General features: G+C 72.9%; 48 protein-coding genes, 2 pseudogenes and 1 riboswitch (1 of these 51 running past the window's edge). Of the genes and pseudogenes, 19 read left to right on the forward strand and 31 right to left on the reverse strand.

Going from position 1 to position 57,289, the window contains the following annotated elements:
• Window positions 1–88: 88 nt before the first annotated feature.
• Window positions 89–835 (reverse strand): protein phosphatase 2C domain-containing protein, encoded by a 747-nt coding sequence (locus tag ABZZ79_RS30415; RefSeq protein ID WP_356694161.1) that lies wholly within the window; start codon window positions 833–835, stop codon window positions 89–91.
• Window positions 836–998: 163 nt separating this feature from the next.
• On the opposite strand from ABZZ79_RS30415, the gene ABZZ79_RS30420 reads away from it, so the two are divergent.
• The gene (locus ABZZ79_RS30420) at window positions 999–2,810 is read left to right on the forward strand and encodes a hypothetical protein (protein WP_356694163.1); all 1,812 of its coding nucleotides are present in this window, start codon (window positions 999–1,001) and stop codon (window positions 2,808–2,810) included.
• A gap of 60 nt (window positions 2,811–2,870) precedes the next feature.
• On the opposite strand, the gene ABZZ79_RS30425 is transcribed toward ABZZ79_RS30420, so the two are convergent.
• The 13 genes from ABZZ79_RS30425 to ABZZ79_RS30485 form a co-directional block, all read right to left on the reverse strand.
• Window positions 2,871–3,224: an antibiotic biosynthesis monooxygenase gene (locus tag ABZZ79_RS30425; protein WP_356694165.1), complete on the reverse strand. Its 354-nt coding sequence runs from the start codon at window positions 3,222–3,224 to the stop codon at window positions 2,871–2,873.
• Window positions 3,221–4,402 (reverse strand): ferritin-like protein, encoded by a 1,182-nt coding sequence (locus ABZZ79_RS30430; protein WP_356694167.1) that lies wholly within the window; start codon window positions 4,400–4,402, stop codon window positions 3,221–3,223. Before ABZZ79_RS30430 ends, ABZZ79_RS30425 begins: the two co-directional genes overlap by 4 nt.
• Entirely contained in the window at window positions 4,399–6,417 is a 2,019-nt protein-coding gene (locus ABZZ79_RS30435) for a GMC family oxidoreductase (RefSeq protein ID WP_356694169.1), read from the reverse strand. The genes ABZZ79_RS30430 and ABZZ79_RS30435 overlap by 4 nt, the downstream gene beginning before the upstream one ends.
• 15 nt (window positions 6,418–6,432) lie before the next feature.
• Window positions 6,433–6,921, reverse strand: a complete 489-nt coding sequence (locus ABZZ79_RS30440; protein ID WP_356694171.1) for a hypothetical protein — start codon at window positions 6,919–6,921, stop codon at window positions 6,433–6,435.
• A 14-nt stretch (window positions 6,922–6,935) separates the two neighbouring features.
• The gene (locus ABZZ79_RS30445; RefSeq protein ID WP_356694173.1) at window positions 6,936–8,417 is read right to left on the reverse strand and encodes an FAD-binding oxidoreductase; all 1,482 of its coding nucleotides are present in this window, start codon (window positions 8,415–8,417) and stop codon (window positions 6,936–6,938) included.
• Window positions 8,414–10,006: a hypothetical protein gene (locus tag ABZZ79_RS30450; protein WP_356694175.1), complete on the reverse strand. Its 1,593-nt coding sequence runs from the start codon at window positions 10,004–10,006 to the stop codon at window positions 8,414–8,416. Before ABZZ79_RS30450 ends, ABZZ79_RS30445 begins: the two co-directional genes overlap by 4 nt.
• A gap of 297 nt (window positions 10,007–10,303) precedes the next feature.
• The gene (locus ABZZ79_RS30455) at window positions 10,304–11,374 is read right to left on the reverse strand and encodes a YncE family protein (RefSeq protein ID WP_356694177.1); all 1,071 of its coding nucleotides are present in this window, start codon (window positions 11,372–11,374) and stop codon (window positions 10,304–10,306) included.
• 50 nt (window positions 11,375–11,424) lie between these two features.
• A complete protein-coding gene (locus ABZZ79_RS30460) occupies window positions 11,425–15,324 on the reverse strand; it encodes an amino acid adenylation domain-containing protein (RefSeq protein ID WP_356694325.1) in 3,900 nt (1,299 codons plus the stop codon).
• Between the two features lie 161 nt (window positions 15,325–15,485).
• Window positions 15,486–15,716: a phosphopantetheine-binding protein gene (locus ABZZ79_RS30465; protein ID WP_356694179.1), complete on the reverse strand. Its 231-nt coding sequence runs from the start codon at window positions 15,714–15,716 to the stop codon at window positions 15,486–15,488.
• 3 nt (window positions 15,717–15,719) lie between these two features.
• On the reverse strand, window positions 15,720–16,352 hold the full coding sequence (locus ABZZ79_RS30470) for an isochorismatase family protein (RefSeq protein WP_356694181.1): 633 nt from the start codon (window positions 16,350–16,352) through the stop codon (window positions 15,720–15,722).
• Window positions 16,353–16,356: 4 nt separating this feature from the next.
• Complete coding sequence (locus tag ABZZ79_RS30475; RefSeq protein ID WP_356694183.1) at window positions 16,357–18,042, reverse strand: (2,3-dihydroxybenzoyl)adenylate synthase; 1,686 nt, start codon at window positions 18,040–18,042, stop codon at window positions 16,357–16,359.
• Entirely contained in the window at window positions 18,039–19,238 is a 1,200-nt protein-coding gene (dhbC, locus tag ABZZ79_RS30480; protein WP_356694185.1) for an isochorismate synthase DhbC, read from the reverse strand. Before dhbC ends, ABZZ79_RS30475 begins: the two co-directional genes overlap by 4 nt.
• Window positions 19,239–19,807: 569 nt before the next feature.
• Window positions 19,808–20,455 carry a DUF4232 domain-containing protein gene (locus ABZZ79_RS30485; protein WP_356694187.1) on the reverse strand — a complete coding sequence of 216 codons (648 nt, stop codon included), beginning with the start codon at window positions 20,453–20,455 and terminating at the stop codon, window positions 19,808–19,810.
• Between the two features lie 313 nt (window positions 20,456–20,768).
• On the opposite strand from ABZZ79_RS30485, the gene ABZZ79_RS30490 reads away from it, so the two are divergent.
• The 4 genes and pseudogenes from ABZZ79_RS30490 to ABZZ79_RS30505 all read left to right on the forward strand — a co-directional run bounded on the left by ABZZ79_RS30490 (window position 20,769) and on the right by ABZZ79_RS30505 (window position 23,074).
• Window positions 20,769–21,254 carry an SMI1/KNR4 family protein gene (locus tag ABZZ79_RS30490; protein WP_356694189.1) on the forward strand — a complete coding sequence of 162 codons (486 nt, stop codon included), beginning with the start codon at window positions 20,769–20,771 and terminating at the stop codon, window positions 21,252–21,254.
• Between the two features lie 198 nt (window positions 21,255–21,452).
• Window positions 21,453–21,572, forward strand: a pseudogene (locus ABZZ79_RS30495) (transporter); the annotation flags it as partial.
• Window positions 21,573–21,574: 2 nt separating this feature from the next.
• Window positions 21,575–22,447, forward strand: a pseudogene (locus ABZZ79_RS30500) (family 1 glycosylhydrolase); the annotation flags it as partial.
• 174 nt (window positions 22,448–22,621) lie between these two features.
• Window positions 22,622–23,074 (forward strand): DUF1801 domain-containing protein, encoded by a 453-nt coding sequence (locus tag ABZZ79_RS30505; RefSeq protein WP_356694191.1) that lies wholly within the window; start codon window positions 22,622–22,624, stop codon window positions 23,072–23,074.
• A 16-nt stretch (window positions 23,075–23,090) separates the two neighbouring features.
• Here ABZZ79_RS30505 and ABZZ79_RS30510 read toward each other — a convergent pair whose 3' ends face one another.
• Window positions 23,091–24,218: a molybdopterin-dependent oxidoreductase gene (locus ABZZ79_RS30510; protein WP_356694193.1), complete on the reverse strand. Its 1,128-nt coding sequence runs from the start codon at window positions 24,216–24,218 to the stop codon at window positions 23,091–23,093.
• A 224-nt stretch (window positions 24,219–24,442) separates the two neighbouring features.
• Complete coding sequence (locus ABZZ79_RS30515) at window positions 24,443–24,682, reverse strand: hypothetical protein (RefSeq protein WP_356694195.1); 240 nt, start codon at window positions 24,680–24,682, stop codon at window positions 24,443–24,445.
• 140 nt (window positions 24,683–24,822) lie between these two features.
• Between ABZZ79_RS30515 and ABZZ79_RS30520 the strand changes: the two genes are divergently transcribed.
• The 5 genes from ABZZ79_RS30520 (at window position 24,823) to ABZZ79_RS30540 (ending at window position 30,428) form a co-directional block, all read left to right on the forward strand.
• Window positions 24,823–25,440: a TOPRIM nucleotidyl transferase/hydrolase domain-containing protein gene (locus ABZZ79_RS30520; protein WP_356694197.1), complete on the forward strand. Its 618-nt coding sequence runs from the start codon at window positions 24,823–24,825 to the stop codon at window positions 25,438–25,440.
• 614 nt (window positions 25,441–26,054) lie between these two features.
• The gene (helR, locus tag ABZZ79_RS30525) at window positions 26,055–28,205 is read left to right on the forward strand and encodes an RNA polymerase recycling motor ATPase HelR (RefSeq protein ID WP_356694199.1); all 2,151 of its coding nucleotides are present in this window, start codon (window positions 26,055–26,057) and stop codon (window positions 28,203–28,205) included.
• Window positions 28,206–28,270: 65 nt separating this feature from the next.
• A complete protein-coding gene (locus ABZZ79_RS30530) occupies window positions 28,271–28,714 on the forward strand; it encodes a DUF6174 domain-containing protein (RefSeq protein WP_356694201.1) in 444 nt (147 codons plus the stop codon).
• 368 nt (window positions 28,715–29,082) lie between these two features.
• Window positions 29,083–29,457 carry a hypothetical protein gene (locus tag ABZZ79_RS30535; RefSeq protein WP_356694203.1) on the forward strand — a complete coding sequence of 125 codons (375 nt, stop codon included), beginning with the start codon at window positions 29,083–29,085 and terminating at the stop codon, window positions 29,455–29,457.
• On the forward strand, window positions 29,454–30,428 hold the full coding sequence (locus ABZZ79_RS30540; protein WP_356694205.1) for a hypothetical protein: 975 nt from the start codon (window positions 29,454–29,456) through the stop codon (window positions 30,426–30,428). The genes ABZZ79_RS30535 and ABZZ79_RS30540 overlap by 4 nt, the downstream gene beginning before the upstream one ends.
• On the opposite strand, the gene ABZZ79_RS30545 is transcribed toward ABZZ79_RS30540, so the two are convergent.
• The 3 genes from ABZZ79_RS30545 to ABZZ79_RS30555 all read right to left on the reverse strand — a co-directional run bounded on the left by ABZZ79_RS30545 (window position 30,421) and on the right by ABZZ79_RS30555 (window position 32,301).
• Window positions 30,421–31,092 (reverse strand): DUF2278 family protein, encoded by a 672-nt coding sequence (locus ABZZ79_RS30545; RefSeq protein WP_356694207.1) that lies wholly within the window; start codon window positions 31,090–31,092, stop codon window positions 30,421–30,423. The two genes, ABZZ79_RS30540 and ABZZ79_RS30545, sit on opposite strands and share 8 nt — an antisense overlap.
• Window positions 31,093–31,298: 206 nt before the next feature.
• Window positions 31,299–32,063, reverse strand: coding sequence for a CbtA family protein (locus tag ABZZ79_RS30550; RefSeq protein WP_356694209.1), 765 nt, complete (start codon window positions 32,061–32,063; stop codon window positions 31,299–31,301).
• Window positions 32,064–32,079: 16 nt separating this feature from the next.
• Window positions 32,080–32,301, reverse strand: a complete 222-nt coding sequence (locus tag ABZZ79_RS30555) for a CbtB-domain containing protein (RefSeq protein ID WP_356694211.1) — start codon at window positions 32,299–32,301, stop codon at window positions 32,080–32,082.
• A 61-nt stretch (window positions 32,302–32,362) separates the two neighbouring features.
• Window positions 32,363–32,448, reverse strand: a riboswitch (cobalamin riboswitch).
• Window positions 32,449–32,571: 123 nt separating this feature from the next.
• Between ABZZ79_RS30555 and ABZZ79_RS30560 the strand changes: the two genes are divergently transcribed.
• Window positions 32,572–33,165: a histidine phosphatase family protein gene (locus tag ABZZ79_RS30560; protein WP_356694213.1), complete on the forward strand. Its 594-nt coding sequence runs from the start codon at window positions 32,572–32,574 to the stop codon at window positions 33,163–33,165.
• Between the two features lie 112 nt (window positions 33,166–33,277).
• Here ABZZ79_RS30560 and ABZZ79_RS30565 read toward each other — a convergent pair whose 3' ends face one another.
• The 5 genes from ABZZ79_RS30565 to ABZZ79_RS30585 form a co-directional block, all read right to left on the reverse strand.
• The gene (locus tag ABZZ79_RS30565) at window positions 33,278–33,946 is read right to left on the reverse strand and encodes a DUF305 domain-containing protein (RefSeq protein WP_356694215.1); all 669 of its coding nucleotides are present in this window, start codon (window positions 33,944–33,946) and stop codon (window positions 33,278–33,280) included.
• Window positions 33,947–34,037: 91 nt separating this feature from the next.
• Window positions 34,038–34,463: a DUF6153 family protein gene (locus tag ABZZ79_RS30570; protein ID WP_356694217.1), complete on the reverse strand. Its 426-nt coding sequence runs from the start codon at window positions 34,461–34,463 to the stop codon at window positions 34,038–34,040.
• A gap of 58 nt (window positions 34,464–34,521) precedes the next feature.
• Window positions 34,522–36,084: an SMI1/KNR4 family protein gene (locus ABZZ79_RS30575; RefSeq protein ID WP_356694219.1), complete on the reverse strand. Its 1,563-nt coding sequence runs from the start codon at window positions 36,082–36,084 to the stop codon at window positions 34,522–34,524.
• A 78-nt stretch (window positions 36,085–36,162) separates the two neighbouring features.
• On the reverse strand, window positions 36,163–36,780 hold the full coding sequence (locus ABZZ79_RS30580) for a LysE family translocator (protein WP_356694221.1): 618 nt from the start codon (window positions 36,778–36,780) through the stop codon (window positions 36,163–36,165).
• A complete protein-coding gene (locus ABZZ79_RS30585) occupies window positions 36,774–37,901 on the reverse strand; it encodes a diaminopropionate ammonia-lyase (protein WP_356694223.1) in 1,128 nt (375 codons plus the stop codon). The genes ABZZ79_RS30580 and ABZZ79_RS30585 overlap by 7 nt, the downstream gene beginning before the upstream one ends.
• Before the next feature lie 102 nt (window positions 37,902–38,003).
• Here ABZZ79_RS30585 and ABZZ79_RS30590 point away from each other — a divergent pair, with 102 nt between their 5' ends.
• The gene (locus tag ABZZ79_RS30590; RefSeq protein WP_356694225.1) at window positions 38,004–38,927 is read left to right on the forward strand and encodes a LysR substrate-binding domain-containing protein; all 924 of its coding nucleotides are present in this window, start codon (window positions 38,004–38,006) and stop codon (window positions 38,925–38,927) included.
• A gap of 126 nt (window positions 38,928–39,053) precedes the next feature.
• On the opposite strand, the gene ABZZ79_RS30595 is transcribed toward ABZZ79_RS30590, so the two are convergent.
• From ABZZ79_RS30595 to ABZZ79_RS30615, 5 genes are all read right to left on the reverse strand, one after another.
• On the reverse strand, window positions 39,054–40,781 hold the full coding sequence (locus ABZZ79_RS30595) for a SpoIIE family protein phosphatase (RefSeq protein ID WP_356694227.1): 1,728 nt from the start codon (window positions 40,779–40,781) through the stop codon (window positions 39,054–39,056).
• 126 nt (window positions 40,782–40,907) lie between these two features.
• Entirely contained in the window at window positions 40,908–41,588 is a 681-nt protein-coding gene (locus ABZZ79_RS30600) for a class I SAM-dependent methyltransferase (protein ID WP_356694229.1), read from the reverse strand.
• Between the two features lie 81 nt (window positions 41,589–41,669).
• The gene (locus ABZZ79_RS30605) at window positions 41,670–42,227 is read right to left on the reverse strand and encodes a hypothetical protein (protein WP_356694231.1); all 558 of its coding nucleotides are present in this window, start codon (window positions 42,225–42,227) and stop codon (window positions 41,670–41,672) included.
• Window positions 42,206–42,397, reverse strand: coding sequence for a hypothetical protein (locus ABZZ79_RS30610; RefSeq protein ID WP_356694233.1), 192 nt, complete (start codon window positions 42,395–42,397; stop codon window positions 42,206–42,208). Before ABZZ79_RS30610 ends, ABZZ79_RS30605 begins: the two co-directional genes overlap by 22 nt.
• Window positions 42,398–42,609: 212 nt before the next feature.
• On the reverse strand, window positions 42,610–42,747 hold the full coding sequence (locus ABZZ79_RS30615) for a hypothetical protein (RefSeq protein ID WP_356694235.1): 138 nt from the start codon (window positions 42,745–42,747) through the stop codon (window positions 42,610–42,612).
• A gap of 341 nt (window positions 42,748–43,088) precedes the next feature.
• Here ABZZ79_RS30615 and ABZZ79_RS30620 point away from each other — a divergent pair, with 341 nt between their 5' ends.
• Entirely contained in the window at window positions 43,089–43,742 is a 654-nt protein-coding gene (locus tag ABZZ79_RS30620; protein ID WP_356694237.1) for a class I SAM-dependent methyltransferase, read from the forward strand.
• Between the two features lie 83 nt (window positions 43,743–43,825).
• Window positions 43,826–44,275 carry a PPOX class F420-dependent oxidoreductase gene (locus ABZZ79_RS30625; RefSeq protein ID WP_356694239.1) on the forward strand — a complete coding sequence of 150 codons (450 nt, stop codon included), beginning with the start codon at window positions 43,826–43,828 and terminating at the stop codon, window positions 44,273–44,275.
• A gap of 161 nt (window positions 44,276–44,436) precedes the next feature.
• Here ABZZ79_RS30625 and ABZZ79_RS30630 read toward each other — a convergent pair whose 3' ends face one another.
• On the reverse strand, window positions 44,437–46,827 hold the full coding sequence (locus ABZZ79_RS30630; RefSeq protein ID WP_356694241.1) for an excinuclease ABC subunit UvrA: 2,391 nt from the start codon (window positions 46,825–46,827) through the stop codon (window positions 44,437–44,439).
• A 384-nt stretch (window positions 46,828–47,211) separates the two neighbouring features.
• Complete coding sequence (locus tag ABZZ79_RS30635) at window positions 47,212–47,823, reverse strand: hypothetical protein (RefSeq protein WP_356694243.1); 612 nt, start codon at window positions 47,821–47,823, stop codon at window positions 47,212–47,214.
• Window positions 47,824–47,858: 35 nt separating this feature from the next.
• On the opposite strand from ABZZ79_RS30635, the gene ABZZ79_RS30640 reads away from it, so the two are divergent.
• From ABZZ79_RS30640 to ABZZ79_RS30660, 5 genes are all read left to right on the forward strand, one after another.
• Window positions 47,859–48,293, forward strand: a complete 435-nt coding sequence (locus tag ABZZ79_RS30640) for a hypothetical protein (RefSeq protein ID WP_356694245.1) — start codon at window positions 47,859–47,861, stop codon at window positions 48,291–48,293.
• An 88-nt stretch (window positions 48,294–48,381) separates the two neighbouring features.
• Complete coding sequence (locus tag ABZZ79_RS30645) at window positions 48,382–50,556, forward strand: hypothetical protein (protein WP_356694247.1); 2,175 nt, start codon at window positions 48,382–48,384, stop codon at window positions 50,554–50,556.
• A 329-nt stretch (window positions 50,557–50,885) separates the two neighbouring features.
• Window positions 50,886–54,833: a CHAT domain-containing protein gene (locus tag ABZZ79_RS30650; protein WP_356694249.1), complete on the forward strand. Its 3,948-nt coding sequence runs from the start codon at window positions 50,886–50,888 to the stop codon at window positions 54,831–54,833.
• A gap of 119 nt (window positions 54,834–54,952) precedes the next feature.
• On the forward strand, window positions 54,953–56,299 hold the full coding sequence (locus ABZZ79_RS30655; protein ID WP_356694251.1) for a 6-phospho-beta-glucosidase: 1,347 nt from the start codon (window positions 54,953–54,955) through the stop codon (window positions 56,297–56,299).
• A gap of 82 nt (window positions 56,300–56,381) precedes the next feature.
• Window positions 56,382–57,289, forward strand: the 5' portion of a protein-coding gene (locus tag ABZZ79_RS30660; RefSeq protein WP_356694253.1) for a helix-turn-helix domain-containing protein. It continues 52 nt past the right edge of the window; 908 of the gene's 960 nt are visible here — the first part of the coding sequence; it begins with the start codon at window positions 56,382–56,384; its stop codon lies off the right edge, out of view.

Genomic DNA, 57,289 nt, shown 5'->3' on the forward strand with positions numbered 1-57,289 from the left:
CGTCCGGGCGGCGCATCACAGGCCCCGCCAGGCCGCCGCGGGCCTGCGTCCGGGCGGCGCGTCACGGGCCCCGCCAGGCAGTCGCGCGTCAGGAGTCGTCGACGCGGATCAGGGCGATCGTGATGTTGTCCGGGCCGCCCGCCTGGATCGCCTCGCGCCACAGGATGAAGGCGGCGGGACCGTCGTCGGGTTCCTCGGCGAGGAGGTCGTCGATGATCTCGTCGGGGACCGGGTCGGTCAGGCCGTCGCTGCACACGAGGAGGCGGTCGCCGGAGCCGAGAGGGCAGGGCACGAGGTGCGCGGTCACGGGGGTGTGGCTCAGCGTTCCGCCGATGGTCCGGGTGACCCGGGAGGTGGTGCGCTGCCCCGGAGCCGGTGGCGGGCTGTCGTCGACGCTGATCTGGCGCAGGCCGTCGTCGTCATGGAGATAGACCCGGCTGTCGCCGATGTTGAAGACGAGCAGGCCGTCCGGGAGGATCAGCACGCCCGCGACCGTGGTGCCCATGGTCGCGAGCTCGGGGTGCGCCTCGCCCGCCTCGAACAGTTGACGGTTGCACGTTTCCAGGGCCGTACCGACGCCCTCCGCGTCGGTGAGGGTCGGGCCGAACTCGGCCAGGCGGTTGGCGACGAGACCACTGGCGATCTCGCCGCCGGGCTGGCCGCCGAGGCCGTCGGCCACCGCCGTCAGCAACGGGCGGGTCCGGGGGAAGACCAGGGTCTGGGGCGTCTCGGTGACCGTGCCGCACAGGGTCCACGGCCCGATGACGAGGCTGTCCTCGTTGTGGTCGCGCACCAGTCCGCTGTGACTCAGCGCGGTCACGGCTGTGTACGACACTTCGCTGCCCACCTCTCCCCCACCATTGTCCGCCCGTACGGGCCCCCTGTCAGGGGCGGACCGGCCGGCGCCACGCGGTCAAACACCCGTCACAACCTGTAGCCCCCGACCTCGGCTCCCACGCCGAGCCCCGTTGTCAGTGGTGTCCGTCATGATCGGGGGCATGAGCGAGATCGACACGACCGCGCGCCGGGCGTCCCGCACCTGGAGCGGGCACGAGGCCGCCTCCGCCGTCCAGAGCCTCCTCGGAGGGATGCTCAGCATCGGGAACGGGGACGCCTTCCGCGAGTTCCGGGCGACCGCCCGCTACATCGAGGGCCGTCGGGAAGACGCGACGGAGGCGCCGGCCGAGGCCACGGTCCGGTTCTCCGGGGCGAGCAGTTGGAACGAGCTCATAGGACGCACGGGAGCCCTTGCGCTGCGCGCGGCCGCGCCCGCGACGAGGCCGGAGCGGCGCGCGGTGCTGCTCGATCTGCTGGAGGCGTGGGCGGGGACACCGTTCGCCGATCCGGCCTTCCGCTTCCGCATGGGCAAGCTGGCCGGGCGGCACTCGTACGCCCTCCGCGACGAGCAGGGTGCGTCGTTCGGTCTGCACTGGCCGGCCCGCAAGGAGACGCGCTACTTCGAAGTGGTGTTCCCCGGTGGCGATTGCGCCCCCCGTCCTGAGGAACCGCTCTACGCCGTGGACTGCCACCGCGGTTGGGGCACCCCTGAGCAACTCCTGCGCCTGGTCGACCTGGTGTGGGAACGCGGGCCGTTCGACTGGGACGCGGACGCCGTACTCGCGCTCAGCGAGGCCACGGGACTGAGCCGTCCCGCCGCGGCCCTCGTCCTGAGCGGCAACGCGGGTGCGGGCGGCTACCAGGTCCCCTTCCTGGACGAGCACGAGCGCTCGGTGTACGGCTTCAAGGCGGGCGAACTCGAGTCCGCCCGCACGGAGTTGTCGGCGATCAGGGACGAGGAGCGGCTGACGCTGCTCGCCGACGTCCTCCCGGAGGACCCCACCGACCTGTGGGAGCCCGGCGGCCTCGCCCGTGTCGCGGACCGCACCGCCGCCGCCTGGACCCGGCTGCACGGCAGGCGTCCCAGCGCCCCCTGGCCCACCTGGCAGGCCGCCGCCGCCCTGGAGACCGGGATACCGGCGACCCATCTGTGCCAGCTGTTCCTCGACCCGGCGAACGCCCCCGTGCCCCCGGGCTTCTACCTGGGTGTCTGGCCCTGCCCGTCGGAGTACCGCCATCTGCGCACCGCGTGGGGCGTCATGAGCGAGTACGACTCCATGAACCTCGTGCACGCCGTCCTGACGGGCCTGACCTGGGCGTACACGGACCTCCCGGCCGGGGACCCGGTGCGCGACGGGGCGCCCGGGGTCGTCAGGCAGTTGCGCAGGGTGCTGGCCGGCGGCGATTCACCGGCCCGTGTCCTGCACGCGGGCGTCATCCGCGGCAGCCGGGGCAGCCGACGCCAGGACTGGCTGACCGACGGCGCCTGCGACCGGATCCTGGCCCGCATCACCACCGGCGGCCTGCCACCGGGCCGCTACGAGTCCGACCCGCGTGCCTGCGTCCCCGGCCTGGTCGCCGAGATCGCCGCCGACCTCGACCTGACCGTGGACGCCGCCGCCCTCTACCTCCAGCTCCTGACGCTGCCCGTCCCGTCGGACCGCAACGTGCGCCGCTGGAACGCCTGGAAGCCGGCCCAGCACAAGGCCGCGGCGGCGGCGCTGGTCGCCCGCGGTCTGGTGGAGGAGGACCGCCGCTCCCGCGCCGGACGCACCCTGTTCCTGCCCGGCGCCTGGTCCCACGCCGAGAAGCCGCTCCTGCCGATGGAGTCGTGGAAGGCACCCCTGCTCGGCGCCCAGTTGAGCTACGACGGCACCGAGGTGCGGGACTTCGAGCTGTTCCCGGGCACGCTGCCCGAGCTGTTCTCCCGGGCCTGGGAGCTGGTCCGGGAGGGCCGGGGGCCCATGGCCTGACCCGGGTGGCGGCCGATGGCGGGCGGTCCGGGAGCGCCCGCCACCGGCGGTGTCGGCGGCTCAGCCGATGGCCTCCTTGCGGACGAAGCCCGCGAAGCGGTCGGCGAACTCGGCGCTGACGTAGAGCTTGCCGTCGTTCTGCACGAACAGATGGAGGTGGTCGGCCAGCCACTTGGTGAAGACCGGGCCGGTGCGGTGGTCGTCGAAGGCCTTACGGTCCTTCCAGGCGCCGACGAAGATGATCTCGTTCGGGGTGGGCGGGGGCAGGGAGCCCTCGACGATGGCGGTGTGCAGGCAGTACATCCAGGTGTCGGGCTCGTGCTGGTGGGTCTGCGCCACCAGGTCCTTGAGCGCGGTGATGGCCTCCTCGCGCCTGCCGTCGACATGCCACCACTTCGTGACGATCGAGATCACTTGAGGGCTCCCTTCATGTCGTTGATCTCCTTGCGCAGCTTGTCCTTGTCGCCGGTGGTCCGGGCGTAGTGGAACCGAGGACAGAGCGTCTTGTGGGCTCTGGCGGGGTCCGGGGTGCGCATCAGGGCGACCGCCTTGTTCTTCAGCGCCCACATGGAGTGGACGGCGAGGGGCAGCCGGTCCTTCTCGTCCACCCCGGCGTGGGTGCCCATCTTGTACGGGACCGACTTCTTGACGGCGGAGAAGGCCAGGTAGAGGTCGTCGACGAGCTCGGTGTAGGCGAGGTCGAACTCCTTCAGGGCGATGCCTTCGAGGCCGCTCGGCAGGGCGCCGTTGCCCTTGACGAACTCGGCGGGGTGGACCGCGTCGTAGTCCACCAGGAGCAGGGCGCCCTTCGGCTCCTCGTTCGCCAGCTGGTCCGTGCGGAAGCGGCGGCCGGTCTGGAGCTCACGGAAGCGGGCGTAGTGGGAGTACATCTCCCAGCCGCTGTTGAGCCGGTCGTGGTCGGTGACCACCACGGCCGGCTTGTCCAGGACCTCGGGCGGCAGGCCCTCGCCCTGGTCGACGATCTTGTCGATCGCGGCGACGGCGGTGTCGACGCCGGACACATGGAGGATCTCGCCGGCGCCGCCGTAGTACTCCGTGGCCTTCACCTGGTTGCCGTGCTTGAAGTCCTCGTCCTTGCAGTGGTCCTTCAGCGCAGTGCGGATCGCGCCGTAGAACTCGCCGATGGTCGGATAGCCGCCCGAGGAGCAGTCGATGTCGCTGAGCTTGGCCGCCCCGTGGAAGGGGTGCTCGATCAGGACGAACCCGTCCACGGCCGCCGGTGCGAGGGGCCGCAGTTCCAACGACCCGATACCGCTGATCAGTTTGATGTCGTACGGGTACTCCGGGACCGGCGGCACGTCCTTGAAGGTCTTGAAGGTGACCGGGTCCGTGCTGGGCTTCGTCCCGAGCGCGCTGAGGACGTTGGCCGCGAGGACCATGTGGAGCATCTCCTCCATGACCACGCTGCGGATCGTCTGGGCCGCGTCGGAGTTGTGGCCGTCCTTGATGGAGTACAGCGCGGTGAGGTAGACGGGGATCGTGCTCAGCTCCAGGCCCACGGCCAGTTGGAGCGCGGCGGTCAACTCCGCCTTGTCCTTGATCGGTTCGGGTTTCTGCGACCGCTGGTTCACTTGATCAGCTCCTTGGCGATCTCGTCACCCGTGCGCAGCGCCAGGGCGGTCATGGTGAGCGTCGGGTTGGAGGTGCCGAGCGTGGGCATGCTGCCGCAGCCGACGACGAACAGGTTGGGCAGGTCGTGGCTGCGCTGGTAGCTGTCGACGACCGAGGTGCCGGGGTCGTCGCCCATGCGGTGGGTGCCCACGACATGGCCCGCGCCGCGCACCCAGTACCGCACGCCGTCGTACTCCACCTCGGAGGGGTCCGGGCCGTAGTGGGTGTAGTCGCCGGTCCTGTACTCGGGTCGACGGACCTTGTCCGTCATGCCCAGCCGCGCGAACAGCTGTCTGCTCGCCTCCGCCGCCCAGGGCAGGGACGCCTTCACGTACTCCGACAGGTCGTACTGGATCACCGGCCGGTAGCTGCCCAGGGCGTCCTTGTAGCGGCCGTCGATGGTGACGCGGTTGCGTGCCTCGGGGTCCTGCTCCAGTTCCCAGGCGATCCGGAACTGCCGGGGCAGGATCTTGCCCAGTGCGGTGCGCAGCTCCCTGCCGTAGAGCCGCGCCTTGCCGTCCTGGCCGCCGCCGACCAGGTCGCCGACGGTGTCGTACGGGGCGTTCTCGGGGAAGTTCCAGCCCCAGTTGCCGATCTCCACGCGGAAGGCGGTGCGTTCGCTGCGGAAGTCGCCGTCGCGGAAGGCGGGGATGCCGGAGGTGGAGCCGGGCCCGCGGAAGGCGCCGACGTTCTCCGGGAGCAGGCCCCAGGTGAGCAGCAGCGGGTGGTCCATGAGGTTCTTGCCGACCTGCGTGCTGGAGTTGGCGGCCTTGGAGGCGAGCAGCAGGGTGGCGTTCTCGATGGCGTTGGCGGCCAGGACGTAGGCGCGGCCGGTGACCCGGTGGTCCGTGGGCGCGCTGCCGTCGTCGTAGTACGTCCTGTAGTCGACGGCGGTGACCTTGCCCTTGGTCGTGTCCGTGCCCTCGGTGTGGGCGACCCGCATGGCGACGCACTGGCTGCGGATGGTGACCATGGGACGCTTCCCCGGTGTCTCGCCGTCCCGGGGCGGCGGGTATTTGACGACGAGTTCGTACAGGGTCTTGAGGGCGTTGTACTTGGCCTGGACGGGGCAGATCGGGATGCAGCTGGAGTTGCCCTCGCAGCGCTGGCCCCGGTCGGCGTTCCCGGCGGCGCCGACGATGCGGTAGTCGGGCCTGGTCGGGGTGGAGTTGCGGGCGACCGGGGTGTTGCTGATCCGGACGGTGAAGTCGTACGCCTTCTTGTCCCGCCCGTGCAGGGTGATCTTCAGGTTTCCCGCGATCTTCTCGAAGTACTTGTCGAGGTAGCTGGAGGGGATCTCCTCCATGGGGAAGCTGTAGACGCCGTTCGGGAACTTGGCGGTGTTCGCGCTCTTGAAGTACGCCGCCGGGTCGTCCCCGATGCCCGGGTAGTGCTGGTTGCGCACCTCCGCGGAGACGCCGAGGATGTCCCACTCGGCGCGCTCGTAGTAGGGCTTGAGGTCGGCGTAGCGCAGCTTCTGCGGCCAGTCGAAGCCGCGGCCGTACTTCGTCTTCATCTCGAAGTCGTGCGGCAGCATCCGCAGACAGGTGCCCAGCCAGTGCAGGGTGGTGCCGCCGAGGGAGCGGGCGTAGTCGCTGCCGAACGGCAGCGGGCCCTTCTGGACGAAGTAGCCCTGGTCGCTGGTGACGGGGTTGCCGTCGGCGTCGCGCAGCGGCCGGATGTCCAGCACGTCGGGCTGCGGGGCCGAACCGGTCGTGGGGTAGGGCGAGTTGGGGACCTTGATCAGGGCTTCCTGGTACGCCTCCACGTAGGTGTCGTACTTGTCGGCGCTCATGGCGGTGGAACGCCCGGCCTCCAGGATCAGGATGCTGGGGAGCTTCGTCGCCTTCTTGGCCTTGTCGTTCGCCTCCTTGGTCCTCAGGGCGTGTTCGATGACCGTCTTGGCGACGACGGCGCCGGAGATGCCGCCGCCCACGATGACGAGGTCGTACGCGGATTCAGGGGTGTCGCTCATGGTTCTTCCTCACCATCAGGGCAGCAGGGACGGCGGTTCGGCCCAGGAGCCGAAACCCGGCCCCTTGGCGCCCATCGCGTGGGCTCCGGCGGCGAGCCAGACCAGGCCCTCGCGGTAGCCCTGGCTGGAGACGATGTGCTGGACGTCGTCGGCGGTCGCTCCGAAGCGGTCCCGGTAGCCGGCGGGCAGCGGGTACCAACTGCCCAGGTACCAGAGCTTGATCAGGCTGATCACGACCGCGCCGAAGCGGTCGCTCTGGACGACCTCCTTCTTGAACTCGGCCCCGTCGTACGGCTTCTTCTGCCGGTCCTTGGCGAGCGCGTCCTCCGCGACCCGGAACAGCTGCCCGGCCTCGCGTTCGCCGATCATCCGCAGCAGGGTGTCGTAGTACGTGTCGATCAGGCCGGTGCCGGCCAGTTCCGTGCGGTTGAACCCGGTGAGTTCGACGGAGATGTCGGTGAAGATCTGCTCGGGGGTGCGGGGTGGGGGCGGGATGTTGCCCATGGGGGTGCTCTCGTTCAGGAGGAGGGGAGGAGGGTGCGGTTGAGGGGGGCGAGGTCCAGGGGGCGGTTCTTGACGTCCGGTTCGAAGGCGGAGTCGACCGACTGCTGGAACGTGAAGAAGGCGGGGTCCGGGTCCGCGGCCTTCTTGATCTCCCTGAGCCGCTCCAGGTTGGAGCCGTAGTAGGCCTTGGCCCAGTCCTGCTGGAGGGGGTCGATGTAGTTGACGTACGCGCCGTGGAAGTCCTTCTTCAGCGCCTCGCCGAAGTCGAAGGCCCACTCGACGTTGGCCCGGGTGTCGGCCGGGTCGCCCCAGATGGACTTCAGCTCGAACACGAAGAGCTTGTCGCGGTGCGGGTAGGGGCCCTGGCCGGCGAGCGACTTGTCGTTGACCTTGCCGCGGCCGTGGGTCCAGACGACGAAGCTCTCCTTCGACGGCGAGGCGGCCATCGCCTTCTGCACGGCCTTGATCATGTCCGTGGTCCAGCCCGGCTTCTCCTCGATCATCCCCGAGCGGATGTAGGCGTTGCGGTCGCCGACCAGCGTGGAGCGGCCGATGGCCATCTCCAGCGTGGGCAGGGGCACCGAGTACAGCCGTACGTCGAAGGGGTTGAGCTTCAGCATCGGCTGGAGGTGGGCGATGCCGTCGGCGTAGGCGCCGTTGTAGACCGGGGTGATGCGGAAGGAGGGGATCATGCGGGTGGGTTCGGCCGGGTCGGGGTCGTGGCCGACGTAGCCGTAGGCGGCGAAGGCGTCGGGCAGCTTCTTGGCCCAGGCGTCGTAGGCGGGGATGACCTCCTCGGCCCGCTCCAGCGGGAAGGAGAGCCCTCCGCCGAGGACGGTGGCGGCGGGTGGCCGGTGCAGTTGCAGGGTGACCTCGACGGCGACCCCGAAGTTGCCTCCGCCGCCGCCCCGGCAGGCCCAGAACAGGTCCCGGTCGAGCTTCTCCTTGGCGTCGGCGGTCAGCGTGTGCATCTCGCCGTCGGAGGTGACGAGCCTGATCCGCGTGACGTTGTCGCTGCCGAGGCCGTAGGAGCGGGAGACGAAGCTGTAGCCGCCGCCCTGGAGGAAGCCGGGCAGTCCCACCGGGAGGCAGCCGCCGCCGACGGGGATCAGCGGACGGGCGCTGCGGTCGACGTAGCCGTAGACGTCGGCCCAGGTGGCGCCCAGCTGGACGGTGAGCTGGTCCTTGCCCTTGTCCAGTGTCATGCCCCGCATCAGCCCGAGGTCCAGGACGATCCCACCCCGGTTCAGGCAGTACCCGGCGGCGCTGTGCCCGCCGCCGCGTACCGTCATGGGCAGACCCCGGTCCTGGGCGAAGAGGATGGCCTCGCGGACGTCGGCGTAGGAGTTGGCGCGGACGACGAGGGCGGGGGGTGTGCGGGTGCGGCCGTTGTCGATGGCGACGACCTTGGCGTACTCGGCGCTGCCGGGCTCGCAGACATAGCCGCTGAGGCGGCGGGCGAGGTTGGCGACGGCGGCGTGCGGATCGGTCGTCATTCCTTGACCCCGGCCAGCGACTTGAGCGTGGTGAGGCTCGGGACGAAGAAGTACTCGCCGCCCTTCATGGTGACCCACTCGCCGACCGTCTCGGTGAAGGTGTGGCCCACGACCCTGGGCGGGTTCTGCGAGAAGTCGAGGTCGTTGCGGGAGCCGTACAGCTTGGGCCAGTCGGCCGGGTACTTCGTCGTCGATCCGGGCGGGCGCCGGCCGATGACGGGGTCGATGCCGCTGCCGTCCCGCAGGAAGACCGGGTTGTTCGCCCACTGGTTCTGGATGAACTCGAACTGGTCGGCGATGCTGCTCTGCGCGCACAGGAACAGCAGCCCGACCTTGTCATCCGGGTCCGGTGTGAGGGTCACCTTGCCGTAGCTGATGCCGCGGCGGACGATCCGTACGGTCCGCTCCTGGGTGACGGGCTGGCCGAACTGGCGCTGCTTGTCGCCACGCGGGTTGGACTTGCGGATGTGGCCCTGGAAGGGGCAGCGCACTCCGTCGGGGTCGGCGTCGTAGTCGAAGTTGTTCGGCAGCGGGCCGAGGCCCTTGACGGGGCGGTCCACGACCGGGGTGCCGTCCTGGAAGCGGCCGACCATGTAGGCGCCGGCGAGGTCGACGTACTCCTGGGGGACGGGGTCCGTCTCCTTGTACTTCGGGCGGGCGTTCGCGGTGATCTTCTTGGCGAGGGCCTGCTCGTCCCTGCGGAAGCCGGCCACGTCCTGTTCCAGCTTGCGGTACACGAAGTACGAGCCGTAGCTGTGGTCCGCACCGCCGGGGTCGGGGACCAGGACCTGGTCGAGCGGGGCGCTCGGGTCGTAGCGGTCGATGCCGCCCTGCCGGGTGTGGGCGTCCTCGATGTCGCGGGCGTAGAACAGCGGCTGGCTGATGCCGTCGACGAAGCCGAAGTGCTCACGGACGGGGGCCTGCGGGTCCGGCTTGCCGTCCGCGTCGAGGCGCATGGCGGTGCCGTGCTCCTCGGAGATCTTGGCGCCGAGGGCCGTCAGCTCGGCGTGCAGCTCGGCGGCGAGCCAGTCCAGCCGGTCCGGGAAGTCGTCGGCGACGATCACGAGGGCGTGCAGCGTGCGCTGGAATTGGTCCTCCCACTTGTCGACCGGCGGGTCGTTCAGCAGGCCCACCTGAGCCTTGGCCCCGGCGCGGAAGGAGGGGTCGTCGGGCAGGGACAGCGCGGGCACCTTGAGGTCGCGGTACCCGGCGGCCGAGACCAGCAGGCCGTAGAAGGCTCCGCTGGCGGACTTCAGCAGGGCGGTGGCGTCCTTGGCGGACACCCCGCCGTTGCCGCGGATCGTCTCCAGGGCCTCCCGGTGGGCCTTCGCAGTGTCCCACTGCTGGAGGGCGGAGGTGACCCGGTTCTCGGAGACCATGCCGGCCAGCCAGGCGCGGGCCTTCTGCCGCTGCTCCGCCGTGTCGACGGCGAACGTGATGAACAGGTGCCGGCTGTGGTCACGGCCGTGACTCTTGAGGATGTTGCCCTGGAGGTCGCCGAGGGCGTCTCTGAGCGCCTCGACGGTGTTGCGGGTCGGGGGGACCGCCACGTCGGGATCGATCGCCGTCTGTTTCAGGTCGATGGCCATGACGTCTGCTTCGCACCAAAGGGGGTGAGGCTAATCGTGGCCAGAGCCATACCTTCGGCATATGCGTGAAGCAATGGGGGTACCGCGACGTGCGGGGATGACCGCGGATGCACGAAGTGCACATGCCATGGGCATTCACCCGTCCGGGCGTGTCCCCGTTCCACCAAACCCGCCACCCGGGTGACGTTCCACGAACATCCAAGCGAAAGCCGGTCCTTGGCGCCGCACACCCGAACGCGGACACGCATCATCCGTCGGGCGCCCGACGGATGATGCGTGGGTGTGCGGCCCGCCTCGTCAGCGCGCGGGGCGGATTCGGTGGATGGAGTCCAGGGCCTGCGCGCCGACGGCGGCTTTGTCGACGACGTACGCCGTGCCGTGGGCGAGGACGACGTGGTCGGTGTTGGCGCCGGTGGCGAGGCTCGCGAGGACGGTGCCGGTGCGCGGGTCGAGGATCGTGGTGGTGCCCGCGTCCTTGTTCACCGCGTAGACGTTGCCGGTGCAGACGTCGGTGGCGACCGCGAGGGTGCCCGCGCCCGTCGGGATCTCGCGCTGGACCTGGGCGCTCGCGAGGTCGACCACCGAGACCGAGCCGGAAGCCTGGTTGGCGGTGTAGGCGGTGCGCCCGTCGGCGGACAGGCACACGTCGATCGAGCCCTGCCCGGCCGGGAGCAGCTTCGGTTCGGCGGAGCCCGGCGTCACCTCGATGAGACGTCCCTTGGCCAGGTCGGCCGCGTAGACGTGGCCGGTGTACGGGTTGACGGCGAGGCCGGTGGGCCAGGCGCCCTCGACGGTGACGCGCTGCTTCTCCTGGTAGGTGCGCAGGTCGAAGGCGACGATGCTGCCCTCCTCCAGCGCGCTGCACCACGCCACGCCGCGCGCCAGGTCGACGGCGACGTCGCGAGGGTGCTTGACGCCGGGGACGGTCGCCAGGTGGCGGCCCGTGCTCTGGCTGTACACCGCGAGGGCGTTGTTCAGTGTGGCGGTGACCCACACCGTGTTGTGGACGTCGTCGACCGTGACGCCGTAGACGGCCTCCAGCGCACCGGTGGCCGGGTCGGTCAGCGGGGGCGTGTAGGCGTCCAGCAGCTCCAGCGTCCGGGGGTCGACCTTCAGCAGGCGCGACTGGGTGACCGGCGGGAAGCCCACCGAACTGGTCACCCACAGCACCTCGTTACGGGCGGAGTGGGCGACCTGGTAGAGGCCTTTGGCGAGTGCGGCGGACTTCACGGTGTAGGACGTCTCCAGCGGGCGGGGGCGCTTCGGGGTGGCGGCCGCCGCCGTACCGGTGGCGGCGAGCGCACCTCCGGTGGCGAGCGCGGCTCCGAGGACGGTGCGGCGGCCGATCGGGTCGCGGGTGCCGGACATTGTGGTTCCTTCCGAGTAGGGGGTGATCTAGCGGGACTCGTGGGCCTCGGTCATACGTCGAGGTCCTGGAGCCGGGTCGCGAGCACGGCCGCGATCTCGTCGATCGGGCCCGGCCGGGTCATCTCCGGGTGCACGCAGTCCAGTTCGTGTTCGTCGATCGCTCCGCCGATGTACGGCTTCCAGGCGCTCGGCGTCAGCCAGTGCTCGGCGCGCGGCGCGGCGGCCGTGAAGAACAGCACGTCGCCGTCGAAGACCAGGTGCTGTTGGGTGCGCATCAGGCGGGCGTTGTTGGTGACGATCCCGACCACGGCGTCCACGACGTGCTCGGGCAGTGCGGCGAGCGCGCTGCCCTCGCGGCGCAGCACCGCGAGGACGCTCTCCCGGGTCAGGTCCGTGCCGCCCTCGTAGCCGGCCATGCGCAGCAGGGCGCCCAGGGCGTCGGCCTCGGTGGGGCCGGCCAGGTCGCGCCACTGGTCGGAGGGGTAGGCGTCCATCAGTGCCAGCAGCTCGACGTCCTGGCCGGCCTCTCGCAGATGCACGGCGACGGTGTGCGCGATGACCCCGCCGACGGACCAGCCCAGCAGCCGGTAGGGGCCGTGCGGCTGCACCTCGCGCAGCCGGGCGACGTAGTCGGCGGCCATCTCGTCCATGGTCGCGGGCAGGGGCTCGTCGGCGCGCAGTCCGCGGGCCTGGAGTCCGTGCACCGGCTGGTCGGGGCCGAGGCGGGCGAGCAGCCCCGAGTAGCACCAGCTGATGCCGCCGGCCGGGTGGAAGACGAACAGCGGTGTGCGGGTGCCCGTGGCGCGCAGGGGCAGGACGACGTCGAGGGCGCTGTCGCCCGCGTCGCCGTCGGTGAGGCGGTCGGCGAGCGCGGCGGGAGTGGGGGCGCGGAAGAGGGTGCCGAGCGGGGTCTGTGTGCCGAGGGTGTCGCGGATGCGGGACATCAGGCGGGCGGCGAGCAGGGAGGTGCCGCCGAGGTCGAAGAACCCGTCGTCCACGCCGGCCCGTTCGACGCCGAGCACCTCGGCGAACAGCCGGGTGAGGGTCTCCTCGGTGGGGGTGCGCGGCGCGCGGGATTCGGTGACGGTCGCGGCGGCGGGGGCCGGCAGGGCGGCGCGGTCCAGCTTGCCGTTGGCGCTGAGCGGGAGGTCGTCGAGGGCGACGAACGCCGACGGGACCATGTAGTCGGGCAGCACGGCGGCGAGACGGGCGCGCAGTTCGTCGGCGCCGGGTACGGCCTCGCCGGGATGCTCCGCGGCGCCCGCGCCGGTGACGTAGGCGACGAGTCGCTGATCGCCGGGACGGTCCTCGCGCAGCAGGACCACGGCCGCGGTGATGCCGTCCACGGCCGTCAACTGTGCCTCTATCTCGCCGAGTTCGAGGCGCTGGCCGCGCAGCTTGACCTGGTGGTCGGTACGGCCCAGGTAGACGACCTCGCCGTCGGCGGTCCAGCGGGCCAGGTCGCCGGTGTGGTACATGCGCGCGCCGGGCGGGCCGTAGGGGTCGGCGACGAACCGGGCGGCCGTGAGGTCGGGGCGGTGCAGATAGCCGTCGGCGAGCTGGACGCCCGCGAGGTACAGCTCGCCCGTCACGCCGGGCGGGCAGGGCTGGAGGGCCGGGTCGAGGACGTACAGGCGGGTGTTCCACACCGGCCGGCCGATCGGGACGGTGCCGGTGGCGCCGGGCACGCAGGTGTGGTGGGTGACGTCGACCGCGGCCTCGGTCGGCCCGTACAGGTTGTGCAGCGGGACCGAGGGCAGCGTGCGGTGGAACTGCTGCGCGGTCTCGCGGGGCAGCGCCTCGCCGCTGCAGAAGACATGGCGCAGGCCCGTGCAGCCGGCGGCCTCCGGCTCGGCCAGGAACACCTGGAGCATGGACGGCACGAAGTGGCAGGCGGTGACGCCCTGTTCGCGGATGGTGCGGGCGAGGTAGGCGGGGTCCTTGTGCCCTTCGGGGTCGGCGAGGACGAGGGTGGCGCCCTCCCGCAGGGCCCAGAAGAACTCCCAGACCGAGACGTCGAACCCGGACGGTGTCTTCTGCAGCACCCGGTCGCCGGCCGCGAGCGGATAGGTGTGCTGCATCCAGCGCAGCCGGTTGTCGATCGCCGAGTGCGGTACGACGACGCCCTTGGGCCGGCCCGTCGAGCCGGAGGTGTAGATGACGTAGGCGGGATGGCTCGGGGTGAGGGCGCGGGGAGGGTCCACGGACAGCCGGCCGCTGAGGTCGAGGTCGTCGAGCAGGACGTACGGCCGTGCCGTGCGCGGCAGTCGCCCGGCGGTGTCCGTGTCGGTGAGGACGCAGACCGGGTCAGCGTCGTCGAGCATGTGGCCGAGCCGTTCCGCCGGGTAGCCGGGGTCCAGCGGCAGATAGGCGCCGCCCGCCTTCAGAACCGCGAGCAGGGCCACGATGAGCGACACCGAGCGGGGCAGCGCGATGGCGACCAGCCCGCCGGGGCCCACTCCCCGGGCGGCCAGTTCGTGTGCCAGTCGGTTGGCCCGCGCGTTGAGTTCGGCGTAGGTCAGGGTCCGCTCGCCGTGCACGAGGGCGGGGGCGTCGGGAGTGCGGCGAGTCTGGGCCTCGATGGGGCCGATCAGGGTGGTCGGCGGGACGCTGTGGGCGGTGGCGTTGAACTCCTGGAGCACCAGGTGACGTTCGGCTTCGGTGGCGACACCCAAGAGGGCGAGGGGCGCGCCGGGGTCGCAGTCGGCGACGCGGGCCAGCAGGTCGAGGAAGCGCTCCTGGTGGGCGGTGACTTCCCCGCGGGTGTAGAGGGCGGGGTTGGCGTCGTGGTCGATGCGCAGGCCCCGGCCGTCGGCACGGTCGTAGACGTTGACCGTCAGGTCGTCGACCGGGCCGGCGGACAGGTTGTGCGCCACCGCTCGGGCGCCCGCGAAGGTCAGTTCGTAGTCGAACGGCATGATGTTGACCAGCGGTCCGACCAGTGGCCGTCCCTCCCCCAGCAGGCCGAGGTCGCGTCGGATGTCCTCGAACCGGTAGCGCTGGTGACGCCGCGCGGCCCGCATCGCGAGCACGACCTGCCGGGTCAGCTCGGCGAGGGTGGTGGCGGGGTGGACCTCGAGGCGCAGCGGCAGGACGTTCATCACCATGCCGGGCACGCGCAGGGCCACCGAGCCCATGCGGCCCATCAGGGGCAGGCCGAGCACGACGTCGGAGCGGGCCGTGACGCGGGAGACGTACAGGGCCTGGGCGGCGAGGATCACCTCGGGCCAGGTCGCGCGCAGTTCGTCGGCGAGCGTGCGCAGGCGGGTGGTGACGTCCTCGGCGACGTGGGCGCTCGACCGCAGGAAGGTACGGGAGGGCAGTGCGGTGCGTCCGGCCAGGGCCGGTGCCTCGGGGCGGTCGGCGAAAGCCTCGCTCCAGTGCGCCCGGTCGGTGGCGTACTGCTCGCAGGCGCGGTAGGCGAGGTCGTCGGCCACCAGGTCGGTCACGGAGCCGAAGGGGGTGTCGCCGGGCTGCTCGCCCGTGACGAGGGCCGAGTAGATCTCGGCCGTGCGGCGGGCCAGGAGCGAGTAGCCGAAGCCGTCCATGACCAGGTGGTGCACGCGCTGGTACCACAGCCAGCGGTCGTCGCCGACGCGCAGCAGCGCGTGCTGGAAGAGGGGGCCGGTGGCGAGGTCGCAGGGCCGGGCGAGGTCGGCGTCCATCCAGGCGCGGGCGTCGGCGTCCGGGTCCGCGGCCTCGCGCAGATCGGCGGTGTGCAGCGGGAAGTCGTCCAGGTGACGCGTGAACTGCCGTGGCCCGTCGGGCGATTCCACGATCCGCATGCGCAGCGACTCGGCCTCGTCGGCGGTCCGGACGAGGGCCCGGGCGAACAGGGCGGGGTCCACGTCGCCGTGGATCTCCAGGCACTCGGCCGTGTTGAGCGCGGGGCTCTGCGGGTCGAGGGCCTGGGCGTACCACATACCGGACTGGGCCGCGGTCAGCGGCAGTCCGGCGTCGGGCGCGCCCGGGGTGGCCGGCCCGGCACGGTCGGAGGAGGACGTCGCGGCGCTGTGGGTGGAGGAGGACGTCGCGGCGCTGTGGGTGGAGGAGGACGTCGCGGCGCTGTGGGTGGAGGAGGACGTCGCGGCGCTGTGGGTGGAGGAGGACGTCACTGTCGCACTCCCAGCAGAGGGGCCCACGCCTCGATGGCGGTGCGTTCGGCGAGGGCGACGAAGGTGATCTCGGCGCCGTGGTCCCGGCGCCACCGCTCGACCAGGCTCATCAGGCGCACCGAGTCCAGTCCGTAGTCAACGAGGTCCTCGTCGTCGGGGATGTCGGCGGGGTCCTCCCCCAGGACGTCGGCGACGTCCTCGCGGATGCGCTGCACGGTCAGCGTCATGGGTCAGTCCCCCTGGAAGACGGAGTCGGCGGTGATGACGCGGGCGCAGGCGCGGGCCGCCCAGTGCAGGGCCTGGAGGTGTTCGCGCGGGCCGAAGTCGGCGGTCGCGTCGGCGACGACGAACGGCTGGATGTCCCGCATCCAGGCGTCGCAGGCCGTCATGTTCACCCCGAGGTGGGCGTAGACACCGGTGATGATCAGCTGGTCGCGCCCGTCGTCCGCCATCAGGCGGGCGAGGTCGGTGCGGACGAACGCGCTGTACTTCCACTTGGTCAGCAGCCGGTCGCCGTGCCGCGGGGCGACCGCGGGGGCGATGGCCACGGCGCGCTCGTCGGCGGGCAGCCCCGGTCCCCAGAAGTCCAGTTGGAGTCCGCGTTCCTCGGGGCTCTGTCCGCCGGGCTGCGCGGAGTAGACGACGGGCACGCCGAGTCGGCGGGCCTCGTCGGTCAACCGGTATACGGCGGTGAGGAGTTCGGTGAGGGGCACGGTGTCCGGGGTGAACGCGGACAGGAAGTGGTTCTGGAGGTCGTGGACCAGCAGGACGGCCCGCGCCGGGTCGACCTTCCAGTGGACGCGGTTGTCGGGCAGCTCGACGCCGGCCGGCATGGCGTACGGGGGAATGGGGGGAAGGGCCATCGTCTCAGGTCGTCTCGTGGTGGGAGGTGGCGGCGGTGACGCGGAGGTCCTTCTTGCTGACCTTGCCGATCCCGGTGTGCGGGAAGGCGTCGACGAACTCGACCAGGTCGGGCACCTTGAAGGCGGCGAGTCCCCGCTCGCGGACGAACTTGCGGAGCGCGGGGGCGCGCAGCGCGACGCCCTCGCGCAGGATCACGTAGGCGCAGGCGCGTTCGCCGAGGAAGTCGTCGGGTACGGAGACGACGGACACGTCGTGCACGGCGGGGTGGCCGAGGATGACGTTCTCGACCTCCTCGGCGGCGATCTTCTCGCCGCCGCGGTTGATCTGGTCCTTGGCGCGGCCCTCGACGACGAGGTGGCCGCTGCCGGTCATGCGGACGAGGTCGCCGGTGCGGTAGAAGCCGTCCTCGGTGAAGGAGCGCCGGTTGTGCTCGGGGGCACGCCAGTAGCCGCGGATGGTGTACGGACCGCGGGTGAGCAGATGGCCGGTCTCGCCGGGCTCGACGTCCTGGTCCTCGTCGTCGACGATCCTGATCTCGTCGTCCGGTGAGATGGGCCGGCCCTGGGTGGTGACGACGGTCTCCTCGTCGTCGTCGAGCCGGGTGTAGTTCACCAGGCCCTCGGCCATGCCGAAGACCTGCTGGAGTGCGCAGCCCAGCGCGGGCCGGATGCGGCGGGCCGCGGTCTCGCTGAGCTTGGCGCCACCGACGAGCAGTGACTTCAGACTGCCGAGGTCGTACGTCGTGGTCAGCGCGGCCTGTGTCCACACCAGGGCGAGCGGCGGGACGATGCCGGTGAGGGTCACTCCCTCGCGCTCGATGAGGGGGAAGGCGGTGTCCGGGTCGGGGCTCGGGCACAGCACGACCCGGCCGCCCACGGCCAGCGTGCCGAGTGAACCGGGCGAGCTGAGCGGGAAGTTGTGCGCGGCGGGCAGGACTACGAGGTACACGCCGCTCTCGTCGACCGCGCAGATCTCGGCGGAGGCACGCACCGAGTAGAGGTAGTCGTCATGGGTGCGCGGGATCAGTTTCGGTACGCCCGTGCTGCCGCCGGAGAGCTGGAGGAAGGCGAGGTCGTCCGGGGCGGGGCCGTCCTCGGGCCGGGCCGGGTCCACCGGGAGCGGCACGTCCGCCAGGGCGGTGTGCTCTCCCGGGTCGCCGACCACGAAGACATGCCGCAGCGTGGGGGCCTGGGCCCGCACACGGGTGGCCAGTTCGCGGTAGTCGTAGCCCTCGTGCACGTCCGCGACGACATAGGCGACGGCTTCGCTGAAGGTGCAGAAGTAGGTGATCTCGGTGTCCCGGTGGGCGGGGAGGGCGAAGACCGGGAGGGCGCCGACGCGGAAGAGGGCGAAGACGGTCTCGAAGAACTCGGCGACGTTGGGGAGCTGGACGACCACACGGTCGCCCCTGCCGATTCCGGCGGCGCGCAGGCCCGCGGCCAACCTGTCGGCGCGGGTGTCGAGTTCGGCGTAGGTCCAGCGCCGTCCGGCGCCTGCGGGGTCGACGACCGCGATCCGGTCCGGGTGGTCGCCCGCCCGGGTGCGCAGCATCTCGCCGAAGGTCTCGCCGCGCCAGTAGCCGTTGGCCCGGTAGCGCTCGGCGAAGGGGGCGGGCCAGGTGGGGGCGTCCTCGGTGGGACGGGGGGTGTCCTCGGGCGGCCGGGGCGTGTCGCGGGCGTCGACGTTCACAGCTCGGCCCCCACCGCGTCCAGGAACGTGCGGAACTTGGCCCCGGTCTCGGCGGTCTCGGCGGCCGGGTCGGAGGCGGCGACGACGCCCGCGCCGGCGAACAGGCGCAGGGTGCGGCCGGACACCTCGGCGCAGCGGATGGTGACCACCCATTCACCGTCGCCGTCGGCGTCCTCCCAGCCGACGATGCCGGTGTACAACCCCCGTTCGAAGGGCTCCAGTTGACCGATGGCCCGGCGGGCGAGGCCGGTCGGGGCACCGCAGACGGCGGGGGTGGGGTGCACCGCGGAGGCGAGTTCGAGCGAGGTGGTCGTCGGGGTGGCGAGTGTGCCGCGCAGGGTCGTGGACAGATGCCACATGGCGGCGGTCCGCACCAGCGTGGGCCGAGCGGGCACGTGGAGTTCGGTGCAGTAGGGGGCCAGTGCCGCGCGCATGGCGTCGACCACGACGGAGTGCTCGTGCAGGTCCTTCGGGGACTCCAGCAGCGAGGCCGCGCGGCGGACGTCCTCGGCGAGGTCGCCGCTGCGCGGTGTGGAGCCGGCCAGCGGGTTGGCCACCAGGGTGGCGCCGCTCCGGGAGACGAGGAGTTCGGGGCTGGCGCCGAGCAGGGTGGCGCCGGTGGCGGTGGGCATCGCGAAGGTGTAGCCGTGGGGGTCGCGGCGGGCCAGGCGTTGCAGCATCGACGGTGTGTCGGGGTCGCGGTCCCCGGTGAGGTCGAGTGCGCGGGCGAGGACGACCTTGGCGAACTCGCCCGCCTTCATCCGCTCCACGGCGGCCGCGACGGCGGCGGCGTACCGCTCGGGCGCGGGCACCGGGCGGACGGTCCAGGCAACCGGATCGGGCTCGGGTGCCGGGAGGGTGATCAGCGGGTCCGCCGCGAGGGCCGGGGCCCGGTGCACCGTGCCGGGCACGACGAGCTCGGCGCGGGCGGTCGGGTCGAAGGGGATGGCGCCGATCACCACGGGGTCCGCCTGGCCGGCGGCCTGTGCCGCGGTCAGGGCGTCCCGCACGCGTTCGTTCAACGGCCGTGCGTCGTGGGGGACATGGGCGCGGACTCCGCGGCCGAGCAGGGTGCGGGTCGGCGAGGCCAGCAGCCGGTCCGTGCCCGGCCGGTAGTCGTCGAGGAGGGCTGTCGCCGCACCGACGGCGCCGACTGCGGACTCGCCCGTGGCGAGCGTTTCGGGGACCGTGGTCACCTTGGGTTCTCCGGTTTTCTCCGGTACTGCGGGTACCGGGCCGATGGTCGGGCAGTGCGGATGGCCGAGCGCGTCGGACGGATTCGGGCAGGGTGCGGCCGTGGGGGCGACAGGGTCGAACGGGTGCGGCTTGAAATCGACTTGTCGATACGGCGCACGCCAGACGAGCACCGTCATGTGCGGCCGGTGGCGCGCATTCCGTGTGCTCGTTCGGTGAGAACCGTAGTCGCGGCCGAATCGCGGGGGCTCGCCGTCTGACACGGTCTGACGTGGGACGGGACGGCGCCGGGACCGTCGGCCAAGGAATGGCAAAGCGCTCAACCCGAGGGGCCGGCAAGGCGTCGCGCGGGGCGAGACGCGCCCGCTGCCCGAGTTAGGTCTACCTTACCCAGATCATGTCGCTGCGGGGACTCCTGTGGGCGCGCCTCGCGGGAAACGGGGCTGCCCGTGCACGAACGGGCCCCCGCGCCACCCCGCGAACGACAACAACGACCATAACGACGGGGAGAACGGTCCTGCCCCGGCCGGCACGCGCGGCCGGGGCCGGTCACGGCTCGTCTGGACTCGGCTCAGACCCGGAATGCCCCGAAGGTCACCTCGGGCTCGCAGACGGCGAAGGTCGCCGCCGAGCCGCCGCCGTCGACGACCTCCACCTGCCGTCCGACGTCGTCCGGCAGCGCGATCTCCACCTTCGACGCCTGGACCCCGCACACCTCGCGGGCCGAGGCGCTGCCCTCGAAGTTCACGTCGGTGTAGAGGACTTCGGCGGTCGCCGTGGCTCCCGGGGCGATGTCGACCGAGTCCGTGGCGGCGGCGGAGTTGTCGGTCTCCACCGGCCCGCTCTTGTTCTGGTCGTCGCGCGCGGTGAGAGTCACGGCGCCGACGACGGCACAGGGCTCGGACGAGGTGTTGGTGAGCTTGACCGTGGCGGCCGCGGGCTCGGACTCGGTCGCGTGGTCGGCCGCGGCGACGAAGGTGAGCGTGGTGGTGGCGGTGGTGCACGCGGACACCGGGGTGCCGGACGCCCCGCCGCTGCCGCTTCCCGTGCCGGTGCCCTGGCCGGCGTCGTCGTCCGAGTCCGAGTGCGCGCCGGCCCTGTGCTTCTTGCCCGAACTGCTGCTGTGCCGCTTGCTTTTGCCGTCCTGACAACCCGTCAGGGCCAGTGTGGCGACGAGTGCGGCGGACGCGGCCGCGATGACGGTCTGACGAACTCGCATGGAGCTCCCCCGATGAGTGGCGTGCGATGACAGGGCTTATCACGCGGTTCGCCGGCCGCCGGTTCGGTACGCCGGGGTGAGGGAAGCCACAGGGCGAGTCATGGTCAGGAAGTTTCCCGATGGCCCGGTGGGGGTGGTGCGACCGAGCGGAACGCCGCGATACCGCCGCACGCCATACGACTTCGGCCAAGAGCGGAGCTGCGGAGGGTGAGATCCGGGCCAGGTCTGCTCCACCACGCCTCAAGTCGCGTAGTCTCGCGGTGTGGGGTATTCATCTGAACCGATTTCAGAGCCTACGTACGCATGGCGTGAGTTGCTCCAGCGATGGAGCGACGACTGGCTCGACCCGATCCTGCACGAGGAGGAGCGGGTGGAGCCCTTCCCGGCCGAGGTCCGGGCCGCGCGATGGCTGGGCGGCGCAGGGGCCGACGACGTGAGGATCACGCGGCTGGAGGAGCGGCTCGGCCGCAGACTCCCGCCGAGCTACCGGGAGTTCCTGCAGACCACCGACGGGTGGCTCAACACGACGACCGAGATCGACCGGCTGCTGCCGGCGGGTGAGGTCGGCTGGACCAGGGATCTCGAACCCGGCATGGTCACCTGGACCCAGGACACCACCCTCAAGATCAGTCACACGCCGGACGCGACGGCGACGTACCTGCTCAATCCCAACGTGGTCACCGCCGAGGGAGAGTGGGAGGCGTGGTACGTCGCCCACTGGATCGACGTAGTGATCCGCTACCGGTCCTTCTGGGATCTCATGAACTGCGAGTACGACTCCTTCCGCCTGGCCGAGTAGGCGCCGAGCGGCCCCCGCCACGGCCGATCGCCCTGCGGGAAGCCCCGCTCTCCGCCGCAACCCCGACCGGGAGCCGAGCTCAGCGCGGCTCACACACCACCACTCACCACTCACCACGCACCGCACCGCACCGCACCGCACCGCACCGCACCGCACCGCACCGCACCGCACCGCACCGCACCGCATCAGCATCCTCCGACGGCCACCCTCGCCGGCGGCACCGGCGCCTGGGCCGCGGACGGCCACGACCTGGACCGGCCCGTCGCCTGCGACACGCGCTCCGGATGGAGCATGGAACGGCAGGTCCGCCTCACCGCGGTGCCGTCCTGGGCCATGTCGAGGGAGTGCACGCACCCGGCGGCCGCTCCCTCGGCGAGGGGGTGCGGGCCGTCCATCACCTGCATCTCGGCCATGGGCTCGCGGCGCGCAGACTGCGTGCCGCGGCGAAGGGCCCGCTGGACCTCGCCGTCACCCACCTGCTGGGCACCAGCCGTCCCGCCACCGGCCACGAGGCCGATCTGGAGGCCGCCCGCCGCGCCGACGCCTTCGGCTTCCGCTTCTACCTCGACCCGATCCTGCGCGGCGGCTACCCGGCCGACCTGATCGAGGACCTGGCCGCGCGCGGCATCGAAATCCCGGTCCGCGAGGGCGACTTGCGGACCATCGCCGCCCCCATCGACACCCTGGGCGTCAACTACTACCGCTCCATGCGCTTCTCCGGGACCGACGAGCACGGCGCCACGACGGACGCCGCGGGCCTCCCGGTCACCCGTGCCCTCCCCCACGGCGACCTGCCCCTGACCGGCCTCGGCTGGGAGATGATGCCGCACGACCTCACGGCCCTGCTGCTGCGCGTCTCCCGCGACTACCCCGGCACCCCCATGGTCATCACGGAGAACGGCGCGGCGTACGACGACCGGCCGGACGCCCACGGCTACGTCGAGGACACCGACCGCACGGCCTACCTGGCCGCCCACCTCGCCGCCGTCGCCCGCGCCCACACCCAAGGGGCCGACGTCCGCGGCTACTTCGCCTGGTCCCTCCTCGACAACTTCGAGTGGGCGTACGGCTACGCCCAGCGCTTCGGCCTGGTCCGCGTCGACTACGCGACGCAGGCACGCACACCGAAGCGCAGCGCGCTGTGGCTGGGCGAGACGGCGCGGCGGGTACGCGCCCGGCGACCGGCCGGCTGACGGCACGGTCCCAGGCAGCGAGTTCGGGCTGAAGATGCCGCGCGCGTCCGCCCCACCGCGCAGGACGGCTCGTCGGTCTCGGTGGTGCTCTCCGTGGTGAGCACGGATGCGTCCGCCCGCCCCGCGCGAGAGGCTGTGTGCACCGAGGACGGACCACCTGACGAGGGAGAGAAGATGAGCGGCGCCGAGAAGGGCACGTACGAGGGGTTCACGGCCGAGGAGCGGGCCGCGATGAAGGAGCACGCCCAGGAGACGAAGAAGGCCGCGCGCCGCGGCTCCCGCGCGGACAAGGCGGCCGAGGCGGCCCGGGACGTGCTGGCGAAGATCGCCGAGATGGAGGGCCAGGACCGCGTCATGGCCGAGCGCGTGCACGCCGTGATCACCGAGAACGCCCCGGAGCTCGCGCCGAAGCTCTGGTACGGCATGCCCGCCTACGCCCTGGACGGCAAGGTCGTCTGTTTCTTCCAGAGCGCGGCGAAGTTCAAGGCGCGGTACGCCACGCTCGGGTTCAACGACCGCGCGCAGCTGGACGACGGCCCGATGTGGGCCACCGCCTTCGCGCTGACCGACGTGACCGAGGAGGTGGCCGGGCGGATCACGGAGCTGGTGAAGCGGGCGGTGGGCTGACGGTCGTCCGGCCGGGTCAGGGGGCGGGAACGCAGTGGACGACGTGCCGTTGGACCTCGTTGTTGGCGAAGCCGCCGCGGTTCCACGGCGGGCGGTCGGGCTGCCGGTTCCCCCGCGCGTCCGTGGCCCGCGCCCCGAGCAGGTACCGCCCCGGCTCTGCGGACCACCGCAGCCGCCACCGGCGCCAGGCCCAGCGGTGCGCGGCGTCGGCGGACGGCGGCGACAGTTCGGCGGGCTGCCAGGTGGCGCCGTCGTCTGTGGTCACTTCCACGGCGGTGACGGGCGCCCACCCCGACCAGGCGCGCCCCTCCAGCTCGACGTGGCCCGGCCGGACGACCCGCGCCCGTGACATGAAGTCGGGGAAGCCGGGCGGCAGCAGGAGAGCCCGCGGCGCGATCCGGGTGACGGCCTCGCCCTCGTCCTCGGCCTCCCGCCGCAGCCGGTAGGCCACGGCCTGCTGGAACCCGGTGAAGGGGGTGCCGCTGACGGTCACGGCGCGCAGCCACTTCACATGCGCCATGCCGTACCAGCCCGGCACGATCAGTCGCAGCGGGTGGCCGTGCTGGGGCGGCAGCGGAGCACCGTTCATGGTGTGGGCGACGAGCACGTCGTCCCCGTCCCCCAGGGCCACCTCCAGGGGCAGCGCGCGCTGATAGTCCTGCTCGACGCCGCGTTCGACGCCGTGGTCCGCGCCGGTGAACACCACGTCCACGGCGTCCGGGGCGACCGCGGCCTCCGTGAGCAGCTCGCGCAGCGGGACCCCCGTCCAGTCGGCCGTGCCGACCGCGTCCGTCAGCCAGGGCTGGCTGACGGGCCGGGGGCAGAGCAGGGCGCGGCCGTTGCCCGCGCACTCCAGGGTCACGCGCCGGGTGACAGCCGGGCGGGCCCGTAGCTCGGCGAGGGCGAGGGCCAGCGGGCGGCGCACCAGGCCGTCGACGGACAGCTCCCAGGTCCCGTCGTCCGTGGCGGGGATGTCGTAGTGGGTCAGGACGTAGTGCAGTCCCGGTGGGGTGACGTCGTAGCGCAGGGCTTCGAGCGGCAGCCCGTGATTGCGTGCCGCCAGGGCCAGTTCCTCCCGGCTGATCCCTTCCTCCGGGCCGGCCAGACGCGCGGGCGCGCTGACGTCACTGAGACGCTGCCCCATGCACCAAGTCTGCGCCCGCGGTGCTGTGGTCCACCACCGGAGGGACGGGCGTCGAGAGGCCGCTGTCAGGGGCCTCTCGACGATCGGACGGCCCCCGGATCGAGGGGCTCCGGATCCGGGGCGGCCCTGGATCGAGGGGCGACAGATCGATGCCGTGGGCGCTCAAGACCCGGGGCGGCGCCACCGCACAGGCGCCGCCCCGGTGCTGTGCCGACCGCTGCGCCTCAGCGCCCGGAGAGGTCGATGACGTTCCCGTTGGAGCAGTTGTTCACGTGGTCGCTGACGTAGTCGCCGAGGACGGGGACCACGGCGACCTCCTGCAGGCACACCGCGGCGGCGGTGAAGTTCCAGTTGTTCGCGGCGTTGACTCCGCTGCCGAAGTCACTGTCGTTGTCGGCCTGCGCGGGGGTGGCGACGGCCAGGGCGAGGGCGGGCAGGGCCGCCAGGAGAATGATCTTTCGCATGCGCTGGCAAACGATCATCCGACGGTCCGGTCACGCGGTGTACGTGATCCGGCCGCCAGCGGGTCCGCGGGCCGGTGCGCCGCCTCCGGCCTGCGGAAATTCCCTGGCGCGGCGGGGTGGGTCGGCTGGAGACTCCTTGTATGGCAGACATGGGGTCGTTCGGGGAAGCGGTCGTCGCGTGGGCAGCGGGTGGGTCCTCCGACCGGGCGCGCGAGCTCGCCGAACGGCTGGGGGTCCGCACGGTCGTCCTGCTCGAAGGGCCGAGCGACGCCGCGGCGGTCGACGTCCTCGCCGCCCGGCGCGGCCGGGATCTCGCGGCCGAGGGGGTCTGTGTCCTGTCGATGGGCGGCGCGATGAACGTCGGCCGCTTCGCCCGGCTCCTCGGCCCGCCCGGCCTCGGCCTCGGCCTCACGGGCCTGTGCGACGAGGCGGAGCGCGGCTACTACGCCCGCGGCCTGGACCGGGCCGGCGCGGCGGACCAGCGGTTCTTCGTCTGCACGGCGGATCTGGAGGACGAGCTCATCCGGGCGCTGGGCGTGGACCGGGTGACGGAACTCGTCCGCGCGCAGGGCGATGTCCGCCCCCTGGAGACCTTCCTGCGCCAGCCCGCGCAGCAGGGCCGCCCCGCACACCTGCAACTGCGGCGCTTCCTCGGCACGAAGAAGGGCCGCAAGATCCACTACGGCTCCGTCCTGGTCGAGGCACTCGACCTCGCCGCCGTTCCCGAGCCGCTCGACGGGTTGCTCGCCAGTCTGTGAGCGCGGTGCCCTCCGGGTCCGCGGAAGTCGGACTCATGGACGCTCGGTTCGGCGGGGGCGCCCTCCGGATGCGGGACCGCTCTACCCCGCAGGGCTCAACTCCCCGCGCCCGCACGGTGGACGGCAGACCGCTCGGGGGAGATGTCGTTGCGCGGGAAGGCCGATCCACGCCGTCGGCGCGATCGTAGGTGACGCCGACGGCCCAGGTGCCGCCGGGCGGCGGCGTGGGCTCGGGGCCCGGGTCCTGGGGTACGGCGAGGACGAAGCCGGAGGCGGTTCACACGATCCCACGCTGCTCCACTGGGGGACATGGCCGGGACCGGCCGCATCCGGGGACCGGTCGCCCCCGCCCCAGGGATCAGGGATCAGGGATCAGGGATCAGGCAGGGATCGTCCGGCGATCGGGCAGGGATCGGCCAGGGATCGGGCAGGGATCGGCCAGAAAGCGGCCCAAAAAGGAAACGGCAAGGAGTACCCACTCCTTGCCACTTTCAACATATAGCGCACCAGGGGACTTGCCGCAAGGCCCCCGTCCTGCCGCACAATCACAGGCCTAAGCCCGAAAGCTGTGCGAAGAGGAGTTCTACCAGTTGCGTTCGCTGTCGTCAGGAATCGTGTCCGGCGTCGAGGTCACCGGCCCCTTCGACCTCCCCGACCGTCTCGCCGCGAAGGCCGACCCGGCCCTCGTCGCCGAGGACGAGAAGCATTTCGCGGCCGTCGCGGAGAGCCTGGAGCAGGCGATCGCGGACGTCACGGAGCAACTCGACGCCGCACTGAAGGGGCCGGGCGGGGTGGGCCGGGCGGCGATGGACCGGGACGCCGAGGTGCACCGGCTGTCCGGACGGCTGCGGGCCCTGCGCCGCTTCGGGCTGGATCTGTGCCTCGGGCGGATCGTCGGCGCCGACGATCCCGAGCCCCTCTACATCGGACGGCTCGGTCTCACCGACAGCAGCGGCCACCGGCTGCTGATCGACTGGCGCTCCCCCGCCGCCGAGCCCTTCTTCGCGGCCACGCACGCGAGCCCCATGGGTCTGGCGAGCCGCCGCAGGTACCGGTGGAGCGGCGGTCTGATCAAGGACTACTGGGACGAGGTGTTCACCGCCGACGGCCTCGACCGGCACGCGGCCCTCGACGACCAGTCGGCGTTCATCGCCAGCCTGGGCGGCAACCGGTCGGCCCGGATGCGGGACGTACTCGGCACCATCCAGGCCGACCAGGACGCGATCATCCGGGCCGGTTCGAAGGGCGCCCTGGTCGTGGACGGCGGGCCGGGCACGGGCAAGACCGTCGTCGCCCTGCACCGCTCCGCCTACCTGCTGTACTCCGACCCCCGCCTCGGCCACCGCAGGGGCGGCGTGCTGTTCGTCGGCCCGCACCAGCCGTATCTGGCGTACGTCGCCGACGTCCTGCCCAGCCTCGGCGAGGAGGGCGTGCAGACCTGCACCGTGCGCGATCTCGTGGCCGAGGGGGCCCGGGCGCGGAGCGAGAGCGATCCGGAGGTGGCCCGGCTGAAGTCGTCCGCCGGCATGGTGAAGGCGATCGAGACGGCCGTGCGGTTCTACGAGGAGCCGCCGAGTGAGGGCATGACCGTCTCCACCCCCTGGGCGGACATCCGGCTCGGCGCGGACGACTGGGCCGAGGCGTTCCGCGCGCCCGCTCCCGGCACCGCGCACAACGAGGGGCGTGACCAGATCTGGGAGGAGCTGGTCACGATCCTGCTGGACAAGGTCGGCGGCGAGGTCCCGGATGACCTGTTCCGCAGGGCGCTGCTGCACGACGAGGAACTCGTCGGCACCCTGGACCGCGCCTGGCCGCTGCTCGAAGCGGCCGACCTGGTCGGGGACCTGTGGACGGTCCCGGCGTACCTGCGGCTGTGCGCTCCCTGGCTGGACCGGGACGAGGTGCGCAGGCTCCAGCGCGCCGAACCCCAGGCCTGGACGGTGTCCGACCTGCCGCTGCTGGACGCGGCGCGGCAGCGGCTCGGCGACCCGGCGGCCACCCGGCGCAGACGGCGGCGCGAGGCCGCTGTCGCCGCCGAGCGTGAGCGCATGGCCGGGGTCATCGCCCAGGTCCTCGCGGCCGACGACGACGGTGAGGGCGCCGTGACCATGCTGACGGGGCGCGATCTCCAGAACAGCCTGGTCGACGAGTCGGCCCTGCCCGCCGACCGGCCCGACCTGCTCGCCGGGCCGTTCGCGCACGTCGTCGTGGACGAGGCCCAGGAACTCACCGACGCCGAGTGGCAGATGCTGCTGCAGCGCTGCCCGTCGCGCAGCTTCACGATCGTCGGGGACCGCGCCCAGGCCAGGCACGGCTTCACCGAGTCGTGGCGGGAACGGCTCGCGCGGGTCGGTCTCGACCGGGTCGACATCACCTCGCTCAGCATCAACTACCGCACGCCGGAAGAGGTCATGGCGGAGGCCGAGCCGGTCATCCGGGCCGTGCTCCCGGACGCGAACGTGCCCACCTCGGTCCGCAGCAGCGGACTGCCCGTGGTCCACGGCTCCGTCACGGAACTGGACTCCGTCCTCGGCACCTGGCTCGACGCCAACGCCGAAGGCGTCGCGTGCGTCATCGGCGATCCCACGTTCCGAGCCACGCCACGCGTCCGTTCGCTGACCCCGGAACTGTCCAAGGGCCTGGAGTTCGATCTCGTCGTCCTGATCGACCCCCAGCGCTTCGGCGACGGCGTCGAAGGAGGCGTCGACCGCTATGTGGCGATGACCCGCGCCACCCGGCAACTGGTCGTCCTCACCAGCTCCTGAGACGCCCGAACGTTCCACGGCGGTACGGCGTCACAGGTGCAGTCGTGATCGAAAGGGACTCCGCCATGACCGCCGTACCCCGCCGTGCCCTCGCCGTCCTCGCCGCCGCACTGATCGGAGCGCCGCTGTCCGCGTGCGGCGGCGGCGAGGGGCACGGTGCCCCGCCGCGCTGGTCCGAGCCCGCCTCGTACACGTACACCCTCAACTCCGGTGAGGGCGAACGCGCGTTGATCGGACGCTTCCGGATCACGGTCGAGAACCACGAGGTCGCGCGGGCACGCGGCCTCGACGAGAGCGGTCGACGCCTGGTCGCGCACTCCCCTGGCCAGGTCCCCACCATCGGCGACCTCCTGAAGGCGCTGGACCGGGCCCGCGACGAGGGCGCCGACACCGCCGCCGAGTACGCCCCCGACGGCCGCCCGGAACGCATCACCCTCGACTGGGACGCGAACGCGGTCGACGACGAGGAGGAGTACGTGATCAGCGGCTACGAGCCGGCCCCCGGCTGAGGCCCGCGGCAGCGGGAGACGGCCGGGGCGCGGACCGGCCCGCGGCGGGTCGCCCCCGCCCGCCCCGGGCATGTGCCGTTCGGCGGCGGCCGGCCCTTGGCGCCCACCGCGGCGCGCCAGTACTTCGCGAACGGCCACGACGAAGCGGAGGCCGCCGGGGTGAACCGCGCGGACGCGCAGGTCCTCTTCCCCGGCCCGGGCGCGACGCCGGTCACGACACCCCGGGCCCGCCGAGCCACTCCGTGAGACGGGCCGCCGCCCGGCTCGCCCTCCGGCCCGCCCGGCCCGGCACGGGCCGAGGACCACCGAAGGGCCCCGTCGCGGCCAACTCGCCTGCCTCGGCGTCCGGTTGGCCCTAGGGTGAGCCCGTGGAGAGAACGGCCATCGCCTACATCTGTGAGAACTCCAGCGACCTCCGGCAGATCCTCGACGATCCGGCCCCGCTCGACGCCGTCCTCGCTCTCCTGCGGTCCGGGGACGCCGACACCGCGCGGATGAGGCCGCTGCTCGACATCCTGCACACCGCGCTCCAGGCGGCCGGGGACGTCGTCGGGCTGTACGGAGGGGCGGACCGAGGAGGCTACGCCGTCTCCTCGGGCGGGCTCGGGCCGGTGCGGCGGGCGGAGATCGTCTTCCACTGCCCGAAGGGACACTGCGCCCGGATGGTGCAGCCCGACCCGACGGCCGCCGCACGCCCCCACTGCGCGCTGTTCGGCGAGGATCTCGACTGGTCGGCGCTGTGACCGGCCTGCTCGCTGAGGTCGGCAAGAAGTTCGCCGAACGCTGGCTGACCCTGCTCGTCCTGCCGGGCGCGCTGTATCTGTGCGCGTTGGCGGCCGCCCGCCACCTGGACGGCTTCGCCTTCGGGCCGCTATCCGACCGGGTCTCGGCGCTGACGGCTCCGCGGGACGACGCCTCCGCGCTGCTGCGGCTGATCGTGTTCGCGGTGCTCGCCGCCGCCGCGGGGCTCGCCGCCACCGCCGTAGGCTCACTGGCCGAACGCCTCTGGCTCGCCGAGGACTGGCAGTCCTGGCCGCGCCCCCTGCGACGCCTCGCCCTGCTGCGGGTCCTGGCCCGGCGCCGACTCTGGGACGACGCCCACGGCGCCGAGACCGCGCTGCGGCAGAGGTACCTGCTCGGCCGTATCCCCGGCGGCACGCCCTCCGAGGTGACCGACCTCGATCTGGAACTGGCGCTGCGCGAGGTCCTGGCCGTCGCCCAGGAGCGCCCCGCGCGCCCCACCTGGATGGGCGACCGGATCCACGCGGTCGTGACCCGTTTCCAGCGGGAGTGCGGGCTCGATCTGCCGAGCGTCTGGCCGCACTTGTGGATCGCGCTGCCCGAACAGGTGCGCACCGAGATCAAGGAGGCCCGGGACGCTGTCGGCAGGGCCGCGGTGCTTGCCGGTTGGGGCGTGCTGTACACGGCGGCCGCCGTGCTGTGGTGGCCCGCGGCGCTGCTCGTCGTCGGGCTGTTCGTGACCGCACGGCAGCGCGGCCGACGGGCTGTGGAGGCCTACGCCCTGCTGCTGGAGGCGGCGACCCGGCTCCACTCCCCCGAGCTGGCACGCTCGTTGGGCCTCGACCACAGCGGTCCGCTCGACGCGCGCACCGGCCGGGCGATGACACTGCTCGTCCAGGGGCAGGCGCATCTGATCCCCCTGACGGTCGGCTGGCCCGGCCCCCGGCAGGAATCCACGCAGCCGCTCACATGACCGGGTGTCCCGCGTTGTCGGTGTGGTCGGCCTGGCTGGAGAACTTGTTCAGGAAGACGTCGTAGCGGCCGTCGGGGCGGCGGCTGAGGGTGGCGCCGTCCTGCCAGACGCCGTTCTCGTCCCACCACTGGGAGCCGGCCGGATCGCCCTGGTTCTGGTGGACGTTGTGCATGCCGAGGTCGCCCTGCGGGTCGTCCGTGAACGGCTCCCCGAACACCAGCACCCGTCGGCCGGGCACCAGCATCGGTTCCAGTGCGGCGGCGGCGTCCACGTTGGACCCCGCGTGCCAGGGCCGGGCGCCGAAGAGGTCGAGGAGGTCCTGGAGCCAGGACGGGGGACGGCGCTGGAACAGCACGCCCGAGCGGTCCACGAGCGCCGGATGCCGCAGGTAGTCCAGCGCTCCGGAACCGGGCGCGGACACGAGGTCGTGGTACCCGGCCGCGAGGACGGCGACCGGCCCGAGGGCAGTGGGGTTCAGGGTGAACGTCTTCCACTGCACACCCACGTTGGACTTGTGGCTGTCGACGTCCACGGCACAGTGGTAGCGCCCGCCGGGCGCGTCCACCTCCACATTGACGTGGAACCATCGGCCCTGGTTGTCGGGCTGGTCGCGGTAGTGGCGGTGGAGGGTCCCGGACAGCACACCGTACTTTTCGAAGGGCATGCGGCCAGTGAACCCGCGGCCCGGCGGCCCGGGCACGATCCCCGGCGGGTGTCCCGTCCCGGTGACCCGAATGGGTCCCTGAGCGCGGCACCGTCCGGGCACCCGATACGCCTGGACCGGGTTGGCGGGTACCCGATACGCCTGGACCGGGCGGGCGCGCCCCCGGCCGGTCCGGGCGTGGACGCCATGCGCGGCGCCTTGGCGGGTCAGGCCGGGGCGGACAGCTCCGCTCCGCGACCGGGTGTCGCGGTGGCGGGCCTCGGCTCCAGCACGCGCTCGGCGAGGTGGCCGAAGAGCAGGCCGAGCGTCGCCCAGAGGATCACCTGGACACCGAGGGAGGCCATGCGGAACTCCCAGAGATCGGTGGCGGGGAACCCCTCGGGGACGTTGTCACCGGACGGCAGGAACACCATGGCCACGGTCACGACGGCCGCGAAGGCCGCCCCGGCCGCGATGGAGGCGTTCCAGTTGCCCCACGCCGGGGCGAGGCGGCGTCCCAGCAGGACGGCCGCGATGCCGAGCAGGACGCTCAGCGCGATCATCAGGAAGTACAGGGCGGTCCGCTGTCCGATGGTGTCGGGGTTGCCGACGGCGGGCGGCTGGGCCGGGTACTTCAGGGTGGGCACCAGGTAGAGGGTGAGGAAGGCCGCCAGCGCGGTCAGCGCTGCCGTGGCCCGGGGGCCGAAGCGGCCGACGCGGCCCAGCGCGAAGCAGAACGCGAGGGCGGCTATGCCGCCGACGGCCACGCCGAAGACGAGGACGCCGGTGGCCAGTCCCGCGGTCGACTGCATCGACCTGGTGACCAACTCTTCCCCGCCGTGGGCGTGGTGGGAGTTCGCCTCCTCGAACGCGATCGCCGCGTCGACGGGGCCTTCGCCGACCAGATAGGCGAAGACGAAGGCCAGTACGCCGGCGCAGAGGCCCGCGAGCATGCCGCGCACCAACAGGGTGCGCACGATGGTGGAGTTCATCGGTGTGGGATCCCCGTCAGTGGCAGGGGAAGCCGAGCAGGTGACGGCCGTCGTGCACCCATTCGTGCACGCCCTCACCGGAGAAGACGGCGAAGGCGCCCTGCTCGGCGCCGACGAAGTAGAGCAGGACGAGCATCATCAGGCCGAAGAACACGGCCCAGGGCAGGACGGCCCGGACGGGCAGCGGAGCCGCACCGGGCAGGGCGGCGGGGGCAGGGGCGGCAGTGGACTGCGCCATGGCGAGACCTCCTCGGGAACACGCGTCCCGTGTCTGTGGAGCACTCGACGACGGCTTCGGGTCTGACTCACCGCCATCCCCCCGCCCCCGGTGGGGGGCAGGAGCCTGCGGCACACAGTGGCGCGACCGTACCGGGCTTGCACCGGACTTCCGAAGCGCCGTCGTCTTCTGTTGTCGCCCAGATCGTAGAGGCAAGAGGCACTTCAGCCAACATGGCGTGCGCCACCTACGATGGGCCGGCCGGTGTCCGTCCGGCGAGGAGGTGCCGCCATGACCATCCGGCTCACCCTGCTGTGCGCGGCCGCGCCGGCCGGGCGGGATGTGCGCTTCGCCGACGCCCCGCCGGACGAGCGGGCACTGCGGCACGCCGGTACGACGGCCGCGCTCCGGCCTGCCGCCGACCTCCGCCTGTGCGCGCCCTCGCAGCGGTGCCGCCGTACCGTCGAGGCGCTCGGCTGGGAGACCGTCGCCGCCGAACCGGCCCTGCGTGACCTGGAGATGGGGCGCTGGTACGGCCTGACGCCCGAGGAGGTCTCGGCCGGGGACCCCGCCGGGTTCGCGGCCTGGCTCGGTGACCCGCGGGCCGCGCCGCACGGTGGTGAGTCCGTGGCCGACGTGTGCGCCAGGGTCACCGCGTGGCTCGACGCGCTGCCGTCCGACGCGGGGCGGGTGGTGGCGGTGGTCGAACAGGCCGTGGCGCGGGCCGCGGTCGTCCATGCTCTGGCCGCGCCGCCGGAGTCCTTCTGGCGCGTGGACGTGCCGCCGCTGAGTGCCGTGCGTCTCACGGGCCGGGCGGGGCGGTGGAACCTGCGGCTGGAGACCGCCTCCGCCGCCATGGGCTCGGGAGGCGACGAAGGCGGCTGAGCCGTGGGGTGATCACGGTCGCCGCCCTGACCGGACCGCGTGGGCCGGCCGCCCGGGCTTCTCGGGGTGAGCCTCGAAGCGCGGGCGGCCGGTCAGGCAGTGGTGACGCGGATCAGAGGCGGTCGAGGATCCGCCGGAACTTCTCGACCTCGGCGGACTGGTTCTCGACCACGTCCGCGGCGAGCTCCTGGGCGGTGGCGTCGCGACCGTTCTTCCGCTGGTCCTCCGCCATGGCGATGGCACCCTGGTGGTGCTCGATCATCAGCTCGGCGAACATCCGGTCGAAGGCGGTGCCCTGGGCGGCCCGAAGCCTCCGCATCGCGTCGGCGGACATCATGCCGGACATCCGGGAGTGGTCCGAGCCGCTGGAGCCGTGGTGCGTGCCGGGCATGCTCGCGTCGGCGGACTCGGGCCGGCCCCAGGCCTTCAGCCAGGACTTCATGGTCCGGATCTCGGTGTCCTGGGCCTGTTCGATGGCGGCGGCGAGGGTCTTGATCTCCGCGTCGGAGGCCCGGCCGTCCGCGAGCCGGGCCATTTCCAGGGCCTGCTGGTGGTGCGGGATCATCGCCTGCGCGAACGTGACGTCCGCGTCGTTGAAGGCGCCGGGCGCCGGATCGTGCCCCGCGGCCGGCGTGACGGAGGCGGAGGCGGAGCTGTCGCTCCCGTGGTCCATGCCCTCCATCTCGTTGCCGCCGCAGGCGGCGAGCAGCAGCCCGCAAGCAACGACGGCGGTCACGATCGCCGTACGACGGCGGCTCAGGGCAGGGGTGTGGGCAGTCATGGTCGAAGTACCTCGTTCGTTCAGGTGTGTCGGGTGACATGCGGAACGCGCCGTGTGCGCGGGCGGGACGAGGCCCGCGCCGCGGTCCGGCCTATATCCGCAGCACCGAGAGCTGAGCGAGGAGAGGTATGGGGGGTGGCGGGGCGGAGCGCCGCCGTACGGCCAGGGCTCGGGCGAGCAGCGCCGTCAGCCGTTCCCCACGGCCGGCCGCCGCACACAGGAACAGCACGTACAGCCATCCGGTGAGGACGGCCACGCAGACGGACAGCACGTCCATGGCCGTCACGGGCTGGTCCGCCGACGGCGCGGCCGGGGCCCGGTCGTCGGCCATCACCTGTGCCATGTCGCCGTGATGGGTGGCGGAGGCCGCGTGGAGAACGCCTCCCGCCGCCGGGCCCGAGGTGTGCTCCGGGTGGCCCATGGTGTGCATCGCGAACACGCCGAGGACGAGCGCGGCGATGAGCAGGAGGTACCCGAAGGCTCCACCCACCCGCAGTCGCGTGCTCGTGTCCGACATACCGTCATGCTACAAACCCGCCGCCCGGACCGCCGCCGGGCACCCTCTCGGCGCCGCGTCACAACGCACTGATCAGGCTGCCGCTCAAGGAAAGGGCGTCCCCGGTGTCGAGGCCGAGGCGGGCGGCCCACGTCAGCGCCTCTTCGAAGCTCGCGTCCTGGTCCGCGAGCCGGGCCGCGGCGAGAGCGGGCGGCGCCTCGGCCAGGACGGTCGTCCACTGATCGGCCGTCAGGGCGAGGTAGCGCAGCTCCGTCAGGTCGGTCAGCGTGGCCGGGTCCGTGACCTCGGCCGCCGAGAGGTCGAGGCCGCGCAGGTGCGGCACGCTCCGCAGGGGGGCGAGGGCGATCGGCGCTGTGGTGGTGAGGTCGAGGGAGGTGAGGTGGGGGTGGCCCGCCAGCGGGGACAGGTCGCCTTCCGCGAGGGTGACGCGCAGGGACTCGACCGGCAGGGTGCGCAGCGGTGTCAGGTCGGTCGTCGTGGAGCGGTTGAGGTGCAGGCGGCGGAGGTGGGGCGCGGCGGTCAGGGGCGCGAGGTCGACCGGGCCCGTGGCGTCGTTGATGTGGATGGCCTGGAGGGTGGGCGGGACGGCGTCGGGGACGGCGCCGATGATCTGCTGGGTCCCGGAGTCGTGGCCGGGTTCGAGCAGGGTGAGGTAGTCGCCGTCCCGCTCGTACCGGCCCTGGTCCAGCAGGTCCAGGTAGCGGCCGAGCAGCGAGGTGACCGAGTCGGCGACGTGGGCGGGGCCCTCGTCGTAGTCGCGGCCGGTTCTGATGATCTGGCCCGGGTGCCCGTCGCGTGCTGGTGCCGTGTCGACGGCCAGGTAGTTGCCGTCCTCGCTCGTGGCGAAGCGCAGCCAGCCGGGGTGGGCGCCGCAGCGGCGCACGGTGTCGGTGGGGGCCGCGTCGAAGACGACCGCCTCCCATTCCAGGTCCCAGCCGTACCAGGGCCGCTCCCCCGCGCTCCACTCGACATGCTCCGCGACCAGACTGCTCAGCGGGAGCCAGAGGTTGTGCGAGAAAAGCGAGCTGCTGTGGTGCGCGACGGCGTCGCCGTCGGCGATCAGGTAGAGGGCGCGCAGGTCGGCGGGCAGCGGGCGGCCGATGCGCTGCTCGGCCTCGGCCATCTCGGCTTCCGTGGCGGGCGGCGGCAGTTCGTCGCGGGTGCCGAGGATCTCGGCGCGGCGGTCGAGATAGGCGTGGAAGCGGGCCACGGCCAAGTCCGGGTCGCCCGTGGGAGGGGCAACTCCGGCCTCCTGGGACAGGCCGGGCTGGGGCAGCCGGTAGTCGGGGTCCAGGACCGCCTGGAAGCCGCTCATCCCTCCGCCGACGCAGGCGACGCTGTCGTGGAAGGCGGTGAACCGGTACTCGCCGGAGGGACGGCAGCGTATCTCCATGCTCACCGGCTCCCAGCCGCGCTCCTCCCGCAACGCCTCGGCCAGGGCCATGAGTTCCGCGAACGGGTGGGGCAGGCTGGGCCCCCACGGAGTGCCGCGCGGGGTGTAGCCACCCGTCACCGAGGAGCCACCGCGTCCCGACCGGGCGTGCATGACCGCCTCGGTCCAGCCCTGCGGGCCCTTCGCGACGATGGCCTCGACAATGGGTCGTACCGCCTGCTCCAGCATGAGCCGCTCCCGTGCTGTGGATGTTGATCAGCATCATGGCAGGCGGCACTGACATCGCTCCCGGCCGCTGCCGTCGGATCAGGTGGCGGAGGTCGCCACCGCCAGGCCGAAGCCGATCAGCACCGCCCCCGTGACGCGCCCGAGCGCCCTGCGGGTGCGCGGTCGGTCCAGCAGCGGCCCGGCCTTGGCCAGCAGGAACACGTACGTGCCCAGCCAGACCAGGGTGAGGACGACATGGACGAGGACCAGGAGTGTCATGGCCCAGGCGGCGGGGAGCCGGGGCGGGGCCAGGGTGGGGAGCAGTCCGGTGTAGAAGACGGCGATCTTCGGGTTGAGGGCGTTGGCGAGCAGTCCTGTCCGCCAGGGGTGTCCGGCGGCGGCCGGCGGTGAGACGTCCCCGGGAGCGTGGCGCGTTCGGGTCTGCCACAGCGCCTGCCCGCCGAGGAACACGAGGTAGCCCGCGCCGCAGAGTTTCACCGCGAGATACGCCGGCGGCGACGCGGCGAGCACCGCCGCGAGCCCGGCCACGGTCAGGGCGCCCCAGAGCAGCAGCCCGGTCGCGATCCCGCCGACGGTGCGCAGCGCGTCCCCGGGTCCGGCCGCGAGCACGCGCCGGGTCACGATCGCCGTGTCCGGGCCCGGCACGACGGTGAGCAGTCCGAGGACGCCGAACGCGGCGGCCAGGTGGCTCAGCATGCCGGGGCGGCGGGCGACGCGCCGGAGTGCGGGTTGGCGGCCGCGCCCTCCGTGCTCAGCAGGACGACCACCGAGTGGGCGTCGAGTCCCAGCGCGCTACGGCGGTCCGCCGCGCCCCTCCCGGTGAGCGCGGCCCGCAGACCGGCGAGCGGCGCCGCGCCGCACGGGCCGGACGAGACACCGAGGGCGTCGAGGTCCGCGGCCGCGCGGGCGCTCTCGGCATCGGTGACGGCGACCGCCGCGTCCAACCCGTGCCACAGGTGGGGCCAGGCGAGGCTCGACGGGGTGCCGCAGTTCAGGCCGGCCATGGTGGTCTCGCCGGTGGTGACACCGACGGGCTCGCCGAGGGTCAGGCTCCTCAGCAGGCAGGCCGCGGTGCGCGGTTCCACCGACAGCAGGGCCGGCGCGTGGTCCGAAGGGCGGCTGCGGTAGTGGGTGACCACGGCCTGGGCGAGGGACCCCACGCCCACGGGCACGACGACCAGGCCGGGCCCGTCGCCGGCCCGAGCGGCCGTCAACTGCTCGTCGGTCTCGGCGCAGAGGGTGGAGTAGCCGTCGACGATCCAGCGCGGGATGCGTTCGTAGCCGGGCAGGGCGGTGTCCTGGATCAGGAGGGTGTCCGGCTCGGCCGCCGCCTCGGCCGCCCGGAGCACGGCGTCGTCGTAGGAGCCCGGGACCTCGGTGACCCGGGCGCCCTCGCCCTCGATGGCGGCGACGGCCCGCGCGTGCACACCGCGCGGCACGAAGACACGGGCGCGCCGGCCCAGCAGACGCGCGGTGCGGGCGACCGCGCGGCCGTGGTTGCCGTCGGTGGCGGCGATCAGGGTGACCGGGCCCGGCTCGGCGCCTTCGGCGGCCCGTTCGGCGAGGGCACGGTGGATCGCCCAGGTCGCGCCCAGCGCCTTGAACGCGGGCAGGCCCAGCCGCGCCGACTCGTCCTTGACGAAGACTCGGCCGACCCCGAACTCGGCTGCCAGGGAAGGGAGTTCGATGAGCGGGGTGGGCCGGTAGCCGGGCAGGCCGGTGTGGAAGTCGCGTACCTCGGCGGGCGCGGGGTCGGTGCGCCAGCCGCGGGCGTCCGGGCGGGCGTACCAGGGCGGGGAGGAAGGGGTGTCGGTCACGGGTTCAGCCTCGTACGGCGGACTCCGATCGGTCCAGCGGATGTTTCCGACCTATAGTCGTCGACGGAACCGATGATTCAGCATGTCACCGGGAGGAGGGCCGTGTTCGATCTGCACCGACTGCGCCTGCTGCGCGAGCTCAAGCATCGCGGCACTCTGGCCGCCGTGGCCTCGGCCCTGTCCTACGCCCCGTCCTCCGTCTCCCAGCAGCTGTCGCAGTTGGAGGCCGAGGTGGGGGTGCCGTTGCTGGAGCCGGTCGGGCGGCGGGTGCGGCTGACCGCGCAGGCCGAGATCCTGGTCGCCCACACCGAGGCGGTCCTGGAGCGGCTGGAGCAGGCGGAGGCCGACATCGCGGCGTCGCTGACGGATCTGACCGGGACGGTGCGCATCGCGGCGTTCCAGACGGCCGCGCTGGCCCTGGTCCCCACGGCGTTGGGGCTGCTGCGCGACGAGCACCCGATGCTGCGGGTGCAGATCACGCAGTGGGAGCCGGAGAAGGCGCTGCCCGCCCTGCTGGCACGGGACTTCGACCTGGTCGTCGCCGAGGAGTACCCGGGCAACCCCCGCCCTCGGCCCGCCGGGCTGGAGGAGGCGGATCTGCTCGACGACTCGCTGCACCTCGCCCTGCCGGGCGACGGCCACGCGACCGTCTCCGACAGCCCGACGGCGGCGCTGCGTTCGGTGGCCGACAGCCCCTGGGTGATGGAGCCGCGGGGCACGGCCGCCCGGCACTGGACGGTGACGCTGTGCCGCAACGCGGGCTTCGAGCCGGACGTACGGTTCGAGACCACCGATCTGCTGCTCCATGTGCGGCTCGTCGAGCTGGGGCACGCGGCGGCGTTCCTGCCGGGCCTGGTGTGGGCCGGGCAGCCGCCGACCGTCGCGCTGCGCCGACTGCCCCGGGGTCAGCGCACGCGGCGCGTCTTCACGGTCGTACGGCAGGGGCGCGGTCGGCATCCGGCGGTCGTGGCGTGCCGGGACGCGCTGCGGCGGGCGGCGCGTTCGGTGCAGGAGTGGCCGCAGTGAGGGCGATCTCCGGCGGACATGCTCCACCGGCCGCGGCCGGTGGAGCGGCTGTCGCTCGGGCCCCGGGCGCGCCAGGGAAGGTCGTCGGGACGCCGAGCCCCGAACGAAGGCGCTGCCCGGGTCCGGTCACGTCCCGCGGGGGAGCCGCCCGGATGAGGGTCCGGGCAGGCGCTGCTCGAACCAGACGATCTTGCCGCCGCTGACCCGGTTGACGCCCCAGCACAGGGAGAACTGGTCCACCAGGAACAGGCCGCGGCCGCCCTCGTCGTCGAGCCCGGCGTGGCCGAGGCGCGGCAGTTGCGGGGAGTCGTCGCGGACCTCGACGCGCAGGACGTCGGTGCGCAGCAGCCGCAGGGTGAGCGGCCGGGTGGTGACGCGGACGGCGTTCGCGACGACCTCGGTGACCAGCAGCTCGGTGGTGTCGGTGAGCGGGTCCAGGCCCCAGCGGTGCAGGGTCCTGCGGGCGAGGCGGCGGGCCTGGCTCGCGGTGCGCGGGTGCGGGGTGAGGTACCAGTTGGCGGCGGTCTCGGGCCGCAGGCCCTCGAAGCGTGCGGCGAGCAGGGCGACGTCGTCCTCGCGGTCGGCCTCCTCCAGGGTGCTGAGGGCGGCCTCGCACAGGGGTTCCAGCGGGGGCGGTCCATCGGCGCCGAGGGCGCGCAGGCGGCGGCGCAGGCGGGTCATGCCGGACTGGATGTCGGAGCCGCGGGACTCGACCAGGCCGTCGGTGTAGAGCAGGAGGGTGGATCCGGTGGGGGCGGGCATCTCGATGGTCTCGAAGTCGCCTCCGCCCACACCGATCGGCACTCCGGACGGCAGGGTGAGGACTTCCGCGCTGCCGTCGCGGTGGAGCACCAGCGGGGGCGGGTGTCCGGCGTTGGCCATCAGCAGGCGCCGGGAGACGGGGTCGTAGACGGCGTAGAGGCAAGTGGCGAGGTGCTGGCTGCCGAGACGTCCGGCCTGTTCGTCGAGGTGGTGCAGGACCTCGTGCGGAGGGAGGTCGAGGCCGGCCAGGGTCTGGACGACGGTGCGGAGCTGACCCATGATCGCGGCCGAGGTGAGGGAGTGGCCCATGACGTCGCCGATGACGAGGGCGACGCGGTTGCCGGGCAGCGATATGGCGTCGTACCAGTCGCCGCCCACCTCGGCGGTCCGGGAGGCGGGCAGATAGCGGCTGGCCAGCTGGACGCCGACGAGCGCGGGCAGCGAGGGCGGCAGCATGGTGCGCTGGAGGGTGTCGGCGACGGACGCCTCCTGGCCGTGCAGCAGCGCCTTGTCGACGCCGAGCGCCGCGTGCGTGGCGAGCTGGGAGGCGACGAGGAGGTCGTCGCCTGTGTAGGCGTGGTGTCCCCGGTTGCGCACGAGGGCGAGGCTGCCGAGGACGTGATGGCGGCCGCGCAGCGGGGCGATGATCATCCGTCGCCCGGGGGGCACGTCCTCGGATATGTCGGCCGAGGCCAGCAGCTCGGCGGCCGCGCCGGCGCAGCCGGGGCTGTTGCCGAAGACGGGGCGCCCGGCCCGCAGCAGCTTGGCCAGCGGGCCGGACAGGACGTGGGGCGGGGTCTCGGCGGTGGGTGCCGAGGTCCGGTAGACGGTGTGCAGCTTGAGCTGGGCCGGGCTCGCGGGAGGTCCGTCGCCGACCGGCAGCGGGTCGTACAGGTGGACGACGGCCAGGTCGGCGAACAGGGGAACGGCCGCTCTGCACAGCTCGGCCAGCGTCTCGTCGGCGCTCAGCCCGCGGGCGATCCGCCGGGTGGCGGTGTCGAGGAAGCGCAGCCGCCCGGTGCCGGCGTCGCCCGGGGGACGCCCGCTCCGCTCACGCCGGCCGCGGCTGGAGCCGTACCGTGCGCCGATCATCGCAACACCGCCGACTCTGACTGTGTGCACGGACACCTGTCCATCGGTATCAGGCCGAGTGCCCGTTCGGCCCCCGCCGCATCTGCTGACATCGGCACGTGCTCTCCCGCACCCCGGTCCGCCCGCTCAGTCGAGTCTCGTACAGCGCAGGAAGATCTGCTCCTCCGGAGGAACGTCGGAGCTCTCCGGGGCGTAGGTGTACGAGGACTCCTCCTCGATGTGGAAGCCCGCCGACTCGACGACCTCGCGCAGGGTGTCGCGCAGATAGCCGGTGACGCGGATGGTGCTGCCGAGGAAGGGGATCGCGAAGTCGTCGAGGTCGGCCTCGACCATCGACACGACCAGGTGGCCGCCCGGCTTGAGCAGGCCGTGGATCGTCTCCAGGGCGAGGGGGATCTCGGCGCGCGGCAGCATCAGCAGCGAGAAGAAGGCCGCGACCCCGTCGAAGCGGCCCAGGTCGACCGGGCCGCCGGAACGCAGGTCGGCGATGTCCGCGCGCTGGAACTCGGCGCCGGGCACATTGCGCCGGGCCAGCTCCACCATTCCGTGCGACAGGTCGACGCCGACGACCTCGCAGCCCGCGTCGGCGAGCTGGCGCGCGGTCGGCAGACCGGTGCCGCAGCCCAGGTCCAGCACCCTGGCCCCGGACGTCAGCCGTCCCACCAGCCATTCGGCGGACCGGACCTGGCCCTCCTTGTGGGGGAAGGCCTCGTCGTAGCGGTCGCCGATGGCGTCGAAGGCCTCCGCCTGACCCGTTCGATCGACCTTCAGGCCGTCGTACCCGACTCCCTCACCGGCACCGCTCACGCTGCGTCTCCCTTGGGCTAAGGCTTCGATCATCCTTGCACAGCGGACCCCGCCTCGGCGCGGTCTCCGGGAGAAAGAACGTCATCGGCCGATCTGAACGAACACCCCGACCAGAACGGCGAGAACCACGGTCACGGCGGTCACCGAACGGGTCATCAGCCGCAGCCGCCGCTCGCTGCTCGCGCGCACGGACCGCGGGTGCGCGAGGGTGGCGGCCGCCTCCTGTCCGACCCGCGCCCGGAGCGCCCCGCGGGCCGCCTCCGGGGTGGCGGCGAGCGTCGTGCGCGCGTGCCGCAGCCTGCCGCGCACGGCGGCGGTACTGGCCTCGGTCTCGGCGGCCGCCTCGAAGACGGTGAGCCCGAGACCGTCGCAGAGCACGGCGGTACGGCGGTGTCGCGGGGGGAGGGCCAGCAGCGCGCCCAGCACCGGGTCCGCCGGGGCCGGGCCGGGGCGGCCGGGTACCCGGCGCAAGCGGTGCCAGGGCGACAGCGCGTAGTCGTGCGTCCTGGCCCGGGTCCATCCGACGGGGTCGGGATCCCTGGCGACCTCGGGCCAGTGCTCCCAGGCCTGCGGGAAGGCGTGCTCGACGGACTCGAAGGCCAGTCGGCGGCAGCCGGTCAGCAGATACGCCTGGTGCACCAGCCCGGGGCGGCGTAGACGTAGAGCGCGTCGAACGCGGACACGGGCGTGAGCGCCGTGGGGGCCGCCGGGAGCGCGGCCCCGGCGCTGTCGTGCAGCGCGCGCAGCAGGGTCGCACGCGTCCCGCTTCCGGAGCCGCCGCCCCGTTCCGCGGATGGGTCGGCGTACATACGGGCTCCCCTGTGTGACCGGCGTGTTCGTCGGGTGGCGGCCCGAGGTCCCGGCAGAACCGTCTCCGCGGCTGCGCGCACGGCAACCCCAACGCGCGTTCCCGACACCGGGTGGCGCGGGAGCGGGGTGGATCACACGGTCCGGCGAATGATCGAACCCACGTCCCCCGCGCGCGGCACGACCGCGCTCGGGGAGGTGAACGGCTCGCCGGTCATACGGAATCGGGGACGGTGACGGCGGCTCCGTGGGTATGGGCGAGGCGGGTGGCGAGGCCGAGGCGGGTGGCGAGGCCGACGAGACGGTCCAGGGCGGCCGGGGCGAGGTGGTGGTCGATGCCGGTGATCTCCACGTGCCGGGCCCCGTGGGCCCGGGGACGGCGTCGGGCGACGGCGCGGCCGCCGGTAGGACCGCCGGTCGAGGCGGCCGGGCGAGGTGGTGCCCATGCCGGTGACCTCCACGTACCGGCCGCCGGGCGCCCGGGACGGCGTCGGCAGTGGCGCGGCCGCCGGTGGGGGACCGACCATCCGGTCGGTGCTTCCGTGGACGACGAGGGTGGGGGCGGTGAAGCGGCCCGGTTCGGCCGTGCTCGCGCTCCCTCGACGGGGTGACGGCGTCCGCCGCGCGGTCCAGGGTGGGGCGCCCGCCGCCCCGCCCACTCCCAGGCCCCGCCAGGCGTAGCAGGATGGGCCGGTGACCGAGCCCTCGTACCTTGCCGCGATCCGGGAGTCGTACGACACCGTCGCCGCCGAATACGCCGCATCCGTCAAGTCCCCCGCCGAACTCGACCCCTTGTCGCGGAACATGCTGGCCGCCTTCGCCGAGCTGGTGCGGGCCGACGCCCGTGGGCCCGTCGCTGATCTCGGGTGCGGACCGGGAAAGGTGACGGCCCATCTGGCCGGACTGGGCGTGGACGTGTTCGGCGTCGATCTCTCACCCCGGATGATCGAGCTGGCCCGCGGGGAGCATCCCGGCCTGCGGTTCCACGTGGGCACGATGACGGGGCTGGAGCTCGATGACCGTGAACTGGGCGGCATCCTGGCCTACTACTCCACCCACCACACACCGCCCGGCGAACTGCCCCTGGTGTTCGCGGAGTTCCGGCGCACCCTCGCACCCGGCGGACACCTGCTGCTCTCCGGTCACGCGGGCGACGGTGAGACTCTGCGTCCGGCGCGTGCCTACGGCGGCCGTCCCGTGTCGTACGCGTCGTACCTGCTCCCCGCCGACCGGATCGCGGGACTGCTGGACCGGGCGGGATTCGAGGTCACCGCGCGAGTAGTGCAGCGGGCGGGCGGGTCCGCCACCCGGATGTTCGCCACGTTCCTCGCCCGCCGGCGGGGTTGACGTGGCGGGCCCGCCGACGGAGTCCGCGGAGTCCGGCGCGGGTAGGGAGGCAGGCGTCCCGCAACCGAAGAAGGAGCCGCCCCATGCACCCCGAGCCCGTGGCCCTGGACGAACTGACGCGCACCTGGCTCACGGAGGCCAGGTTCTGGCAGATGGCGACGCTCAACGCGGACGGGTCGCCGCAGTTGACGCCGATGTGGGCCGGACTGGAGGACGGGCTGATCGTCGTCAACACCTCGGTCGGCCGGGTCAAGGAGGAGAATCTGCGGCGCGATCCGCGGGTGTCGCTGGCCTGTATGGACGCGGAGAACCCGTATCACCGGGTGGAGATCCGGGGGCGTGCGGTGCGGTTCGTCGAGGGCGACGCGGCCGTGCTCGTCATGGACCGGCTCGCGCGCACCTATCTCGGCACGGACAGCTTCCCGTGGCTGGTCCCCGGGGAGACGCGCGTGGCGGTCTACATCGAGCCCCACCATGTCCGCCGGGTCGACGGCGTGGAGAAGTTCCGCAAGGGGGTGCTGCCGGGGGCGTAGCCGGTCGTGCGGCCACGCCCGCGGTGTGGGGCCGGGTCCGGGCCGGGCCGGACCGGACCGGACCGGACGGGGCCGGGTCAGGCTCGGACCGGACCCCGTCGGGTCAGGCTCGGACCGGACGGGGCCGGGTCAGGCTCGGACCGGACCCCGTCGGGTCACGTTCAGGCGCCCACGTAGTCCGCGAGGTGCTCGCCGGTGAGCGTGGAGCGGGCGGCGACCAGGTCGGCGGGTGTGCCCTCGTAGACGATCCGGCCGCCGTCGTGGCCGGCGCCGGGGCCGAGGTCGATGATCCAGTCGGCGTGGGCCATGACCGCGGGGTGATGCTCGATCACGACGACCGACTTGCCGGAGTCGACCAACCGGTCCAGCAGGCCGAGCAGTTGGGCCACATCGGCCAGGTGCAGGCCGGTGGTCGGCTCGTCGAGGACGTAGACGCCGCCCTTGTCCGCCATGTGTGTGGCGAGCTTCAGCCGCTGCCGCTCGCCGCCGGACAGCGTGGTGAGCGGCTGGCCGAGGGTGAGGTAGCCGAGGCCGACGTCGGCCAGTCGCTGGAGGATCTTGTGGGCGGCGGGGATGCGGGCCTCGCCGGAGCCGAGGAACTCCTCGGCCTCGGCCACCGACATGGCGAGCACCTCGCTGATGTCGCGGCCGCCGAGGTGGTACTCCAGGACCGAGGCGTCGTAGCGCCTGCCCTCGCAGTCCTCGCAGACGGTGGACACGTCCGCCATCATCGCCAGGTCGGTGTAGATGACTCCGGCGCCGTTGCAGGTGGGGCAGGCGCCCTCGGAGTTGGCGCTGAACAGGGCGGGCTTGACGCCGTTGGCCTTGGCGAAGGCCTTGCGGATCGGCTCCAGCAGCCCGGTGTACGTGGCCGGGTTGCTGCGCCGGGAGCCGCGGATCGCGCCCTGGTCGACGAAGACCACGCCCTCGTCGTCGGGGATCGAGCCGTGCACCAGGGAGCTCTTGCCGGAGCCCGCGACGCCCGTGACGACGGTCAGAACGCCCAGCGGGATGTCCACGTCGATGTCCTGGAGGTTGTGTTCGCTCGCCCCGCGGATCTCCAGCGCGCCGCCGGCCTTGCGCACGGACTCCTTCACCGCGGCCCGGTCGTCGAGATGGCGGCCGGTGACCGTCTCGCCGGCGCGCAGGCCCTCGACCGTGCCCTCGAAGCAGACCGTGCCGCCCGCGGTACCGGCGCCCGGTCCGAGGTCGACGACGTGGTCGGCGATCGCGATGGTCTGCGGCTTGTGCTCCACGACGAGGACGGTGTTGCCCTTGTCGCGGAGGCGCAGCAGCAGGTCGTTCATCCGCTGGATGTCGTGCGGGTGCAGGCCGGTGGTGGGCTCGTCGAAGACGTAGGTGACGTCGGTGAGGGAGGAGCCGAGGTGGCGGATCATCTTCACGCGCTGTGCCTCGCCGCCCGAGAGGGTGCCGGCCGGCCGGTCCAGGGAGAGATAGCCGAGGCCGATCTCCGCGAAGGACTCCAGCGTGTGCCGCAGCGACTGGAGCAGCGGCGCCACCGAGGGCTCCTTGAGCGTGCCGACCCATTCAGCGAGGTCGCTGATCTGCATCGCACAGGCTTCGGCGATGCTGATGCCCTTGATCTTCGAGGCGCGGGCGCCCTCCGCGAGCCGGGTGCCGTCGCACTCGGGGCAGGTCATGAAGGTCGTCGCCCGCTCGACGAACGCCCGGATGTGCGGCTGGAGGGCGTCGAGGTCCTTGGACAGCATCGACTTCTGGATCCTCGGGATCAGCCCCTCGTAGGTGAGGTTGATGCCCTCGACCTTGATCTTGGTCGGCTCCTTGTGGAGCAGGTCGTGCAGTTCCTTCTTGGTGAACCTGCGGATCGGCTTGTCCGGGTCGAAGAAGCCGCAGCCGCGGAAGATCCGGCCGTACCAGCCGTCCATGGTGTAGCCGGGGATGGTGAGGGCGCCCTCGTTGAGCGACTTGGAGTCGTCGTAGAGCTGGGTGAGGTCGATGTCGGAGACGGTGCCGCGGCCCTCGCAGCGCGGACACATGCCGCCGGTGCGGCTGTACGTGGCCTTCACGGCCTTCTTGTCGCCGACGGCGATCGCGCCGCTGCCGCGGACCGAGGGCACGTTGAAGGCGTAGGCGCTGGGCGGGCCGATGTGCGGCTCGCCGAGGCGGCTGAAGAGGATCCGCAGCATCGCGTTGGCGTCGGTGGCGGTGCCGACGGTGGAGCGGGGGTCGGCGCCCATCCGCTTCTGGTCGACGATGATCGCGGTGGTCAGGCCGTCCAGGACGTCGACCTCGGGCCGCGCGAGGGAGGGCATGAAGCCCTGCACGAACGCGCTGTACGTCTCGTTGATCAGCCGCTGCGACTCTGCCGCGATGGTGTCGAACACCAGGGAGCTCTTGCCGGAGCCGGACACGCCCGTGAACACGGTCAGACGGCGCTTGGGGATCTCGACGCTGACGTCCTTGAGGTTGTTCTCGCGGGCGCCGATGACCCGGATCAGCTCGTGGCTGTCGGCGAGGTGCGGCGTCGGCCGGCCGTCCGGCTGCGTGTCCGTCTTCCTGGCCCTGCTCATCCTGTCTCCATCTGTTGCGCGGGGCGCCGGGGGCGGCGGGCCGACCGGCGACCGTCGGGCATGCTAGCCCACAGTGGGGCATACCGCGCGCCGGGCGCCGGGGCGCGTCCGCGGGCGTACGAGGGCCACCCTAGACACCGCTCGGGCGCGGGCGCTTCTTCATTCCTGACCGGCCCCGGGAGGGCACCGCCCGAGCGGCTGGGAGAGTGCGCCTGAGCCGCTGAGAGGTCGCGCCCGAGCGGCCGGGTACGGGGGGTCGCGGGCGGCAGGGTACGCAGTCGCGGGCGGCCGGGTACGCGGTCACGGGCGGCGGGTGCGCGGTCACGAGCAGCCGGGTACGCGGTCACGGGCGGCGGGATGCGCAGTCGCGGGCGGCCGGGTGCGCTAGAAGCTGCCGTCGGGCTTCAGCGGGGTGCCGTCCATGGCCGTGTCCGTGAGCGTGCTGCGGACCTCGGTGATCACCTCGGTGCGGCTGACCGCGGCGCAGGTCAGGTCGTTCATCACGAATCCGGTGCGGTGTCTCCCGTGCACCATGCCGGTGCCGACGAGGCTCGACACACCTTCGTGCAGCCAGTCGTACAGCCCCTGGACGTCCTCCTCCCGCCAGCCCTTGAGACCGGCGGCGCGGATGCCGAGGGCCAGCTTCTCGGCCAGGTAGTCCGGGTCGAGGACGCTGCGGAAGCGGATCCTCAGCTGCTCGAAACGGTGGCCCGCGCCGAACTCCCAGTGCCCGATGAGCTCGCCGACGCCCCGCGCGACGGGCCGGGCCTCCAGAAGCCACTCGTACCGGACCAGATGGGGCGCGCGCCGCTCCAGCCAGTCCGCGAGATCCCACGGCGCGACCACGTGGGGGAACGGCGTCTCGGTGAACGGCGGCCACTCGACCTCGGGACAGTCCCAACGCTCCTGCCAGGCCCGGACCTTGTCCCGGTTCGCGACGAACTTCGCCCGGAGCTCCTCCGCCTCGCGCCGCCGCCTCGCGCCACGTAAGAACATGCGCCGCCGCCTTTCCGTCCCTAGGGTGGGCCCCCATGTCACTGAGCCGCATCATCCTGTCGTCCGGCCGCCTCGTCGAGCTCTCCGAACTGCGCATGTCCTCGACGTACGGCGGGATGCTGGAGGGCTACCCCTGCAAGCCGATCAACATGATGAAGACGAAGGGCCTGCTGCACCAGGCCGGACAGGACCACCCCGGCCGGCCGGTCCATCTGGTCCCGCCCTGCGTGGAGTACCAGGACCAGACGACCTCCGGGGCGTTCGGCCCGGTCGAGGTGCTGCCGCCCGTGGCCTGCCTGGGGCTCCTGCGGTCCACCGCGATCTCCCCGGAGTACGAACCCGTGCTGTACCGCTCCGCCCTCGCCGTCGCGTGGTTCCAGCCGACCACGACGGTGCCCTCGGGCGAGGACGCCGACGCGGCACTGCGCAGGATCGACTGGGAGGCGCTCGCGGAGGACTACGAGTTGTAGCCCCGGTCCGTCCGGGAGCGGCGTGAAGGCCCGCGGCCGTGCGGATATCCGCGTGCGGTCCCGAGCGGCGCTCTGCCAGCATGACCGAATGGATCACGGTCTCGCCTCGGTCGTCGTACGGCACACCCACCGCGTCCCCGTCCCGCCGCCGAGCGGGTCCGGACGTCAAGGTGAGTTCGCCGCACGCCAGTTGGACGCCACGCTGATGACCGTCGGGTTCAAGCTCTCCGCCGAGCTGCTGGAGCGGCTGGCGGAGCTGCCCGAGGAGACGGTGGCCGAGACGGGGCGGTGGACGCTTCGGACCGTGGGCGAGATGGTGGGCGACCACGTCCGGCACAACGTGTACTTCCGGGACTTCCCCGCCAACGTGCCGGACACCTTCGACTTCTGGATGAGCTGCGTCGCCGACGCCCTCGCCGACCCCGCCGCCCGCGCGGGCACCCTGGACCAGCTGCGCGAGGGCGTCGTGGACCTGCTGACCCTCCCGGCGTACGGTACCTACCACCACGCGTACGAGGAGATGCTCGCGGCGCACGAGGAGCTGATCGACGCGGCGGGCGACCGCATCACCGTGCTGCACCTGGGCGACGCCCTGGAGAGCGAGGCCGGCGCGCTCTATCTGGCGTTGGCCGGCAGCGTGACCCCGCTCGGCGAGGAGCGGCTGGCGGATCTGCGGGTCCTGGCCGGTGTCTGCGCCGACGGCCCGCAGCCCGCGGAGATACCCGTCCGGGAGAACCGGGCCGTGGTCAACCGGGCCCGGCTGGAGGTGGGTTGCCCGCCGCTGCTGGACACGGTCACCGATGTGCTGCGCCTGGCCTGCGCCCTGTCGGACGGCGATGTGACGCTGCGCGAGCCGACGCGCTTCAGGGCCCTGTCGCGGCCGGTGCGGCGCGCCCTGCTGGGCGGGCTGGACGCGGTGGTCGCGGCGTCCCCGGCCAAGCTCACCGACGTACCGGCGTACGGCGAGCAGTGGAAGCGGCTCGGTGAGCGGCTGCATCCGCACGAGTACCCGAAGTGGCCGCACGCGGCGGCCGTGTTCGAGGTCGCACGCGGCGAGCGGCGGGTCCGGTCCTTGGACAGCCGCGTCGAGGAGCTGCTGGAGGGGGGCCAGGTGGCCGAGGCGGCGGAGCTGCTGACGTCCGCGCCCGGCAGGCTGTACCGCGGGCTCGACCGGCTGCTGCGCTCGGCGCGGGACCAGGAGCAGCGGGACGCCGTGGTCGCGGCCGCGCTGCGGACCGTCGGACAGGTCTCCGGGCGGGTCGTGCTGTCGGTGCGCGAGCACCTGCACAACCGCGCCGCGAAGTCCGACCGGCGACGGGTGTTCGTCAACCGCGCCGGTGGCGGCTGGGTCGCGGACGACACGCGTGCGCCCGTGCCCGAGCGGGAGCGGGAGGCGCTGATCGCCGCGCTGGACGCGGAGACCGCCCGTCGGCTGCCCGACCCCGGTCATCTGCTGATCGACCCCGGGATGCTGGACGTGGCGCTGCCGCTGAGCGGGCGCGCGGCCCCCTCGGGGCTCGGGGTGCTGCCGCGCGGGTCGCTGTCGCGGGTCGAGGGCGAGCTGCTGCGGTTCTTCGTGTACTGGAAGGAGCGGCGCCGCACCACCGACTACGACCTGTCGGCGGTCATGCTCGACGCCGAGTACGAACCCATGGCCTGGCTGTCGTGGACCTCGCTCACGGAGGTGGAGGGCGAGCACTCCGGTGACATCACCGAAGCACCCGACGGGGCTTCGGAGTTCATCGATCTGCGGCTGGGCGCGGTGCGCGGCACGTACCTCGTGCCGGAGGTCGACATCTACTCGGGCGAGAGCTTCGACGAGGTCGGGGAGTCCTTCTTCGGCTTCATGCTGCGCGAGGCCGAGCAGCGGGGCCGCCCCTTCGAACCGCGTACCGTACGGCTGAAGTCGGAGCTGCGCGGGCCCGGACGGGTCGCGCTGCCGGTCGCGTTCGTCCGGGGCGCGGACGGCTGGCAAGCCAAGTGGCTGCATGTGTACCTGAAGGGCGACCCGGCGCGGAACACCGTGGAAGGCAACCGTCTGACGGTGGGGGCTCTGCTGCGGGCCGTCATGGAGCACGAGAGCCTGACGATCCGTCATCTCGTCGGCCTGCTGGCGGATCGGGCCGACTCCGTGACGCTCTGGGACGGCACGACACTCCCCGAGGGCCCGGTCACCTTCCTCGGCCTGGCCCGCCCCGAGGGGCTGCACCCGCACTCCAGGGTCCTGACCCCGGAAAACCTGCGCGACGCGATCCCGGCGTGACTGCTAGCGTGAGCCTCGGCGAGGCCATGAGGGGGCTTCCTTCTCAACACCCGAATTGAATCGAGCTGAGTTCCCTCGCTTTCCTCGCCGAAGCACATGCCGCGGGGCGCCCTCAGGGCGTCCCGCGCGGCACGTGGCCGAGTGAGGGCGTCGTCCGGACCGCCCCCGCGCGGCACCCTGGTGAGCGAGGTCCGTCACCGGGCCGCGCCCGCGCGCGGCGCAATCGTCCTGCCACCTCGGCCGTAACGGCAACTGCCCTGTTCTGGCGGACAGTTCGAGCGCGACGAACCAGTACGCCACCTCTGTCCGTACCGCTACGCTCACTCCTTGTGAGTGCACGGTGGGGGACTCGGGCGCGCCTCCTGGCCGCCGTTCATGCCCGGTTGCAGCGCTGCTTCGCCGGTGATCTCTCGGCCGCGCTGGAGAAGCCGGCGGCCGACGAGGCGCGGCGGCTCAGCGAGTATCTCGACGATGACGACGCGGAGCTGCGCATCCGTCACGCGCTGGCCTGGCTGCACTGGTTCCGCTTCCGCGGGCTGCCCGAGGGCCCCGACGAGCAGGACTGGGCGGCCACGGTGAGCCTCTTCGCGCAGTGCTTCCTGACCGGCGAGGACCTCGCCATGCCGGCGCCGCTGCTGCCGTACGTCACCGATGCCGCCGCCGTGATCGCCGCGCGCGAACTGCGTGAGAGCCCGCGCGGAGAACTGGCCTCGGGCAACGCCGTCGAGACGTGGCGGCGCATCGTGCGCGCCACCCCCGACGACCACCCCAACCGGCCCGGCAGGCTGCACAATCTGGCCGCCCTGCTGATGGAGCGGTTCTCGGTGACCGAGAACCCGGACGACGTGGAAGAGGCGGTCCGGCTCGGCCGGGAGGTGCTGCGGCTCGCCCCGCCCGGACATCCCAACCGGGCGGTCACGCTGTTCAACCTGCACCAGGCGTTGTGGACCCGGTTCGAACGGACCGGCGAGCACACCGACCTGGACGAGGCGATCCGGGTGGGCCGGGAGGCGGCCGCCGACCTGGCCGACGCGGCCGTCGAGGCGACCCTGCTGTCGAACCTGCGGAGCGCGTACTGGGCGCGCTTCGAGCGGTCCGGGGACCCCGCCGACCTGGACGAGGCCATCCGGGCCGGGCGGAGGGCCGTACAGGTCATGCCGCTGAATTCCGCCGACCGCGCGACGACCGTGTCCAACGTCGGTCTCGCGCTGCTGAGACGGTTCGAGCGCGACGGGGACGACACCGACCTGGAGGAGGCCGTCCAGCTCGTCCGAGAGGCGGCGCGGGCGACGCCCGTCGACGACGAGGGCCGTGGACAGGTGCTGTCCAACCTCGGGGTCGTGCTGGGCACGCGGTTCAAGCGTCACGGAGTCCACTCCGACCTGGAGGAGGCGACGCGGACGGCGCGGGAGGCGGTCCACGGCGTCCGGCCCGGCCGTCCCGACGACGCGATGGCCCTGTCCAACCTCGCCTCGCTCCTCCTGCTGCGGTTCGAGCACACGGGTGAGCGGGCCCTGCTCGATCAGGTGGTCGGGCTCCTGCGCCGCGGCGTCGAGGCGACACCGCCGCAGGACGCGTCCCAACGAGCGTTCTCCCTCGCCAACTTGGCCACCGCGCTGCTGGCCCGGCACATGCACATCGGGGACCTCGCCGACCTGGACGAGGCCGTGCGAGCCGGCCGGGAGGCCGTCGAGGCCGCCCCACCGGACACCTCCGACCGTGCGGCGGTGCTGGCCGCACTGGGCTCGGCGCTGGAGTCGCGCAGCCAGCGCACCGGGGACCAGGCAGACCTGGACGAGGCCGTTGCGACGCTCCGGGAGTCCACCCGGACCGGGCCCCTCGGCGACCCCGCGCGGGCGGGCCGGCTGATGAACCTGACGGGCGCCCTTCTGAACCGGTTCGACCGGACCGGCGCGCGGGCCGACCTGGACGAGGCCATCGACATCGGCGGCACGGTGACCCGGAGCACGCCCGGGGACCATCCCGACCTCGGCCAGATGCTGAACAACCTCGGTGTGGCGCTGCACCTGCGGTTCGAGCGCACGAAGGCCGCGGACGAGCCCGCCGCGTCCGAGGGCACGCAACCGGCGACCGACCTCGACAAAGCAGTCGACACCCTCCGGCGGGCCATCGGGACCACTGCCGCGGACCACGTCTCACGCACCGCCGTCCTCGCCAACCTCGGCAACGCGCTGCGGGCGCGCTACGAGCTCAGCGGCCGCCCCGAGGACCTCGACGAGGCGGTCCACGCCGGGCGGGAAACGGTACGGGCCACCCGCGTCGGCCATCCCGACCGGTCGATACGGCTCAACAACCTGGGCCTCGCCCTGCGGCTGCGCTTCGAGCGCACCGAGGACGGACCGGATCTGGAGGAGGCGATCCACTTCGCCCGGGAGGCGGTCGACGCGAGTCCGGCAGACCATCCCGACCTGGCCCAGCGGCTGATCAATCTCGGCGTCGCCCGGCGCCTGCGCCACCAGCGGACCGGGGACATCGCCGACCTCACCCGCGCGGCCGACGCGTATCACGAGGCGTGGCGGATCACCACCGCACCGCCCCGCCTGCGCATCCACGCCGCCCATGCCGCCGCCGGACTGCTCGCCGAGGCCGGGCCGGCTCGTGCGGCCGACCTGCTGGAGGCCGCCGTACGCCTGTTGCCCGAGGTGGCCCCGCGACGGCTGGAGCGGGGAGATCAGCAGTACGCCCTGGGGCTGTTCCCCAACCTGGCCGGAGACGCGGCGGCGCTGGCGCTCGCCTCGGGCGAGGGCACCGACGGGCAGCGGGCGGCACGGGCGCTGCGGCTGCTGGAGGCGGGGCGGGCGGTGCTGCTGAGCCAGGCCCTGGACATCAGCGACGACCTCACCGACCTCCGCGGGCGCCATCCCGGGCTCGCCGCGCGGCTCGCCGACCTCCGCGACCGGATCGACCGGCCGGCCACCCCCTCGGGGGCGGTCCCGGCGGCGGCGGGACCGGGCGGCGCACCCGGCGCCGCGGACCGACTGGCACGGGACCGGCAGGGCCTGGCCCAGGACCTCGCGGACACGCTGGCCGAGATCCGCGCGCATCCGGGGTTCGCCGCCTTCGGACTGCCTCCCACCACGGGCGAACTGCTCGCCGAGGCCGGACAGGGGCCCGTGGCGGTACTCAACGTCAGCCGTGTGCGCAGCGACGCGCTGCTGCTCACCCGGGCCGGCGTCACCGCCATACCACTGCCGCGTCTCGACCACGACACACTGATCCGCCGGGTCCTCGCCTTCCATCAGGCTCTGGACACCGCGGTCGCCGGGCCCGACGCGGTGCGGCGCGGCGCGGCCCAGGCGGTGCTCGTGCGCACGCTGGAGTGGCTGTGGGACACCGTCGCCGAACCCGTGCTGACCGCGCTGGGGCATCACCGTCAGCCGCCGGAGCACGGCGCGTGGCCGCGGGTGTGGTGGTCGCCGGGCGGGCTGCTCGGGCTGCTCCCCCTCCATGCCGCCGGCCACCACACCGACCCGGCGGCCGACCCGGAGCGGCGTACCGTCCTGGACCGCGTCGTCTCCTCCTTCACGCCCACCGTGCGAGCCCTGCGGCACGCCCGTCGGCCGGTGCCCGCGCAGGGCTCCGCACAGCGCGCGCTCGTGGTGGCGATGCCCACCACGCCTGGCCCGCGGGGCGGTCGTCCGCTTCCGCACGTGCCCGAGGAGGTCGACAGGGTGTGCCGGCATCTCGGCGAGACGGTGCTGCTGTCGACGCCGGGTGGCGACGGCCACGGTCCCGGCGCCGCACCGGACCCGCCGACGAAGGCCGACGTCCTGGCCCACCTGCCCGTCTGCACGATCGCCCACTTCTCGTGTCACGGGGAGAGCCATCCCACCGATCCGTCACAGAGCCGGCTGCTGCTCGACGACCACGCCACCGATCCGCTGACCGTCGCCGGTCTCGCCCCGGTCCGGCTGGAGCACGCCGAGCTGGCGTACCTGTCGGCCTGCCAGACGGCCACCGTCAGGAGCGCCGATCTGGTGGACGAGGCGATCCATCTCTCCTCGGCGTTCCAACTCGCGGGTTTCCGCCATGTGATCGGAACTCTGTGGTCCATCTCCGACCGACTCGCGGTCACCGTCGCCGACGCGTTCTACGGCCACCTCCGCACCGGTCACGGCACGCTGGACACCGGCCGGGCCGCCCTCGCCCTCCACCACGCCATGCGCGCCGTGCGTGACGGCCACGACCTGCCCGACGGACGCGACCGGACCCGGGTGCCGTCGCTGTGGGCCGCCTATCTGCACAGCGGGGCCTGACACGCCGTGCCGGGCGAGGAGTGCCGCGTGGCCCCGGGCCGGGGCCGAGGCGTAGCGTTCACCCAGGCCGGCGGACCGACGCCGCCACACAGCGCGGCCGGTGTGAAGGTGATCGAAGCGTGAGACTGACCATTCTGGGCGGCGGGGGCTTCCGTGTACCGCTGGTGTACGGGGCCCTGCTCGAGGACCGTGCCGAGGGTCGCGTCACCGAAGTCACCCTGTACGACCTCGACTCCGGGCGGCTCTCGGCGATCGCGCGCGTGCTGGCCGAGCAGGCCGCGGACTGCCCGGACGCGCCCCGGGTGTCCGTCACCACCGACCTCGACGAAGCGCTCAAAGGCGCCGACTTCGTGTTCTCCGCGATCCGGGTCGGCGGTCTGGAGGGCCGCGCGGCGGACGAACGCGTGGCGCTCGCGCAGGGCGTGCTGGGGCAGGAGACGGTCGGCGCGGGCGGTATCGCCTACGGGCTGCGCACCCTGCCGGTCGTGGACCACATCGCCCAGCGGGTGGCGACGCTCGCTCCGGACGCCTGGTTCATCAACTTCACCAACCCGGCCGGTCTGGTCACCGAGGCCATGGCCCGGCGCCTGGGGGACCGTGTCATCGGCATCTGCGACTCCCCGGTCGGCCTGGGCCGCCGGGTGGCCCGCGCGCTGGGGGCCCGCCGCCCCGAGGAGGCCTGGCTCGACTACGTCGGCCTCAACCATCTCGGCTGGCTGCGCGGTCTGCGCATCGACGGCCGCGACGAACTCCCCCGCCTCCTCGCGGACCGCGAACTGCTCGGCAGCTTCGAGGAGGGCAAGCTGTTCGGCCCGGAGTGGATCCAGTCCCTCGGCGCGGTGCCCAACGAGTACCTGCACTACTACTACTTCAACCGCGAGGCGGTACGCGCCTACCGGCAGGCCCCGCAGACGCGCGGCGCGTTCCTGCGCGACCAGCAGGCCCGGTTCTACGACCGTATGCGCGACACGGCCGCCCCCGCGCTGCGCACCTGGGACGCGACCCGGGCCGAGCGCGAGGCGACGTACATGTCGGAGAACCGCGAGGCGGCGGGCGCCGGGGAACGCGACGAGGCCTCGCTGACGGAGTCCGGCGGCTACGAGAAGGTCGCCCTCGCGCTGATGCGGGCCATCGCCCGTGACGAGCGCGCCACGCTGATCCTCAATGTGCGCAACCGCGGGACCCTGTCCGTGCTGGACGCGGACGCGGTCATCGAGGTGCCCTGCCTCGTCGATGCCAACGGCGCCCACCCGGTGGCCGTGTCACCGCTGCCCGCCCACGCGACGGGCCTGGTGTGTTCGGTGAAGGCCGTGGAGCGCGAGGCCATGGCCGCCGCCGCGGCCGGCTCCCGCGCCGCCGCGGTGAAGGCCTTCGCCCTGCACCCGCTGGTCGACTCGGTCGATGTCGCGCGGCGGCTGGTGGACGAGTACCGGGCCGTGCATCCGGGGCTGGGGTATCTGACCTGACGTGACCTGGCGGGGGTGCGCCGCGGGGCCGTTCCGTGCGGTCACGGCCCTGCGCCGAGGGAGCGGCTCGTAGGCTGGTGCGGTGTCCGCCTCCACTCCGCTGCGCCGTGTCGCCGTCCTCGTCCTCGAAGGGGCCAAGCCGCTCGACGTGGGCATCCCGGCGCAGGTGTTCACGACCCGCGCGAGCATGCCGTACGAGGTGCGGATGTGCGGTGCCGCGCCCGGTCTGGTGACGGGCGGCGACGGCTTGTCGTACCACGTGGCGCACGGGCTGGAGGCGCTCGCCTGGGCGGAGATCGTGTTCGTGCCGGGCTACCGGTTCCCGGACCGGGAGGATCCGCCCCGGACCGTGGTGGACGCGCTGATCGGCGCCCATGAGCGGGGGGCGCGGCTCGCGGCGATCTCGACCGGGGCCTTCGCGCTGGCCACGACGGGACTGCTGGACGGGCGGCGGGCCACCACGCACTGGCACTACACGCGGGCACTCGCGGAGCGGCACCCGCTGATCCAGGTCGACGAGAACGTGCTGTTCGTCGACGAGGGCAGTGTGCTGACCTCGGCCGGAGCCGCCTCCGGTATCGACCTGTGCCTGCACATCCTGCGCGGCGACCTCGGAGTGGGCGCGTCGAACCACGCGGCACGGCGGCTGGTCGCGGCGCCGTACCGCAGCGGCGGACAGGCGCAGTACGTGCCGCGTACGGTGCCCGAGCCGCTCGGTGAGCGCTTCGCGGCCACCCGTGAGTGGGCGCTGCGCCGACTGGACGAGCCGCTCACGCTGGAGACGCTGGCCCGGCACGCGGCGGTCTCGGCGCGCACGTTCTCCCGCCGGTTCGTCGAGGACACCGGCTGCACACCGATGCAGTGGGTGATGCGCGCGCGCATCGACCGGGCCCGTGAGCTGCTGGAACGCTCGGAGCGCGGCATCGAGCAGATCGCGAACGACGTCGGGCTGGGCACCGGGGCGAACCTGCGGCTGCACTTCCAGCGCAT

It is taken from the genome of Streptomyces sp. NPDC006458 (genome assembly GCF_040612135.1).
In the GTDB taxonomy this organism is placed as follows: Bacteria; Actinomycetota; Actinomycetes; order Streptomycetales; family Streptomycetaceae; genus Streptomyces.

Coding starts and splice junctions, on each gene's coding strand:
- ABZZ79_RS30595 (WP_356694227.1), bottom strand. CDS start 40,781: ATGATCGGCGCACGGTACGGCTCCAGCCGCGGCCGGCGTGAGCGGAGC.
- ABZZ79_RS30645 (WP_356694247.1), top strand. CDS start 48,382: ATGGATCACGGTCTCGCCTCGGTCGTCGTACGGCACACCCACCGCGTC.
- ABZZ79_RS30575 (WP_356694219.1), bottom strand. CDS start 36,084: ATGCTGGAGCAGGCGGTACGACCCATTGTCGAGGCCATCGTCGCGAAG.
- ABZZ79_RS30580 (WP_356694221.1), bottom strand. CDS start 36,780: ATGCTGAGCCACCTGGCCGCCGCGTTCGGCGTCCTCGGACTGCTCACC.
- ABZZ79_RS30530 (WP_356694201.1), top strand. CDS start 28,271: ATGACCGCCGTACCCCGCCGTGCCCTCGCCGTCCTCGCCGCCGCACTG.
- ABZZ79_RS30465 (WP_356694179.1), bottom strand. CDS start 15,716: ATGACGCTGACCGTGCAGCGCATCCGCGAGGACGTCGCCGACGTCCTG.
- ABZZ79_RS30420 (WP_356694163.1), top strand. CDS start 999: ATGAGCGAGATCGACACGACCGCGCGCCGGGCGTCCCGCACCTGGAGC.
- ABZZ79_RS30635 (WP_356694243.1), bottom strand. CDS start 47,823: ATGTTCTTACGTGGCGCGAGGCGGCGGCGCGAGGCGGAGGAGCTCCGG.
- ABZZ79_RS30515 (WP_356694195.1), bottom strand. CDS start 24,682: ATGCGAAAGATCATTCTCCTGGCGGCCCTGCCCGCCCTCGCCCTGGCC.
- ABZZ79_RS30450 (WP_356694175.1), bottom strand. CDS start 10,006: ATGGCCATCGACCTGAAACAGACGGCGATCGATCCCGACGTGGCGGTC.
- ABZZ79_RS30625 (WP_356694239.1), top strand. CDS start 43,826: ATGCACCCCGAGCCCGTGGCCCTGGACGAACTGACGCGCACCTGGCTC.
- ABZZ79_RS30570 (WP_356694217.1), bottom strand. CDS start 34,463: ATGTCGGACACGAGCACGCGACTGCGGGTGGGTGGAGCCTTCGGGTAC.
- ABZZ79_RS30470 (WP_356694181.1), bottom strand. CDS start 16,352: ATGGCCCTTCCCCCCATTCCCCCGTACGCCATGCCGGCCGGCGTCGAG.
- ABZZ79_RS30550 (WP_356694209.1), bottom strand. CDS start 32,063: ATGAACTCCACCATCGTGCGCACCCTGTTGGTGCGCGGCATGCTCGCG.
- ABZZ79_RS30440 (WP_356694171.1), bottom strand. CDS start 6,921: ATGGGCAACATCCCGCCCCCACCCCGCACCCCCGAGCAGATCTTCACC.
- ABZZ79_RS30560 (WP_356694213.1), top strand. CDS start 32,572: ATGACCATCCGGCTCACCCTGCTGTGCGCGGCCGCGCCGGCCGGGCGG.
- ABZZ79_RS30485 (WP_356694187.1), bottom strand. CDS start 20,455: ATGCGAGTTCGTCAGACCGTCATCGCGGCCGCGTCCGCCGCACTCGTC.
- ABZZ79_RS30630 (WP_356694241.1), bottom strand. CDS start 46,827: ATGAGCAGGGCCAGGAAGACGGACACGCAGCCGGACGGCCGGCCGACG.
- ABZZ79_RS30445 (WP_356694173.1), bottom strand. CDS start 8,417: ATGACGACCGATCCGCACGCCGCCGTCGCCAACCTCGCCCGCCGCCTC.
- ABZZ79_RS30555 (WP_356694211.1), bottom strand. CDS start 32,301: ATGGCGCAGTCCACTGCCGCCCCTGCCCCCGCCGCCCTGCCCGGTGCG.
- ABZZ79_RS30610 (WP_356694233.1), bottom strand. CDS start 42,397: ATGTACGCCGACCCATCCGCGGAACGGGGCGGCGGCTCCGGAAGCGGG.
- ABZZ79_RS30565 (WP_356694215.1), bottom strand. CDS start 33,946: ATGACTGCCCACACCCCTGCCCTGAGCCGCCGTCGTACGGCGATCGTG.
- ABZZ79_RS30505 (WP_356694191.1), top strand. CDS start 22,622: ATGAGCGGCGCCGAGAAGGGCACGTACGAGGGGTTCACGGCCGAGGAG.
- ABZZ79_RS30510 (WP_356694193.1), bottom strand. CDS start 24,218: ATGGGGCAGCGTCTCAGTGACGTCAGCGCGCCCGCGCGTCTGGCCGGC.
- ABZZ79_RS30435 (WP_356694169.1), bottom strand. CDS start 6,417: ATGAGCGACACCCCTGAATCCGCGTACGACCTCGTCATCGTGGGCGGC.
- ABZZ79_RS30640 (WP_356694245.1), top strand. CDS start 47,859: ATGTCACTGAGCCGCATCATCCTGTCGTCCGGCCGCCTCGTCGAGCTC.
- ABZZ79_RS30545 (WP_356694207.1), bottom strand. CDS start 31,092: ATGCCCTTCGAAAAGTACGGTGTGCTGTCCGGGACCCTCCACCGCCAC.
- ABZZ79_RS30455 (WP_356694177.1), bottom strand. CDS start 11,374: ATGTCCGGCACCCGCGACCCGATCGGCCGCCGCACCGTCCTCGGAGCC.
- ABZZ79_RS30520 (WP_356694197.1), top strand. CDS start 24,823: ATGGCAGACATGGGGTCGTTCGGGGAAGCGGTCGTCGCGTGGGCAGCG.